Source organism: Pseudomonas sp. GW821-FHT02A11 (genome assembly GCF_059421985.1).
This window is the reverse complement of the sequence record NZ_JBWKWB010000013.1, coordinates 98,836-149,267: the sequence shown is the minus strand read 5'-3', so window position 1 is coordinate 149,267 and position 50,432 is coordinate 98,836. Positions and strand designations below refer to the sequence as shown.

General features: G+C 60.1%; 43 protein-coding genes, 4 tRNA genes, 1 pseudogene and 1 riboswitch (1 of these 49 running past the window's edge). Of the genes and pseudogenes, 32 read left to right on the top strand and 16 right to left on the bottom strand.

Annotation, left to right across the window (positions count from 1 at the left end):
• The 3 genes and pseudogenes from AC07V9_RS18940 to arfB all read left to right on the top strand — a co-directional run.
• Window positions 1-277 (top strand): annotated as a pseudogene (locus tag AC07V9_RS18940) (23S rRNA pseudouridine(2605) synthase RluB); the annotation flags it as partial.
• Between the two features lie 414 nt (window positions 278-691).
• A complete protein-coding gene (locus AC07V9_RS18935; protein ID WP_495017183.1) occupies window positions 692-2,116 on the top strand; it encodes an amino acid permease in 1,425 nt (474 codons plus the stop codon).
• Between the two features lie 140 nt (window positions 2,117-2,256).
• Window positions 2,257-2,670 carry an alternative ribosome rescue aminoacyl-tRNA hydrolase ArfB gene (gene arfB, locus AC07V9_RS18930; RefSeq protein ID WP_495017182.1) on the top strand — a complete coding sequence of 138 codons (414 nt, stop codon included), beginning with the start codon at window positions 2,257-2,259 and terminating at the stop codon, window positions 2,668-2,670.
• Between the two features lie 4 nt (window positions 2,671-2,674).
• Here the strand turns inward: arfB and AC07V9_RS18925 are convergent, their stop codons facing one another.
• From AC07V9_RS18925 to phhA, 5 genes are all read right to left on the bottom strand, one after another.
• On the bottom strand, window positions 2,675-3,895 hold the full coding sequence (locus AC07V9_RS18925; protein WP_495017181.1) for an MFS transporter: 1,221 nt from the start codon (window positions 3,893-3,895) through the stop codon (window positions 2,675-2,677).
• Window positions 3,896-4,059: 164 nt separating this feature from the next.
• On the bottom strand, window positions 4,060-4,239 hold the full coding sequence (locus AC07V9_RS18920; protein WP_495017180.1) for a hypothetical protein: 180 nt from the start codon (window positions 4,237-4,239) through the stop codon (window positions 4,060-4,062).
• 520 nt (window positions 4,240-4,759) lie between these two features.
• Window positions 4,760-5,956, bottom strand: coding sequence for an amino acid aminotransferase (locus AC07V9_RS18915; RefSeq protein ID WP_495017179.1), 1,197 nt, complete (start codon window positions 5,954-5,956; stop codon window positions 4,760-4,762).
• Entirely contained in the window at window positions 5,957-6,313 is a 357-nt protein-coding gene (locus tag AC07V9_RS18910; RefSeq protein WP_495017178.1) for a 4a-hydroxytetrahydrobiopterin dehydratase, read from the bottom strand. It abuts the gene before it with no gap.
• Between the two features lie 16 nt (window positions 6,314-6,329).
• Window positions 6,330-7,148 (bottom strand): phenylalanine 4-monooxygenase, encoded by an 819-nt coding sequence (gene phhA, locus AC07V9_RS18905; protein WP_495017177.1) that lies wholly within the window; start codon window positions 7,146-7,148, stop codon window positions 6,330-6,332.
• Window positions 7,149-7,431: 283 nt separating this feature from the next.
• On the opposite strand from phhA, the gene AC07V9_RS18900 reads away from it, so the two are divergent.
• Window positions 7,432-8,988 carry a sigma-54-dependent transcriptional regulator gene (locus tag AC07V9_RS18900; RefSeq protein ID WP_495017176.1) on the top strand — a complete coding sequence of 519 codons (1,557 nt, stop codon included), beginning with the start codon at window positions 7,432-7,434 and terminating at the stop codon, window positions 8,986-8,988.
• Window positions 8,989-9,036: 48 nt separating this feature from the next.
• Here AC07V9_RS18900 and AC07V9_RS18895 read toward each other — a convergent pair whose 3' ends face one another.
• Window positions 9,037-9,303, bottom strand: a complete 267-nt coding sequence (locus tag AC07V9_RS18895) for a DUF2790 domain-containing protein (protein ID WP_495017175.1) — start codon at window positions 9,301-9,303, stop codon at window positions 9,037-9,039.
• Window positions 9,304-9,753: 450 nt separating this feature from the next.
• Between AC07V9_RS18895 and acs the strand changes: the two genes are divergently transcribed.
• From acs to astE, 14 genes are all read left to right on the top strand, one after another.
• Entirely contained in the window at window positions 9,754-11,709 is a 1,956-nt protein-coding gene (acs, locus tag AC07V9_RS18890) for an acetate--CoA ligase (protein ID WP_495017174.1), read from the top strand.
• Window positions 11,710-12,368: 659 nt separating this feature from the next.
• The gene (locus AC07V9_RS18885; RefSeq protein ID WP_495017173.1) at window positions 12,369-13,145 is read left to right on the top strand and encodes an ABC transporter substrate-binding protein; all 777 of its coding nucleotides are present in this window, start codon (window positions 12,369-12,371) and stop codon (window positions 13,143-13,145) included.
• A 90-nt stretch (window positions 13,146-13,235) separates the two neighbouring features.
• Window positions 13,236-13,925: an ABC transporter permease gene (locus AC07V9_RS18880; RefSeq protein ID WP_495017172.1), complete on the top strand. Its 690-nt coding sequence runs from the start codon at window positions 13,236-13,238 to the stop codon at window positions 13,923-13,925.
• The gene (locus AC07V9_RS18875; RefSeq protein ID WP_495017171.1) at window positions 13,922-14,620 is read left to right on the top strand and encodes an ABC transporter permease; all 699 of its coding nucleotides are present in this window, start codon (window positions 13,922-13,924) and stop codon (window positions 14,618-14,620) included. Before AC07V9_RS18880 ends, AC07V9_RS18875 begins: the two co-directional genes overlap by 4 nt.
• 1 nt (window position 14,621) lies before the next feature.
• The gene (locus tag AC07V9_RS18870; protein ID WP_495017170.1) at window positions 14,622-15,734 is read left to right on the top strand and encodes a succinylglutamate desuccinylase/aspartoacylase family protein; all 1,113 of its coding nucleotides are present in this window, start codon (window positions 14,622-14,624) and stop codon (window positions 15,732-15,734) included.
• A 21-nt stretch (window positions 15,735-15,755) separates the two neighbouring features.
• Window positions 15,756-16,520 carry an ABC transporter ATP-binding protein gene (locus AC07V9_RS18865; RefSeq protein WP_495017169.1) on the top strand — a complete coding sequence of 255 codons (765 nt, stop codon included), beginning with the start codon at window positions 15,756-15,758 and terminating at the stop codon, window positions 16,518-16,520.
• 149 nt (window positions 16,521-16,669) lie between these two features.
• Window positions 16,670-17,653, top strand: coding sequence for a transcriptional regulator ArgR (gene argR / locus AC07V9_RS18860; protein WP_495017168.1), 984 nt, complete (start codon window positions 16,670-16,672; stop codon window positions 17,651-17,653).
• Window positions 17,654-18,048: 395 nt separating this feature from the next.
• Window positions 18,049-19,269 carry an aspartate aminotransferase family protein gene (locus tag AC07V9_RS18855; protein ID WP_495017167.1) on the top strand — a complete coding sequence of 407 codons (1,221 nt, stop codon included), beginning with the start codon at window positions 18,049-18,051 and terminating at the stop codon, window positions 19,267-19,269.
• A gap of 181 nt (window positions 19,270-19,450) precedes the next feature.
• Window positions 19,451-20,482 (top strand): arginine/ornithine succinyltransferase subunit alpha, encoded by a 1,032-nt coding sequence (aruF, locus tag AC07V9_RS18850; RefSeq protein ID WP_495017166.1) that lies wholly within the window; start codon window positions 19,451-19,453, stop codon window positions 20,480-20,482.
• 91 nt (window positions 20,483-20,573) lie between these two features.
• Window positions 20,574-21,599: an arginine N-succinyltransferase gene (gene astA, locus AC07V9_RS18845; protein ID WP_495017165.1), complete on the top strand. Its 1,026-nt coding sequence runs from the start codon at window positions 20,574-20,576 to the stop codon at window positions 21,597-21,599.
• A complete protein-coding gene (astD, locus tag AC07V9_RS18840) occupies window positions 21,599-23,065 on the top strand; it encodes a succinylglutamate-semialdehyde dehydrogenase (RefSeq protein WP_495017164.1) in 1,467 nt (488 codons plus the stop codon). The genes astA and astD overlap by 1 nt, the downstream gene beginning before the upstream one ends.
• Window positions 23,066-23,213: 148 nt before the next feature.
• The gene (astB, locus tag AC07V9_RS18835) at window positions 23,214-24,560 is read left to right on the top strand and encodes an N-succinylarginine dihydrolase (protein WP_495017163.1); all 1,347 of its coding nucleotides are present in this window, start codon (window positions 23,214-23,216) and stop codon (window positions 24,558-24,560) included.
• 74 nt (window positions 24,561-24,634) lie between these two features.
• Entirely contained in the window at window positions 24,635-24,925 is a 291-nt protein-coding gene (locus AC07V9_RS18830) for a topoisomerase II (protein ID WP_495017162.1), read from the top strand.
• 18 nt (window positions 24,926-24,943) lie between these two features.
• Complete coding sequence (astE, locus tag AC07V9_RS18825) at window positions 24,944-25,951, top strand: succinylglutamate desuccinylase (RefSeq protein ID WP_495017161.1); 1,008 nt, start codon at window positions 24,944-24,946, stop codon at window positions 25,949-25,951.
• A 169-nt stretch (window positions 25,952-26,120) separates the two neighbouring features.
• On the opposite strand, the gene AC07V9_RS18820 is transcribed toward astE, so the two are convergent.
• Window positions 26,121-26,615 carry a 6,7-dimethyl-8-ribityllumazine synthase gene (locus AC07V9_RS18820; RefSeq protein WP_495017160.1) on the bottom strand — a complete coding sequence of 165 codons (495 nt, stop codon included), beginning with the start codon at window positions 26,613-26,615 and terminating at the stop codon, window positions 26,121-26,123.
• Window positions 26,616-26,743: 128 nt separating this feature from the next.
• Window positions 26,744-26,889, bottom strand: a riboswitch (FMN riboswitch).
• Between the two features lie 184 nt (window positions 26,890-27,073).
• Between AC07V9_RS18820 and ltaE the strand changes: the two genes are divergently transcribed.
• The 7 genes from ltaE (at window position 27,074) to AC07V9_RS18785 (ending at window position 33,085) form a co-directional block, all read left to right on the top strand.
• Window positions 27,074-28,078, top strand: coding sequence for a low-specificity L-threonine aldolase (gene ltaE, locus AC07V9_RS18815; RefSeq protein ID WP_495017159.1), 1,005 nt, complete (start codon window positions 27,074-27,076; stop codon window positions 28,076-28,078).
• Between the two features lie 144 nt (window positions 28,079-28,222).
• The gene (gene alaS / locus AC07V9_RS18810) at window positions 28,223-30,841 is read left to right on the top strand and encodes an alanine--tRNA ligase (protein ID WP_495017158.1); all 2,619 of its coding nucleotides are present in this window, start codon (window positions 28,223-28,225) and stop codon (window positions 30,839-30,841) included.
• 92 nt (window positions 30,842-30,933) lie between these two features.
• A complete protein-coding gene (locus AC07V9_RS18805; protein ID WP_495017157.1) occupies window positions 30,934-32,166 on the top strand; it encodes an aspartate kinase in 1,233 nt (410 codons plus the stop codon).
• A gap of 181 nt (window positions 32,167-32,347) precedes the next feature.
• Window positions 32,348-32,536 carry a carbon storage regulator CsrA gene (gene csrA, locus AC07V9_RS18800; RefSeq protein WP_002554426.1) on the top strand — a complete coding sequence of 63 codons (189 nt, stop codon included), beginning with the start codon at window positions 32,348-32,350 and terminating at the stop codon, window positions 32,534-32,536.
• 62 nt (window positions 32,537-32,598) lie between these two features.
• Window positions 32,599-32,689: transfer RNA gene (locus AC07V9_RS18795), tRNA-Ser, on the top strand.
• A 107-nt stretch (window positions 32,690-32,796) separates the two neighbouring features.
• Window positions 32,797-32,873: transfer RNA gene (locus AC07V9_RS18790), tRNA-Arg, on the top strand.
• 135 nt (window positions 32,874-33,008) lie between these two features.
• Window positions 33,009-33,085, top strand: a tRNA-Arg gene (locus AC07V9_RS18785).
• Window positions 33,086-33,134: 49 nt separating this feature from the next.
• Here AC07V9_RS18785 and AC07V9_RS18780 read toward each other — a convergent pair.
• Entirely contained in the window at window positions 33,135-33,632 is a 498-nt protein-coding gene (locus AC07V9_RS18780) for a cell envelope protein SmpA (protein ID WP_495017156.1), read from the bottom strand.
• Between the two features lie 321 nt (window positions 33,633-33,953).
• On the opposite strand from AC07V9_RS18780, the gene mgtE reads away from it, so the two are divergent.
• Window positions 33,954-35,396, top strand: coding sequence for a magnesium transporter (gene mgtE, locus AC07V9_RS18775; protein WP_495017155.1), 1,443 nt, complete (start codon window positions 33,954-33,956; stop codon window positions 35,394-35,396).
• Window positions 35,397-35,520: 124 nt separating this feature from the next.
• On the opposite strand, the gene AC07V9_RS18770 is transcribed toward mgtE, so the two are convergent.
• From AC07V9_RS18770 to AC07V9_RS18760, 3 genes are all read right to left on the bottom strand, one after another.
• A complete protein-coding gene (locus AC07V9_RS18770; protein WP_495017154.1) occupies window positions 35,521-35,847 on the bottom strand; it encodes an Arc family DNA-binding protein in 327 nt (108 codons plus the stop codon).
• Between the two features lie 448 nt (window positions 35,848-36,295).
• On the bottom strand, window positions 36,296-36,493 hold the full coding sequence (locus AC07V9_RS18765) for a PA3371 family protein (protein WP_495017153.1): 198 nt from the start codon (window positions 36,491-36,493) through the stop codon (window positions 36,296-36,298).
• Window positions 36,494-36,540: 47 nt separating this feature from the next.
• Window positions 36,541-36,780, bottom strand: coding sequence for a hypothetical protein (locus AC07V9_RS18760; RefSeq protein WP_495017152.1), 240 nt, complete (start codon window positions 36,778-36,780; stop codon window positions 36,541-36,543).
• 328 nt (window positions 36,781-37,108) lie between these two features.
• On the opposite strand from AC07V9_RS18760, the gene AC07V9_RS18755 reads away from it, so the two are divergent.
• A tRNA-Arg gene (locus AC07V9_RS18755) sits at window positions 37,109-37,180 on the top strand.
• Window positions 37,181-37,202: 22 nt separating this feature from the next.
• Here AC07V9_RS18755 and AC07V9_RS18750 read toward each other — a convergent pair.
• From AC07V9_RS18750 to AC07V9_RS18740, 3 genes are all read right to left on the bottom strand, one after another.
• Complete coding sequence (locus AC07V9_RS18750; protein ID WP_495017151.1) at window positions 37,203-37,352, bottom strand: DUF2256 domain-containing protein; 150 nt, start codon at window positions 37,350-37,352, stop codon at window positions 37,203-37,205.
• A gap of 92 nt (window positions 37,353-37,444) precedes the next feature.
• Window positions 37,445-39,094 carry a malate dehydrogenase (quinone) gene (gene mqo / locus AC07V9_RS18745; protein WP_495017150.1) on the bottom strand — a complete coding sequence of 550 codons (1,650 nt, stop codon included), beginning with the start codon at window positions 39,092-39,094 and terminating at the stop codon, window positions 37,445-37,447.
• Window positions 39,095-39,614: 520 nt separating this feature from the next.
• Window positions 39,615-41,255 carry a methyl-accepting chemotaxis protein gene (locus AC07V9_RS18740; protein ID WP_495017149.1) on the bottom strand — a complete coding sequence of 547 codons (1,641 nt, stop codon included), beginning with the start codon at window positions 41,253-41,255 and terminating at the stop codon, window positions 39,615-39,617.
• 460 nt (window positions 41,256-41,715) lie between these two features.
• Here AC07V9_RS18740 and AC07V9_RS18735 point away from each other — a divergent pair, with 460 nt between their 5' ends.
• Window positions 41,716-43,320, top strand: coding sequence for a response regulator (locus AC07V9_RS18735; RefSeq protein WP_495017148.1), 1,605 nt, complete (start codon window positions 41,716-41,718; stop codon window positions 43,318-43,320).
• A complete protein-coding gene (locus AC07V9_RS18730) occupies window positions 43,317-44,009 on the top strand; it encodes a sensor histidine kinase (protein WP_495017147.1) in 693 nt (230 codons plus the stop codon). Before AC07V9_RS18735 ends, AC07V9_RS18730 begins: the two co-directional genes overlap by 4 nt.
• Window positions 44,010-44,221: 212 nt before the next feature.
• Here the strand turns inward: AC07V9_RS18730 and AC07V9_RS18725 are convergent, their stop codons facing one another.
• Together AC07V9_RS18725 and AC07V9_RS18720 are read right to left on the bottom strand one after the other, a co-directional pair.
• The gene (locus AC07V9_RS18725) at window positions 44,222-44,938 is read right to left on the bottom strand and encodes a FadR/GntR family transcriptional regulator (RefSeq protein WP_495017146.1); all 717 of its coding nucleotides are present in this window, start codon (window positions 44,936-44,938) and stop codon (window positions 44,222-44,224) included.
• Between the two features lie 253 nt (window positions 44,939-45,191).
• Window positions 45,192-46,946, bottom strand: a complete 1,755-nt coding sequence (locus AC07V9_RS18720; RefSeq protein ID WP_495017145.1) for an IlvD/Edd family dehydratase — start codon at window positions 46,944-46,946, stop codon at window positions 45,192-45,194.
• A 221-nt stretch (window positions 46,947-47,167) separates the two neighbouring features.
• Between AC07V9_RS18720 and AC07V9_RS18715 the strand changes: the two genes are divergently transcribed.
• The 3 genes from AC07V9_RS18715 to AC07V9_RS18705 all read left to right on the top strand — a co-directional run.
• Window positions 47,168-48,484, top strand: a complete 1,317-nt coding sequence (locus AC07V9_RS18715; RefSeq protein ID WP_495017144.1) for an MFS transporter — start codon at window positions 47,168-47,170, stop codon at window positions 48,482-48,484.
• Between the two features lie 138 nt (window positions 48,485-48,622).
• Window positions 48,623-49,615, top strand: coding sequence for an AraD1 family protein (gene araD1 / locus AC07V9_RS18710; protein ID WP_495017143.1), 993 nt, complete (start codon window positions 48,623-48,625; stop codon window positions 49,613-49,615).
• Window positions 49,616-49,881: 266 nt separating this feature from the next.
• Window positions 49,882-50,432: the start of an MFS transporter gene (locus tag AC07V9_RS18705; protein WP_495017142.1), read on the top strand. 775 nt of this gene lie beyond the right edge of the window; only the first 551 of its 1,326 coding nucleotides appear in the window; its start codon is at window positions 49,882-49,884; its stop codon lies beyond the right edge, outside the window.

Here is a 50,432-nt window from a genome sequence, read left to right as displayed (position 1 = left end):
GCGCATGGCTGACGGCGAGCGCCCGGCGCGCAAGCCGGCTGACGGTGCTCGTCCGGCCCGTACGCCGCGTCCGGCGGCCGGGGGGCGCAGCGACAACAGCCGTGGCACGCCCGTGGCTGAGCGTCCGAGCGAGATGAACAAGCGCCCGGCCAAGCCTAAGACCACCCGTCCTGGCATCAAGCTAGTGGACGACGACAAGACCCCGTCGGGCAAGCGTCGCGGCGCACCGGCCGGTGCAGGTCAGCGTCCGGGCTTCGGTCGCCGCAAGCCTGAGTGATCGAGGCTTGATGTGAAAAAACGCCAGTCCCTGTGACTGGCGTTTTTGTTTGCCGACTGTTGGCCGATTGCGTGTGCCTTTTTCCTGTGGGAGCGAATTCATTCGCGAGAGGCCGTTACATCCGACACATCTTTGTCGGTTGTATCGCCGTCTCGCGAATGAATTCGCTCACACAGGGCCTTCACCTGGCCGATAAATAACGGCGTAGCAAAACGCTCACTCTGATCACATGCACAGCTTTTTGACGGCCACCTGCGCAGTTGAGGGTGTACAATGCGCCGCGTTTTTTCTGTGAAGCATTGGCGTATGGACGCCACCCAACTCGGGGTTTATCCACCCCGTTTTCACTCCGCCGCGTCATGAGCGCGACGGGTTCGATTCCGTCACAGACAAGAACAACAAGGTGACTATGAAATGAGTGAACACATGTCCCATTCAGGTGACTTGAAGCGTGGTCTCAAAAACCGCCATATCCAGCTGATCGCCCTGGGGGGCGCCATCGGCACAGGCTTGTTCCTGGGGTCGGCGGGGGTTCTCAAATCGGCGGGTCCGTCGATGATTCTCGGCTACGCCCTGTGCGGCTTCATCGCCTTCATGATCATGCGCCAGTTGGGTGAAATGATCGTCGAAGAGCCGGTCGCCGGGTCCTTCAGCCATTTTGCACACAAATATTGGGGCGGTTTCGCCGGCTTTTTGTCTGGCTGGAACTGCTGGGTGCTGTACATCCTGGTGGGTATGTCGGAGCTGACCGCAGTCGGCAAATACGTGCAGTACTGGTGGCCGGAAGTCCCGTCCTGGGCGTCGGCAGCGGTGTTTTTCGTGATGATCAATGTCATCAACCTGGCCAACGTCAAAGTCTTCGGCGAGGCCGAATTCTGGTTCGCGATCATCAAGGTCGTGGCCATTCTGGGCATGATCGCCTTGGGCAGCTACCTGCTGGTCAGCGGCAGCGGCGGCCCTCAGGCGTCGGTGAGTAACCTGTGGGATCACGGCGGTTTCTTCCCCAACGGAGTGAGCGGGCTGGTGATGGCGCTGGCGTTCATCATGTTTTCCTTCGGCGGCCTGGAGATGCTGGGTTTCACCGCAGCCGAGGCCGATCAGCCGAAAACCATCATTCCCAAGGCCATCAATCAGGTGATCTATCGCATTCTGATTTTCTACATCGGCTCGCTGGTGGTCCTGCTGTCGCTGACCCCGTGGGACGCGCTGCTGGTTGACCTGAATGCCTCGGGCGATGCCTACAGCGGCAGCCCGTTCGTGCATGTGTTCTCAATGCTGGGCAGCAACACGGCGGCACACATTCTCAACTTCGTGGTGCTGACCGCCGCGCTGTCGGTGTACAACAGCGGCACGTATTGCAACGCGCGGATGCTGTTCGGCATGGCCGAGCAGGGCGATGCACCGCAGTCGCTGGCGCGGGTCGATGGCCGTGGCGTACCGGTGCGGGCGATTCTGGTGTCGGCGGCGGTGACGCTGATCGCCGTGCTGCTCAACTACCTGATCCCGCAAAACGCGCTGGAGCTGCTGATGTCACTGGTGGTCGCCACGCTGGTGATCAACTGGGCGATGATCAGCTATTCGCACCTCAAGTTCCGCCAGCACATGCAGCGCAAGGACCAGCAACCGCTGTTCAAGGCGTTGTGGTATCCCTACGGCAACTACCTGTGCCTGGCCTTCGTGGTGTTGATTCTAGGCATCATGCTGATGATTCCGGGGATCCGCGTTTCGGTCTACGCGATTCCGGTGTGGCTGGTGGCGATGTGGGTGTTCTACGTGATCAAGAACAAACGCCATGCCGACACAGGCTCCATGGCGCAGCGCTCCTCGATCGTTAAGTAAACTGGCTGCGGCGTGTCAGTCGCCACGACCGTTGTAGGAGTGAGCTTGCTCGCGATTGCGGTGTCTCAGGCAAATGTGTCCGTCGCAGTCATTACGCGATCGCGAGCAAGCTCACTCCTACAGGTTTTTAGGCAACCCCCATGCTCATCATCTCCAACAACGTTCATCTGCCCGACAGCGAAGTCGAACTGACCGCGATCCGTGCTCAGGGCGCTGGCGGGCAGAACGTCAACAAAGTGTCCAGCGCGGTGCATCTGCGTTTCGATATCAACGCCTCGTCGTTGCCGCCGTTCTACAAGGAGCGGTTGCTGGCGCTGCGTGACAGTCGGATTACCAGCGATGGCGTGATCATCATCAAGGCTCAGCAATACCGCACGCAGGAGCAGAACCGCGCCGATGCGCTGGAACGGCTGAGCGAGCTGATCGTCAGTGCGGCGAAGGTCGAGAAGAAGCGTCGGCCGACAAAGCCGACGCTGGGTTCCAAGACCCGCAGGCTGGAATCAAAGTCCAAGCGCGGGTCGATCAAGGCAGGGCGGGGGAAGGTCGATTTCTGATCGTTTACAGATCCGAAACCTTTTCTTTCTCCCGCATCACCTTCGCCTGCTTGTACAGGTAGACGCTCAACCCCAACCCGCCCAGCGATGCCAGTGCCGCGAACAGAAAGATCGACGAGAAGCCAAAGCCCGAGGCTACGGCCCCTGCTACCGGGCCGGTGATGCCCAGCGACAGGTCGATGAACAGCGAATAAGCCCCCACAGCCGCCCCTCGGCTGGACGCGGGTACCAGATTTACCGCCTCGACCCCCAGCGCCGGGAACACCAGCGAGAACCCGAAGCCCGTCAGCGCAGCACCGGCCAGTGCCAGGTTCGGGTTGGGTGCCAGCCACAGCAGCAGCAAGCCCAACGCCTCCACTGACAGGCAGGCAATCGCTACGCGAAACCCGCCGATGCGGTTGATCATGTTGCCGAACAGCAATCGCGCGCCGATAAAACAGGCCCCGAACAGGCTCAGACACAGCACCGCGTTGGGCCAGGTGTGGCTCGCGTAATACAAGGTGATGAATGTGGCGATGGTGCCGAAACCGATCGACCCGAGTGCCAGGCCCGTGCCGTGAGGCAACACGCGACCGAGCACGTGCAGGAATGGCATCCGCTCACCGTGCACGATAGGCGCCGGGGTTTTCTTCCAGGCCAGGGATATCCCCAATGCGGCCAGCAGAATGATGCTCACGCCCATCGACCACAGTCCCAGGGATTTCACCAGCAGCACGCCCACGGGTGCACCGATGGCCAGCGCGCCGTAGCTGGCGATGCCGTTCCAGGAAATCACTTTCGCGGTATTGGCCGCACCCACGCGACCGATGCCCCAGCCGATGGAGCCTGAGCCCACCAGGCTTTCCGCGCTGCCCAGCACCAGGCGACCCACGAACAGGCAGATCAGGCTGACCATCGGCCAGGCATCGAGCCATCCGGCCAATAGCATGAACACGCCGCTCAGGCCGCAGCCGAACAGGCCGATGATCACCGCTTTCTTGGAGCCTTTGTTGTCGATGATGCGCCCGGCTTGTGGACGGCTGAGCAGGGTTGCCAAGTATTGAACGCTGATCACCAGACCCGCCGTCACCGCGCCGAAGCCCAGGTCCGTGTGCACGTAGCCCGGCAAGACGGCCAGGGGAATCCCGATGTTCAGGTAGCCGATGAAGGTGAACAGGACAATCGATACGACCTGCAGGGTGACGGCGATGGGGCGTTGTGTTGCGGCGCTGGAAGCGTCTGGCATGGGCTCGATCCACGGTTACGACTGGAGAGGTGATGCGGGGGCACAAACTGAATGAAGCGTAGACGCTTGAACGTCAAGCGATGCCACATGATAGCGAGGCTTTTTCGCTTGGGGCAGTCGAAGGTTGAATCAGCGTAGAACCGGACCCGAATGGATTGTCGCGATTATTCGGTGGCGGGTGCCACGAGGTGTGTCGTGACGAGGGCGGCGAGGGCGTTTTCCTGGGTGCCGAAGCGGGCCAGCAACGCTTGTTGTTTTTCCGGGGTCAGGCGCGCCCAGATCTCGATCATTTTCTCGGCGGTACCGATGAGGGCCTGCGCCTGGGTTTCGGTAAATTCGGTCATGGGTTCTGGTCTCGAAGCATTCAGCCCTTATGGAAGTACGCCTGACAGACGCTCTTGCATAGGGGCTGAACATTCATCCCTCAGCGTTGGCCTTGGGCTTTCTTGCTATCACCATCTTTCGCACCGGCTTTCATCTCGATCGGCTGACCGAGTTCCTGTCGGGCTGCTGCGCTTTGCTGGGTTTGGCTTGGGAAGGGGAAGTTTGGGATTTCATGCATCGTCTGTCGCTCCTCACAAGTTGCTTCGTTCAGCCCGCAAGAGGCCTTGCGCTTATTTGCGGGCTTCCCTGAGCTGCCGATCAGGCAGCGCGTCCAAAAAACGCAAGGGGAGAATACAGCACAACAGATGACAGTCCGACTTTTAATGCTGGCCGTTGGTCATGTAGTGGGGAAGTTTCATGCATACAAAACCCTAACCCGTAGGCACGCATTTGCCCGCGATGGCAGTTCTTCAGCCAGCCGATGTGGCACAGAAAAATCCCAATTGCGGGCAAGCGCGTCCCTACAGAGAGTGGCAGGTCTCAGTCCTTGCACACCGCCGCGAACGCCGCCGCCAGCGCATCAAGCCGTGTAGCATCAATGCCTGCAACGTTAGCGCGCCCCGCCGCAACCATGTAAACACTGTGCTCCTTGCGCAGGCGGGCGACCTGGTCGTCGTTCATGCCGGTGTAGGAGAACATGCCCCGTTGCACGCCAATGTGAGCGAAGCGCTCGCCCAGGCCCAGCGGCGTCAATGCCTCGACCAGGCCCTGACGCAGTTGCGCGATGCGGCTGCGCATGTCTTCGACTTCATCGGCCCACAGGGCTTTGAGTTCCGGGTCACCGAGGATTTCGGCCACCACGGCGGCGCCGTGATCCGGTGGGTTGGACCACAGGTTGCGCGCGGTCGCCGACAACTGGCTGCGCACATCCGCCAGCTTCTCGCTGTTAACGGCACACACCAGCAAAGCGCCAGTGCGTTCACGGTACAGGCCGAAGTTCTTTGAGCAGGAGCTGGTGATCAGCAATTCCGGAAGCTCGGCGGCAAACAGGCGTACTGCCCAGGCGTCTTCTTCCAGGCCGTCGCCGAAGCCTTGGTAGGCGAAGTCGATCAGTGGCAGCAGGTTGCGGCGTTTGACGATATCGAGCACTTGATGCCAGTCATTGTGGCTCAGGTCAAAGCCGGTCGGGTTGTGGCAGCAGGCGTGCAGCAGCACGACATCGCCTTCCGGCACCGTGTTGAGGGTTTCCAGCATGGCCTGAACGTTGAGGATGTTGTCGCTGCCCACGTAGGGATAGTGACTGACCTTCAGGCCCGCGGCGGCATAGATGGTTTCGTGGATCGGCCAGGTCGGGTCGCTCAGCCAGATGCCCTTGCCCGGCAGGCAATTGGCGATGAAGTCGGCAGACAGACGCAGCGCGCCGGTGCCGCCCGGGGTCTGGGTGGCGCCGACACGGCTTTGCTGGATCAGCGGCGAGTTGGCGCCCATGACCAGTTCACAGATCAGCGTGCCGAAACGTGGCTCGCCATGGCCGCCGATGTAGGTCTTGGTCGGCTGCGAGTCCACCAGACGCTGTTCGGCCAGCTTGACCGCGCGGGGAATGGTGGTCAGGCCCTGCGCGTCTTTGTACACGCCCACACCCAGGTCGAACTTGTTCGGGTTCGGGTCTTTGGCATACGCCTGGATCAAGCCCAGGATCGGATCGTCCGGTACGCGCTGAATCTGTGAAAAATGCATTTACTTACGGCCCTCGGCGCCTTTGGCCACCTCGTCGGTGCGGGCGGCCATGATGAAGTCGTTGCGGTGCAGCCCTTTGATGGAATGGCTCCACCAGGTCACGGTCACTTTGCCCCATTCGGTCAGAAGACCGGGGTGATGACCTTCGGCCTCGGCAATTTCGCCGACCGCGTTGGTAAACGCCAGCGCAAATTTGAAATTCTTGAAGAGATAGACTTTTTCCAGCTGCATCACGCCATCACGGACTTCGATGTTCCAGTCCGGAATCTGGCGCAGCAGGTCCGGCAATTCGGCTTCGCTGACCTGCGGGGCGTCGGCGCGGCAGGCTTCGCAGTGGGCTTGGTTGAGGGCGGTCATATAAAGATGTCCTTTTTCAGGCGACTGATGTTTTTTGAGGCTGTGCTATTTGAGCTTGAGGCTTGGGCTCGAAGCGCGGCGCATGCAGGCCCAGCTGCGTCGCGCTCTGGACCATGCCCATGATGTCTTCGTGGGCGAGGTCGAATAGACGCTTGAGGTCCGGCAGCACGAAATACAGCGGTTGAAGAATGTCAATGCGATACGGCGTGCGCATGGCTTCGATCGGATCGAAGGCCTGATGCGCCGGCGTCGACGACAAGCTGTACACCGTTTCCTTGGGCGAGGACAGAATCCCGCCACCGTAAATTCTGCGCCCTTGTGCGGTGTCCACCAGCCCGAACTCGATGGTCATCCAATAGAGACGGGCAAGATACACCCGCTGCTCTTTGCTGGCTGCCAGACCGAGCTTGCCGTAGGTGTGGGTAAATTCTGCAAACCAAGGGTTGGTCAGGGGTGGGCAATGTCCGAAAACTTCGTGAAAGATGTCGGGCTCTTGCAGGTAGTCCAGTTCTTCACGGGTGCGAATGAAGGTGGCGACCGGGAATCGCTTGCTGGCCAGCAGCTCGAAAAAGGTCTGGAAGGGAATCAGCGCCGGCACCCGCGCGACTTGCCAGCCTGTGGTGGCGTCGAGCACTCGGTTGATCTCGCCCAATTGAGGAATGCGGTCATGGGGCAACTGCAGTTGCTCGATGCCATCGAGGTATTCCTGGCAGGCGCGACCTTCGATCACCTTCAACTGACGGGTGATCAGGGTATTCCAGACCTCGTGCTCGACGTCGGGGTAGTCGATGAAGCCGCTGGTGTCCGGTTCCCGGGCGACGTACTGCGTACCCATGCTGCTCTCCTGAATGGATTGTTCTTGTTTGGAGCGATGCGTGGCAGGTTGTTCCCCCGCTCAGGGCTATAGATAGCGGATTTGATAAGGGTTGCAGTGGCTTGGGCGTCGAATTTTGGGGCATTAAAACGACAAGTCTGTAAAGAAATCCTGACAGCTAAGTGCTGACAGCGCGAAATCTGCATCGTAAAGAGCCGTTTTGCTGCTGTGCTGTAACGTATTCTTGACGATAAACTTCGTCCTGCTCCAAAAAAGTCAGCCTGCTTGCAAGAGTCGACCCGCCATGCGTATCAAAGTGCACTGTCAGAACCGCGTCGGCATCCTGCGCGATATCCTCCAATTGCTGGTCGCCTACGGCGTCAACGTGTCCGGCGGGGAAGTGGGGGGCGAGCATGGCGATGCGATTTACCTGCGCTGCCCGAATCTGATCAATCTGCAGTTTCAGGCGCTGGTGCCGAAATTCGAGACCATCCCCGGCGTCTTCGGCGTCAGGCGTGTGGGGTTGATGCCCAGCGAGCGTAGGCACATGGAGTTGAATGCATTGCTGGGGGCGTTGGAGTTTCCTGTGTTGTCCATCGACATGGGCGGCTCGATCGTCGCGGCGAACCGCGCCGCTGCGCAGTTGCTGGGTGTGCGCGTCGATGAAGTGCCCGGCATCCCGCTGTCGCGCTACGCCGAGGATTTCGACTTGCCGCAACTGGTGCGCGCCAATCGTTCGCGCATCAACGGCCTGCGGGTGAAGGTCAAGGGCGACGTCTTTCTCGCCGACATCGCGCCGCTGCAATCCGAGCACGAAGACAGCGAAGCCATGGCCGGCGCGGTCTTGACCCTGCACCGAGCGGATCGGGTCGGCGAGCACATCTACCAGGTACGCAAGCAGGAGTTGCGCGGTTTCGACAGCATCTTCCAGAGCTCCAAAGTCATGGCCGCGGTGGTTCGCGAAGCCCGGCGCATGGCGCCACTGGATGCGCCTCTATTAATAGAAGGGGAAACCGGCACCGGCAAAGAGCTGTTGGCGCGGGCCTGTCATCTGGCGAGCCCGCGCGGGCAGTCGCCGATGATGGCGCTCAATTGCGCCGGGTTGTCCGAGTCCATGGCCGAAACCGAGCTGTTCGGCTATGGGCCGGGTGCGTTCGAAGGTGCGCGGGCCGAAGGCAAGCTGGGGCTACTGGAGCTCACGGCGGGCGGTACGTTGTTTCTCGACGGCGTGGCGGAAATGAGCGCGCGGCTTCAAGCGAAACTGCTGCGCTATCTGCAGGAAGGCTGCTTTCGTCGTGTCGGAAGTGATGAAGAGGTGTATCTGGATGTGCGGGTGATCTGCGCCACTCAGGTCGATCTGTCCGAGCTGTGCGCCCGGGGCGAGTTTCGCCAGGACCTCTATCACCGCCTCAACGTGCTGTCGCTGCACATCCCTCCACTGCGCGAATGCCTCGACGGTCTGGAGCCGCTGGTGCAGCATTTCCTTGATCAGGCCAGTCGGCAGATCGGTTGCCCGTTGCCACGCATTGCGCCTGCCGCCATGGAGCGCCTGGGTCACTATCACTGGCCGGGTAATGTCCGGCAGCTGGAAAATGTCTTGTTCCGAGCGGTTTCGTTGTGCGAAGGCGGTGTGGTCAAGGCTGAACATATTCGTCTGCCCGATTATGGCGTGCATCAGCCATTGGCGGATTTCTCATTGGAAGGTGCGTTGGAAGCGATTGTCGGGCGATTTGAAAAGGCAGTACTTGAACAACTTTATACGGCGCATCCCAGCAGTCGTTTATTGGGTAAACGCCTGGGTGTATCGCATACAACGATCGCCAATAAGTTGAAGCACTATGGAATTGGGCAAGTTCAATAAGCGTGACGCCCCGTACAATCAATTGTCGGGGCGTTCATCATCTAACGATCAGCCGTTACTGCAACCGTTGCCCATGACCATGTATTCCATGACATGGCGCTGGCCTTGCGAGTCTTCGTAGGTCATGTGCTGGGGCACTACGCTGCACACGTCAGGCACTTCGTCCACGGAGATGACCTTGGCGATGTCCAGTTTGGTCGAGTAAGTGTAGTGCTCGATACGTTGTTGCTGGCTGGCGACTTTGGCGCCTGATTCTTCTGCCATTGCCATGGCGCTGAAACCACAAAGAGCCATTACAACCACTGCAGCTTTCATTACGTGTTTCCTCTAAGTTGCTTCATCAATAGTGTCGAACGGGTATTGCGCTCGACAGGGTGCACACAACCTTTGTGGGGCTCTGTGTGAAGCCAGTTGATAAGTGTCAAAGTTGCGGGATCGACAAGCCAGTGTGGGGGGCTGTGAGTTGTCAATCGTTTGCCGTGTTGGCAGAACGAATTCTAGGCCGCTGCCTGAAAGTTATATAGAAACCATTTTGATAAAGACTGTTGAGCATTCCGGTAATAATCGCCAACACGGGCGATTGCGGCCTGCGCGGTCTAGTTCTTTGGTCGTAGTTAGAACATGAATATTTGCCACGCACGGGGCACTTGAGGGCTTTTCGGCGTTATGCTGAAGGCCGGTAAGACCATCGTCGAATGGCTTTCTGAGCCATCGGCGGATACAAAAGGTCCATACAAAAACAACATTTCCACCGAGGTAAGAAAGATGAGTGCGGCTTCCCTGTACCCCGTCCGCCCTGAAGTGGCAGCAAACACGCTCACTGACGAGGCGACCTACAAGGCCATGTACCAGCAGTCGGTGGTCAACCCCGATGGCTTCTGGCGCGAGCAGGCTCAGCGCCTGGACTGGATCAAGCCTTTTACCACCGTCAAACAGACCTCCTTCGACGACCACCGCGTCGACATCAAGTGGTTCGCCGATGGCACCCTGAACGTTTCTTACAACTGCCTGGACCGTCATCTGGCCGAGCGTGGCGATCAGGTCGCAATCATCTGGGAAGGCGACGATCCTTCCGAAAGCCGCAACATCACCTACCGCGAACTGCACGAAGAAGTCTGCAAGTTCGCCAACGCCCTGCGTGGTCAGGACGTACACCGCGGTGACGTGGTCACCATTTACATGCCGATGATCCCTGAAGCCGTGGTCGCCATGCTGGCGTGCGCGCGCATCGGTGCGATTCATTCGGTGGTGTTCGGCGGCTTCTCGCCGGAAGCCCTGGCGGGCCGCATCATCGACTGTAAATCGAAAGTCGTGATCACCGCCGACGAAGGCCTGCGTGGCGGCAAGCGCACAGCGCTCAAAGCTAACGTCGACCGCGCCCTGACCAACCCTGAAACCAGCAGCGTACAGAAAGTCATCGTGTGCAAGCGCACCGGTGGCGACATCGAGTGGAACCGCCATCGTGACATCTGGTATCACTCGCTGCTGGAAGTGGCATCGTCCACCTGCGCGCCGAAAGAAATGGGCGCCGAAGAGTCGCTGTTCATCCTCTACACCTCCGGTTCTACCGGTAAGCCCAAGGGCGTGCTGCACACCACGGCCGGTTATCTGCTGTACGCCGCGCTGACCCACGAGCGTGTGTTCGACTACAAGCCGGGCGAAATCTATTGGTGCACTGCCGACGTCGGCTGGGTCACCGGCCATAGCTATATCGTCTACGGCCCGCTGGCCAATGGCGCGACCACGCTGTTGTTCGAAGGCATTCCGAACTACCCGGACATCACCCGCATGTCGAAGATTATCGACAAGCACAAGGTCAACATTCTCTACACCGCGCCGACCGCGATCCGCGCGATGATGGCTGAAGGCACCAAGGCCGTTGAAGGCGCTGACGGTTCGAGCCTGCGCCTGCTGGGCTCGGTGGGCGAGCCAATCAACCCGGAAGCCTGGAACTGGTACTACAACACCGTCGGCAAACAGAACTGTCCGATCGTCGACACCTGGTGGCAGACCGAAACCGGCGGCGTGCTGATCAGCCCGCTGCCGGGCGCCACTGCGCTCAAGCCGGGCTCTGCGACCAAGCCGTTCTTCGGTGTGATTCCGGCCCTTGTGGATAACCTCGGCAACCTGATCGAAGGCGCCGCCGAAGGTAATCTGGTGATCCTCGATTCATGGCCGGGCCAGTCCCGCAGCCTGTACGGCGATCACGACCGTTTCGTCGACACCTACTTCAAGACCTTCCGTGGCATGTACTTCACCGGCGACGGCGCCCGTCGCGACGAAGACGGCTATTACTGGATCACCGGTCGCGTCGACGACGTGCTCAACGTCTCCGGCCACCGCATGGGCACCGCGGAAATCGAGAGCGCGATGGTTGCGCACCCGAAAGTCGCCGAAGCCGCAGTGGTGGGCGTGCCGCACGACCTGAAAGGGCAGGGCATCTACGTCTACGTCACCCTCAACGGCGGCGAAGTGCCGGACGAAGCGCTGCGTGTCGAGCTGCGCAACTGGGTGCGTAAAGAAATCGGCCCGATTGCCTCGCCGGACGTCATTCAGTGGGCCCCGGGCCTGCCGAAGACCCGCTCGGGCAAGATCATGCGCCGCATCCTGCGCAAGATCGCCACCGGCGAGTACGATGCGTTGGGTGATATCTCGACGCTGGCCGATCCGGGTGTGGTGTCGCACCTGGTCGAGACGCACAAGACCATGAACGTCGCCTGAGGCATGCAGGGGTGAAACGCCCCGTTCGGTGAAAGCCGGGCGGGGCTTTTTTGCGCTGCATTTCCGCCGTGTACGGAGCTAGCGGGCGAGGAGGAGGATCTGTGGGAGCGAATTCATTCGCGAGACGTCCGTACATCCGGCACATCCCTATCGCTCAGACGATTTTTTCGCGAATGAACTCGCTCCCACAGTGAGTCCGTGCACATTGGATCACTGTGATGACTGAGATATATATCGATTTGTTACCGCCTCATCCGCGCGTGTAACCTCGCGCCCCGAAATGAGGCATATCCCCCCGAAATCGGTGCAGCTCATCGCCGCGCAATCACCGTTCGCCACGCCAGACTTGCCGGATTAGAAGGCTTTGCCAATAATGGGCGCGTTATTTGCTTAGTTGATAGGTTTGCCGCTCAAGGCTCAGGCATGAAATTTCTGGGCTGTCAATCAGGCTGATCGGGTTTCTCGGTGCTTCTGTAACTAGTTGTCGCATTGAAGAAATATCGACTTACAGCCTGCCGCTAAAATGCCGATCACTCGCCGAAGGCCTGTCGAGCCCTGAGACTCGACGGCACCTCGCGTCGCAATTTCAGATATTCCTTCTGCACATTGAGCGTTTCGCTCACTGCCATTTGTCGCGTTATACCGATGGAGTTCCAAGAATGAAAAAGCTCATGCTGCTGGGTGCGCTGGCGCTGTCCGTATTGGCACAGCCTGTGTTCGCCGATGAAAAGCCCCTGAAGATCGGCATCGAAGCGGCGTACCCCCCATTCGCCTCCAAGGCGCCGGATGGCAGCATCGTGGGTTTTGACTACGACATCGGCAACGCCCTGTGCGAAGAGATGAAGGTCAAGTGCGTGTGGGTCGAGCAGGAATTCGACGGCCTGATCCCGGCGCTGAAAGTACGCAAGATCGACGCCATCCTGTCCTCGATGTCCATCACCGAAGACCGCAAGAAGTCTGTCGACTTCACCAATAAGTACTACAACACTCCGGCCCGTCTGGTCATGAAGCAGGGCACCGTCGTCAGCGACAGCCTGACCGAGCTCAAGGGCAAGAACATCGGCGTGCAACGTGGTTCGATCCACGAGCGTTTCGCCAAGGAAGTCCTGGCTCCGCTGGGCGCCGAAATCAAGCCATACAGCTCGCAGAACGAGATCTACCTGGACATCGGCGCCGGTCGTCTGGACGGCACCGTGGCTGACGCGACCCTGCTGCAAGATGGCTTCCTGAACACTGATTCGGGCAAGGGCTACGCTTTCGTGGGCCCGGCCTTCACCGACGTCAACTACTTCGGCGACGGCGTAGGCATCGCGGTGCGCAAGGGCGACAAGGCCGATCTGGACAAGATCAACGCCGCCATCGCCGCCATCCGTGCCAACGGCAAATACAAGGCGATCCAGGACAAGTACTTCGACTTCGATATCTACGGCAAGTAAGTCGACGTCTGTCCGTAATGGCGCAATCGGCAGGGTCTTCATCCTTCTGATCGCGCCATTTTTCTATCCCGCGCTCGAGGGCCACACTACATGTTGAAAGGCTACGGAGCCGTCATCCTCGACGGTGCATGGCTGACCCTGCAGCTCGCCCTGTGCTCCATGGCACTGGCCATCGTGCTCGGTCTGATCGGGGTGTCGCTGCGCCTGTCGCCGGTGCGCTGGCTGGCCTGGCTGGGCGACCTGTACTCCACCGTCATTCGTGGCATCCCGGATCTGGTGCTGATCCTGCTGATCTTCTACGGCGGCCAGGACCTGCTCAACCGCGTCGCGCCGTTGCTTGGTCACGACGACTACATCGACCTGAACCCGCTGATGGCCGGTATCGGCACGCTGGGTTTCATTTTCGGTGCGTACCTTTCTGAAACCTTCCGTGGCGCGTTCATGGCCATTCCCAAGGGGCAGTCCGAAGCCGGCATGGCCTATGGCATGAGCAGTTCTCGCGTGTTTTTTCGCATCCTGGTGCCGCAGATGATTCGTCTGGCGATTCCAGGCTTCACCAACAACTGGTTGGTGCTGACCAAGGCCACCGCCCTGATCTCTGTGGTCGGCCTGCAGGACATGATGTTCAAGGCCAAGCAGGCGGCCGACGCCACCCGCGAACCCTTCACTTTCTTCCTCGCAGTCGCGGCCATGTACCTGGTGATCACCAGCGTCTCGCTGCTGGTATTGCGTCACATCGAGAAACGCTACTCGGCCGGCGTAAGGGTGGCAGACCTATGATCTTCGATTACAACGTCGTCTGGGAAAACCTGCCGCTGTACTTCGGCGGCCTGCTGATCACCCTCAAGCTGCTGGCGCTGTCGCTTTTTTTCGGTCTGCTGGCAGCTTTGCCGCTGGGCCTGATGCGCGTCTCCAAAGTCGCCTGGGTCAACCTGCTGGCCTGGGGCTACACCTACGTGATTCGCGGCACGCCGATGCTGGTGCAGCTGTTCCTGATCTACTACGGTCTGGCGCAGTTCGAAGCGGTTCGCGAGAGCTTCCTCTGGCCCTGGCTGTCCAGCGCGACCTTCTGTGCTTGCCTGGCGTTTGCCATCAATACCAGTGCCTACACCGCTGAAATCATCGCTGGCAGCCTGAAATCCACGCCGCCCGGCGAGATCGAAGCGGCGCGGGCGATGGGCATGTCCAAGTCCAAGATGTACCGCCGCATCCTGCTGCCCTCCGCCCTGCGCCGGGCGCTGCCACAGTACAGCAACGAAGTGATCATGATGCTGCAGACCACGAGTCTGGCGTCCATCGTCACCCTGATCGACATCACCGGCGCGGCGCGTACGGTCAACGCGCAGTTCTATCTGCCGTTCGAGGCGTACATCACGGCGGGCGTGTTCTACCTGTGCCTGACCTTCATTCTGGTGAAACTGTTCAAGCTGGCCGAGCGCCGCTGGCTCAGTTACCTCGCACCGAGGAAGCACTGATATGCAACGCATCGATCACGATCTGCCCTGGGGCAACCTGGGCACGCAGCGCACTTTGAGCGTGTTCCGTTTCGGTCAGGGCGAGCGCAAGGCCTACATCCAGGCCAGCCTCCACGCCGATGAGCTGCCGGGCATGCGCACTGCGTGGGAACTGAAAAAGCGTCTGACAGAGCTCGAAGACCAAGGCCTGCTCAACGGCGTCATCGAACTGGTGCCTGTGGCCAATCCAATCGGGCTGGGGCAGTTGCTGCAGGGCAACCACCAGGGCCGTTTCGAATACGGCAGCGGCAAGAACTTCAACCGCGATTTCACCGAGCTGAGCGCGCCGGTGGCCGAGCTGCTGGCCGGCAAGCTGGGCGATGACCCTCACGCTAACGTGCGGCTGATTCGTCAGGCCATGGCCGATGTGCTCGATCAGTTGCCGCCTGCGGGCAGCGAACTGGCGGGCATGCAGCGCTTGCTGCTGAGCCACGCCTGCAACGCCGACATCGTCCTCGATCTGCACTGCGACACCGATGCCGCGCTGCACATGTACGCCTTGCCCCAGCACTGGCCGCAATGGCGTTCATTGTCGGCGCACCTGGGTGTCAGCGTTGGTCTGTTGGCCGAAGATTCGGGCGGCAGCTCGTTCGACGAAGCCTGCTCGCTGCCGTGGCTGCGACTGGCCAAGCAATTTCCCGACGCGCAGATTCCGTTCGCTTGCATGTCGACCACGCTGGAGCTGGGCGGCCAGTCCAACACTGGCAAGACCGAGGCCTGCGCCTACGCCGAGGGCATTCTGGCGTTCCTCGCCGAGCAGGGCCTGATCAGTGGCGACTGGCCGCAGCCAAGCCATGAGGCCTGCGAAGGCATGCCTTTCGAAGGCACCGAAATGATCTACGCGCCGCACCCGGGTGTCCTGACTTTCCTGCGCCCGGCGGGTGCCTGGGTCGAGCCGGGCGAGCCGCTGTTCGAGGTGGTCGATCCATTGACCGATCGCGCGACCACGATGTACGCCGGCACCGCCGGTGTGCTGTTCGCCATCGAAAAACTGCGTTACGCCCAGCCGGGTTTCTGGATGGCCAAGGTGGCGGGCCGCACCCCGTTGCGCACAGGCCGCCTGCTCAGTGACTGATTACGTGTGAGAACCGACAACATGAACAAACTGGAAGTCCAGGACCTGCACAAATGCTACGGCACTCACGAGGTGCTCAAAGGCGTTTCGCTGACCGCCAAGGCGGGCGATGTGATCAGCATCATCGGCTCCAGCGGCTCGGGCAAGAGCACCTTCCTGCGCTGCATCAACCTGCTGGAGCAGCCGAAATCCGGTCGCATCCTGCTCAACAACGAAGAGCTGAAGCTGGTGGCCAACAAGGACGGCGGCCTGAAGGCTGCCGACCCGAAACAGCTGCAGCGCATGCGTTCGCGGCTGTCGATGGTGTTCCAGCATTTCAACCTGTGGTCGCACATGACCGCGCTGGAAAACATTATCGAAGCGCCGATTCACGTGCTCGGCGTGCCCAGGAAAGAAGCGCTGGAAAAGGCCGAGCACTACCTGAACAAGGTCGGTGTCGCCCATCGCAAAGACGCTTTCCCCGGGCACATGTCCGGTGGTGAGCAGCAGCGCGTGGCGATTGCCCGTGCGCTGGCGATGGAACCTGAGGTCATGCTGTTCGACGAACCGACCTCGGCGCTGGACCCGGAGCTGGTGGGCGATGTGCTGAAAGTCATGCAGGCGCTGGCCCAGGAAGGCCGCACCATGGTGGTGGTGACCCACGAAATGGGCTTTGCTCGTGAAGTCTCCAACCAGTTGATTTTTCTGCATAAAGGGCTCGTCGAAGAAAGCGGCGACCCCCGTGAAGTGCTGGTCAACCCGAAATCGGAACGTCTGCAGCAATTCCTTTCCGGCAGTTTGAAGTAACGATTGGCGCCGCCGCCAACGGTGCGTTTTGTGTCAGAACAGTTCATGCTGCGCGTCACTTTGACCGCTGCCATGAACTGAAAAAAGCAGATTTATTTCGCACGCTTGTCGTGTGACCCACCACAGCGACTCGTTTCGGATTGCACGCCATGACTGCCCATCGAATAGGATTTCTCATCTGGCCCGGCACCAAAGCCTTGACCTTGGCGCTGGCGGAAGAAGCCCTGCGTGTCGCTCAGCGCGTGCACCCCGAAGTGACGTACGAGTTGTCGTTCATGCATGCCGAACCTGCCACCGAAGGCGCTGGTTGGCAGTTGCCGGGCGAGCCTTGGGCAGGACGTCTGGAAGGGTGTCAGAAGCTGTTTCTGCTGGCCGACGAACCTCCCGCGCCGATGGCGTCTGCGCTGGCGGGCGCGCTCAAGCAGCTGGTGCGTGCCGGTTGTGTGATCGGCGGGCTGTCGGCAGGCGTGTATCCGCTGGCACAGCTGGGGCTGCTCGATGGCTATCGCGCGGCGGTGCACTGGCGCTGGCAGGATGATTTCGCCGAGCGCTTCCCTAAAGTGATCGCAACCAGCCATCTGTTCGACTGGGATCGTGATCGCCTGACCGCGTGTGGCGGCATGTCGGTGCTCGATCTGCTGCTGGCGGTGCTGGCCCGTGATCATGGCGCCGAGCTTGCCGGTGCGGTGTCGGAAGAACTGGTGGTCGAGCGCATTCGTGAGGGTGGCGAGCGTCAGCGCATTCCGCTGCAGAATCGCCTGGGTTCCAGCCATCCGAAGCTGACCCAGGCCGTGCTGTTGATGGAAGCCAACATCGAAGAGCCGCTGACCACCGACGAAATTGCCCAACATGTGTGCGTGTCCCGACGTCAGCTGGAGCGTATCTTCAAGCAATACCTCAACCGCGTGCCAAGCCAGTATTACCTGGAATTGCGCCTGAACAAGGCCCGGCAGATGCTGATGCAGACCAGCAAGTCGATCATCCAGATCGGCCTCTCCTGCGGCTTCTCCTCCGGCCCGCACTTCTCCAGCGCCTATCGCAACTTCTTCGGCGCCACCCCTCGCGAAGACCGCAACCAGCGGCGCAGCAGCAGTCCGTTTGAACTGTCGTCGGTGCCTGCTGAGCGCGGATAAGCAAGGCTCTAAGCGGATTCAAATCCCGGTGGGAGCGAATTTATTCGCGAAAAATGTTTCAGGCGACAGAGATCGGCTGCACGTCAGGCCGTCTCGCGAGTGAATTCCCCCACAGGAGTATTCAACGCGTCCGGAATCCGGACCCGGACAACCCCCCTGTTCAATCCGTGGTCGGCAATACGAATTCAAATCCTCACGACGCTGCTACAACCGCTCGCCAACGTTTAAACTGCGCCTTTCCGACGCTATTTGTCGCATTGCCGAAAGCCTCGGAAAAACCCGGTTTTGCGCTATAAGAAGTTGTCGCTTGGCGGCAAGGCCGGACTGAAATCAGTCCTTACAATCCTTCCATCGCTTGCCAGTCCCAGGCAGGCGTTCCTCTTCAGGAGACTCCGATGTCCGTTGAGCAAGTACCGGTGCAACGTGCCGATTTCGACCAGGTGATGGTCCCCAACTACGCCCCTGCGGCGTTCATTCCGGTGCGCGGTCAGGGTTCCCGCGTGTGGGATCAGGCGGGGCGCGAGCTGATCGATTTCTCTGGCGGCATCGCAGTCAACGTGCTCGGCCACGCCCACCCGGCACTGGTCGGCGCACTGACCGAACAGGCCAACAAGCTGTGGCATGTCTCCAACGTGTTCACCAACGAGCCGGCGCTGCGTCTGGCCAAAAAGCTGGTGGACGCCACCTTCGCCGACCGCGTGTTCTTCTGTAACTCCGGCGCTGAAGCCAACGAAGCCGCCTTCAAGCTGGCCCGCCGCGTGGCCCATGACCTGTACGGCACCGAGAAGTACGAAATCATCGCCGCACTGAACAGCTTCCACGGCCGCACCCTGTTCACCGTGAGCGTGGGCGGTCAGCCGAAATACTCCGACGGTTTCGGCCCGAAAATCACCGGTATTACCCACGTCCCCTTCAACGACCTCGACGCCTTGAAAGCTGCGATCAGTGACAAGACCTGCGCTGTGGTGCTGGAGCCGATTCAGGGCGAAGGCGGCGTGTTGCCTGCCGAGCTTGCCTACCTGCAGGGCGCGCGCAAACTGTGCGACGAGCACAACGCGCTGCTGATCTTCGACGAAGTGCAGAGCGGCATGGGCCGTAGCGGCCACCTGTTCGCCTACCAGCATTACGGCGTGACCCCGGACATCCTTTCCAGCGCCAAGAGCATCGGCGGTGGTTTCCCCATGGCGGCCATGCTGACCACCGAAAAACTGGCCAAGCACCTGGCGGTCGGCGTTCACGGCACCACGTACGGCGGTAACCCGCTGGCGTGCGCGGTGGGCGAGGCGGTGATCGACGTGGTCAACACCCCTGAAGTCCTCGCTGGCGTCACGGCCAAGCACCAACTGTTTAAGGCCCGCCTTGAGAAGATCGGCCAGCAATACGGCGTATTCAGCGAAGTGCGCGGCATGGGCCTGCTGATCGGTTGCGTACTGACCGACGCCTGGAAGGGCAAGGCCAAGGATTTCTTCAACGCCGCCGAGCATGAAGGCGTGATGATCCTGCAAGCCGGCCCGGATGTGGTGCGTTTTGCACCAAGCCTGGTGATCGAGGAGGTCGATATCAACGAAGGCCTGGATCGTTTCGAGCGCGCGGTGGCCAAGCTGACAGCGGCTTAACCAACGCGACACATCTCCTGTAGGCGTGAGCTTGCTCGCGATAGCGGTTTGTCAGATACATCCACGTTGTCTGATACATAGCCATCGCGGGCAAGCGCGCTCCTACACGGGATCGCGGTCATGACTGATCTTTTTTTCTTTTGCCGGACAACCGGCCCGTTTTTTCTCAAGGAGTGACACCATGCTGGTGATGCGCCCCGCGCAAATGGCTGATCTGAGCGAGGTTCAACGACTCGCTGCGGACAGCCCGATTGGTGTCACGTCCCTGCCGGATGACGCTGGCCGTCTGGGTGACAAGATCGCCGCTTCCGAAGCGTCGTTCGCCGCCGAGGTCAGTTTCAATGGCGAGGAAACCTATTTCTTTGTGCTGGAAGACACCGAATCCGGGCGTCTGGTGGGCTGTTCCGGGATCGTCGCGTCTGCCGGCTATTCCGAACCGTTCTACAGCTTTCGTAACGAAACCTTCGTTCATGCCTCGCGCGAACTGAAGATCCACAACAAGATTCACGTGCTTTCCCAGTGCCACGACCTGACCGGCAATAGCCTGTTGACCAGCTTCTATGTGCTGCCGGAACTGGTCGGCACGCTGTGGTCGGAGCTCAACTCCCGCGCCCGTTTGCTGTTCATGGCAGCGCACCCTGAGCGCTTCGCCGATTCGATCGTCACCGAGATCGTCGGCTACAGCGACGAAAACGGCGATTCGCCCTTCTGGGACGCCATCGGTCGCAATTTCTTCGACCTCAACTACGCCGAGGCCGAGCGCATCTGTGGCTTGAAGAGCCGTACGTTTCTCGCCGAACTGATGCCCCACTACCCGATCTACGTGCCGCTGTTGCCCGACGAGGCGCAGGAGGCCATGGGTCAGGTGCATCCGCGGGCGCAGATCACCTTCGACATCCTGATGCGCGAAGGCTTCGAGACCGACCATTACATCGACATCTTCGACGGCGGTCCGACCCTGCATGCGCGCACCTCGGGCATTCGCTCGATCGCCCAGAGCCGCGTAGTGCCGGTGAAGATCGACCCGGTCGCCAGCGGCGATGCCGTTAAGGGCGGGCGTCCTTATCTGGTCGCCAACAGCCAGCTGCAGGATTACCGCGCGGTGATGCTGGAGCTGGACTGGGTGCCTGGCAAGCCGGTGACTCTGAGCGTCGCAGCGGCAGAGGCCTTGGGTGTGGGCGAAGGCGCCAGCGTGCGCATCGTTGCGGTTTGACAGTTGAGTCATCGGTGACCGCTGTCGGTCGCCGTGTCGCGGGTTTGAGTTGGCTGGTGTCTCAAAACAGAGACCGGCATGAGGAGAAAGCATGATCGTTCGTCCCGTACGCAGCAGTGACCTACCGGCGCTGATCGAATTGGCACGTAGCACGGGCGCAGGCCTGACCACGCTGCCGGCCAACGAAGAGCGTCTGGCGCACCGGGTCGGTTGGGCGGAAAAAACCTTCCGTGGCGAGGCCGAGCGGGGCGACACCGATTACCTGTTCGTCCTCGAAGACGATGACGGTCGCGTGGTCGGCATCTCCGCCATCGCCGGTGCGGTTGGTCTGCGCGAGCCTTGGTACAACTACCGGGTGGGCCTGACGGTCAGCGCGTCTCAAGAGCTGAATATCTACCGCGAGATTCCGACGCTGTTTCTGGCCAACGATCTGACCGGCAACTCCGAGCTGTGCTCGCTGTTCCTGCATGCCGACGCCCGCAATGGCCTCAATGGCCGCCTGCTGTCCAAGGCGCGGATGTTGTTCATTGCCGAATTCCCTGAGTTGTTCGGCGCCAAGATCATCGCTGAAATGCGCGGCATGTCGGACGAACAGGGCCACTCGCCATTCTGGGAAAGCCTGGGCCGGCATTTCTTCAAGATGGAATTCAGTCAGGCCGATTACCTGACTGGCGTTGGCAACCGCGCGTTCATCGCCGAGCTGATGCCGAAATTCCCGCTGTACAGCTGCTTCCTCTCGGAGGCCGCGCGCAACGTCATCGGTCGCGTGCACACCAGCACCGAACCTGCGCTGACCATGCTCAAGGCCGAAGGCTTCAGCTATCAGGGCTACGTCGACATCTTCGATGCGGGCCCTGCAATTGAATGCGAAACCACCAAGATCCGCGCCGTGCGCGAGAGTCAGGCGCTGGTGCTGGCGGTCGGCACGCCAGGCGATGACGCCACGCCGTTCCTTATCCACAACCGTAAACGCGAAGACTGCCGCATCACCGCTGCACCTGCGCGATTTGCAGCCGGGACGCTGGTGGTCGACCCGATGACCGCCCGGCGCCTGCGCCTCACCGCAGGCGATCAGGTGCGCGCGGTGCCTCTGTCACCGGCTCGGGAGGGTGTGTAATGAGCACGCTGTATATCGCAGGCGCCTGGCAGGACGGGCAGGGCGAGGCATTTGAGTCGCTAAACCCGGTCTCGCAACAAGTGATCTGGAAAGGTCAGGGCGCCAGTGCCGAACAGGTCGACGCAGCCGTAAACGCCGCTCGTCAGGCCTTCCCGGCCTGGGCGATGCGCACGCTGGAAGAGCGCATCGTTGTGCTGGAAGCCTTCGCCGCCACCCTGAAAAGCCGAGCCGACGACATCGCCCGCTGCATCGGTGAGGAAACCGGCAAGCCGCTGTGGGAATCGGCGACAGAGGTGACCAGCATGGTCAACAAGGTCGCGATTTCGATCCAGAGCTATCGCGAGCGCACCGGCGAGAAGAGCGGCCCATTGGGCGACGCCACCGCCGTGTTGCGTCACAAGCCCCATGGCGTGGTCGCGGTGTTCGGGCCTTACAACTTCCCGGGGCATCTGCCGAACGGGCATATCGTTCCGGCGTTGCTGGCGGGCAACGCGGTGGTGTTCAAACCCAGCGAGCTGACCCCGAAAGTTGCCGAGCTGACCGTGCAATGCTGGATCGACGCCGGTCTGCCGGCTGGCGTGTTGAATCTCGTGCAAGGCGCGCGTGACACTGGCATCGCCCTGGCGGCCAATGCTGGCATCGATGGGTTGTTCTTCACCGGTTCCAGCCGCACGGGCAATTCGCTGCATCAGCAGTTCGCCGGTCGTCCGGACAAGATCCTCGCCCTGGAAATGGGCGGCAACAACCCGCTGGTGGTGGATCAGGTCGCCGACGTCGATGCCGCGGTCTACACCGTCATTCAGTCCGCATTCATTTCTGCAGGCCAGCGCTGCACCTGTGCTCGTCGTCTGTTGGTGCCGCAAGGCCCGTGGGGCGATGCCTTCCTGACGCGTCTGGTCGAGGTGAGCAAGACCATTGAAGTGGGCGCGTTCGATCAGCAGCCCGCGCCGTTCATGGGCTCGGTGATTTCCCTGCGAGCGGCGCAGGCGCTGGTCGATGCACAGGAACACCTGCTGGCCAACGGCGCGTTGGCGTTGCTGGAAATGACCCAGCCTGATACGAACTCGGCACTGCTGACCCCAGGCATTCTCGACGTTAGCGACGTGAACGATTGCCCCGACGAAGAACTGTTCGGGCCCTTGCTGCAGGTGATTCGCTACGTGGATTTCGACGGGGCCATCGCTGAGGCCAACGCCACCCAATACGGCCTGGCGGCGGGGTTGCTGTCGGATTCGCAGGAGCGTTATCAGCAGTTCTGGCTGCAAAGCCGGGCGGGCATCGTCAACTGGAACAAGCAACTGACGGGGGCAGCGAGCACCGCGCCGTTCGGTGGGGTGGGGGCTTCGGGCAACCATCGCGCCAGCGCCTACTACGCAGCGGATTACTGTGCGTATCCGGTCGCGTCGCTGGAAACCGGCACCCTCGCATTGCCGACGAGCCTGACGCCTGGCATCAGTTTGAATTGAACGTGTAGGAGCGCGCTTGCCCGCGAAAGGTGGGTCTGCGCCAGATTCGTCGGATGACCCGACGTAATCGCGGGCAAGCGCGCTCCTACACGTTGTGTGTTGCGCACCAAGAGTGTGCCTATAAAAACAGATCCACGGAGCCTCACCGATGAAATCCTGTGAAGTCAACTTTGACGGTCTAGTGGGGCCGACCCATAACTACGGCGGGCTGTCCTACGGCAACGTCGCGTCCCAGAGCAATTGCCAGCAGTCGTCCAACCCGCGCGAGGCGGCGTTGCAGGGCCTGGCGAAAATGAAAGCGCTGATGGACATGGGTTTCACCCAGGGCGTGCTGGCGCCGCAGGAGCGTCCGGACATCGCCGGGCTGCGTAAACTGGGCTTCAGCGGCACCGATGCGCAGGTCGTCGAGCGTGCAGCCAAAGAATCCATGCCGCTGCTGGTGGCCAGTTGCTCGGCATCAAGCATGTGGGTGGCCAACGCCGCGACGGTCAGCCCTAGCGCCGACACCGCCGACGGCCGCGTGCATTTCACCGCCGCCAACCTCAACTGCAAATACCACCGCAGCATCGAGCATCCGACCACCAGCCGCGTGCTCGGGGCGATGTTTGCCGATCAGCAGCACTTCGCTCATCACGCGGCCCTGCCTGCCGTCGCCCAGTTCGGCGATGAGGGCGCGGCCAACCACACGCGTTTCTGCCGCAGCTACGGTGAGGCGGGCGTGGAATTTTTCGTGTTCGGTCGTGCGGCTTTCGACACCCGTTTCCCGGCGCCGCAGAAGTACCCGGCGCGCCAGACTCTCGAAGCCTCGCAGGCCGTCGCACGCCTGCATGGGCTGAGCGATGAAGGCGTGGTCTACGCCCAGCAGAACCCGGCGGTGATCGATCAGGGCGTGTTTCACAACGACGTGATCGCGGTCGGCAACGGCGAGGTGCTGTTCTACCACGAGGACGCCTTTCTCAATACCGAGCACATGCTCAGCGAGCTGCACGACAAGCTCAATCGTCGTGGCGGCCGCTTCCAGGCCATCTGTGTGCCGCGCACCGAGGTGGGTGTGGAAGACGCTGTCCGCTCCTACCTGTTCAACAGCCAGCTGCTGTCGCGCCCGGATGGCTCGATGCTGCTGATCGTGCCGGAAGAGTGCCGCAGCAACGAGCGTGTGTGGCATTACCTGCAACGCCTGATCGCCGATGACAGCCCGATTCGCGAGGTCAAGGTCTTCGACCTCAAGCAGAGCATGCAGAATGGAGGAGGCCCAGCCTGCCTGCGCCTGCGCGTGGCGCTGAATGAAACGGAACTGGCGGCGATCAACCCAGGGGTTATCATGACCGCGCCGTTGTACGACACGCTGACCCAGTGGGTGGACAAGCATTACCGCGATCGCCTGAGCGAAAGCGACCTGGCCGATCCGCAACTGCTCACCGAATGCCGCACGGCACTGGATGAACTGACGCAGCACCTGAAGCTGGGCGCGGTCTATCCTTTCCAAATCAATTGATCCACCGGTGACATCACGCCTGAGCCCAATCGGCGTCAGGCCGTGATGTCGTTGCGTTTACAGAGAGAATGTTTATGACCGACGCCCTGCGTTTGATCCTTGAAGACACCGACGGCACCCAGCTGGAAACCTCCTGCACGCGTTTTGCCGTGATCTGGCAGGGCAAAGAAGTCTGGATTCAGCAGGACGGCCGTGGCCAGCTGCTGATCGGTGTGGACGTCGAAGAAGGCGACAGCGAATACGCCAACCTGCTGCTGCGCCCGATGGCCACCAACCTAGTGAGCCTGCAGCTGGAAATGGAAGCGGCCGACGTCGATGACGAAGATGACGGTCACGTGCACGGCCCAGATTGTAATCACGACTAAGCCCCCAGGAATTGCGCCATGCTCGCCCTCGGCAAACTGCTTGAACTGACCCTGGCGGGTCGTGAACCCGCAGAAAAGACTCAACTGACCGTCGAGGGCGTGCGCATGCGCTGGCTGGCCGAGGGGGCGCTGGAAGTTCGGCCTCCCGAAGCGAAGGACAATGGCACCGACCTGCTGCTGTCCGCAGGTATCCATGGCAACGAAACCGCGCCTATCGAGCTGCTCGACGCGCTGATTCATGCCATCGCCCGAGGCGAGCTCAAGCCTCGGGCGCGCATTCTGTTCCTGTTCGGCAACCCCGAAGCGATGCGTCGCGGCGAGCGTTACATCGAGCAGGACATCAATCGGCTGTTCAACGGCCGTCACGAGCAAACCGAAGGCAATGAGGCGCTACGTGCCTGTGAGCTCGAACGTCTGGCCGCGAGCTTTTTCAGCCTGCCTGACCGCTATCGCCTGCATTACGACCTGCATACCGCGATACGTGGCTCCAGAATCGAGCAGTTTGCGCTCTACCCCTGGAAAGAGGGGCGCGCACATTCCCGTCGCGAGCTGGTGCGCCTGCACAAGGCTGGGATGGAAGCGGTGCTGCTGCAGAACAAGCCTTCCATCGTGTTCAGCGCCTACACCTACGACAAGCTGGGCGCCGAGGCTTTCACACTGGAACTGGGCAAGGCACGACCGTTCGGGCAGAACCAGCAGGTCAATCTCGCACCGCTGAAGGCCACACTGGAGTATTTGATCCGGGGTAACGAGCCGCTGGTCGGCGATCAGATCGACGGCCTGAAGCTGTTTAGCGTCGCGCGGGAAATCATCAAGCACAGCGATGCCTTCCGCCTGCATCTGCCTGAGGACGTCGAGAATTTCACCAAGCTGGACAAAGGGTTCGTGCTGGCCGAAGACCTGGCCGATTCACGCTGGGTGGTGGAGGAGGAGGGCGCTCGCATCATCTTCCCGAACCCCAAGGTCAAGAACGGGTTGCGTGCAGGGATTCTGATCGTGCCGACGACCGATGAGCACTTGGGGTGAAGCGTTTTTGAATCAGCAACACATTGCCGACTGATTGCAAAACCTGTGGGAGCGAATTCATTCGCGATGCGATGGTACAGGTGATAGAAACGTGTCGGATGCACGGATCCATCGCGAATTAATTCGCCCCTACAGTGGTTTTGCGTTCCGCCATGGGAGCGGTGTCAGATCACCCCGCCGCTTTCTGCGACTCACCCAGACGACGCACCGCACGCAGCTTGCTCAACGTATCGGCGCAGGTCTTGGCCGCTTCCTGACCTTTGTGCACGAAGTGGTTGAAGAAATAGTTGTGGTGCTCTTCACCGGCATGGAAGTGGTGAGGGGTCAGGACCACCGAGAACACCGGCACTTCGGTTTCCAGCTGGACCTGCATCAGCGCGCTGATCACCGACTGTGCGACGAATTCGTGACGATAGATCCCGCCATCGACCACCAGGCCCGCCGCCACGACGCCGCCGTAGCGACCGCTTTTGGCCAGCAGTTTGGCGTGCAGGGGGATTTCAAAGGCGCCGCCGACTTCGAAGAAATCGATATCGCTCTCGGCATAGCCATGGTTAGCCATTTCGGCGACAAAGCCTTTGCGCGCCTGGTCGACGATATCTTTATGCCAGCAGGCTTGAATGAACGCGATGCGCTCGTGAGCGTGGATAGCGGTGGGTTGCATGTGTTCTGACTCCTGTTTAATTAAAAAACAGGGCGTTTTGGATCGAAGGGGATGCCAAGGTACGGGTCGTCAGCGGTCCGGGCAAAATGCTCACGTGACCAGTCTGCGAGACGATCCTGTGGTGCCAATCCCGTTCTCTCTTCATCCGGACTATGACCGTCGGCTCTGGGATCACACCAGATCTGCTGACCTCGCCTTCGCGAGCGCTCGCGGGCTAGACGCATTGCGCGTCATTACCGCCGGTGGGGAATCGCACCCCGCCCTGAGAACGTTGCCGACGGCATATGTCGTCGGCGTGCAGTTTGTAACACAGATTTTCAGAATGTGCATGGAGCCTTTTTGATGGTTTTCATCAGCTTTTCTTATAAGCCCATCTTGGCATTGCGACGCCCAGCCTTGATTATCGATGGTTCTGGCCTCAAGACTGAGGTCTGAACCACTTTTCAGGGAGTTTCATCGTGACGGTTATCGATCTGCGCAGTGACACAGTGACTCAACCCACCGCCGGCATGCGCGACGCCATGGCCCGCGCGCCACTGGGCGACGACGTGTATGGCGAGGACCCGACGGTCAATAAACTGGAGTCGTGGCTGGCGCAGCGTCTGGGTTTCGCGGCAGCGCTGTTCGTTCCCACCGGCACCATGAGCAACCTGCTGGGTCTGATGGCGCACTGCGAGCGCGGCGATGAATACATCGTTGGTCAGCAGGCGCACACCTACAAATACGAAGGCGGCGGCGCAGCGGTGCTGGGTTCGATCCAGCCGCAGCCACTAGAGAATCAGGCCGACGGCTCGCTGGACCTGAATCAGGTCGCTGGCGCGATCAAGGCCGACGACTTCCACTTTGCCCGCACCCGTATCCTGGCGCTGGAAAACACCATGCAGGGCAAGGTGCTGTCCCTGGATTATCTGGCAGCCGCCCGCAAGCTGACCCGCGAGAAGGGCCTTGGTCTGCATCTGGACGGGGCGCGGCTGTACAACGCTGCGGTCAAGCTGGGCGTCGATGCCCGGGAGATTACCCACCATTTCGATTCAGTGTCGGTCTGTCTGTCCAAGGGGCTGGGCGCGCCAGTGGGTTCGGTGTTGTGCGGATCGAGCGAGTTCATCGCCAAGGCCCGCCGGCTGCGCAAGATGGTCGGTGGCGGCATGCGTCAGGCCGGGTTGCTGGCGGCAGCCGGGCTGTACGCGCTGGAGCATCAGGTGGAGCGTCTGGCCGACGACCACGCCAATGCTGCGTTTCTGGGCAAGGCGCTGGGCGAACTGGGATTTGACGTCGAGCCGGTGCAGACCAATATGGTTTACGTTCAGATCGGTGAGCGAGCCGAAAAACTCAAGGCATTCTGCGCCGAGCGAGGGATCGTCCTCAGCGCATCGTCGCGTCTGCGCATGGTCACGCACCTGGATGTGTCGTCCGCGCAGATGGAACAGGTGGTCGGCGCATTTGCCGAATTTGGCAGCCGATAGTCGACCAATAATCCAATTGGCTGCTTCTATCGTACAAAGTGACTGTACCGTGGCAGCAACGCCTATATAATGCGGCCCTTTGCCGTCGTTTCGTCGAATGACGTTATGCAGTTGGCTCCGGCCGCAGTTCCCGTGGAAGAACCTATGAAAAGCGCAGAAATCCGTGAAGCCTTCCTTCGCTTCTTCGAAGAGCAAGGCCACACCCGTGTAGCCTCCAGCTCCTTGATTCCGGGCAATGACCCAACCCTGCTGTTCACCAACGCAGGCATGAACCAGTTCAAGGACTGCTTCCTGGGCCAGGAAAAACGGGCTTATACCCGTGCCGTGAGCAGCCAGAAATGCGTGCGCGCCGGTGGCAAGCACAACGACCTGGAAAACGTCGGCTACACCGCCCGTCACCACACCTTCTTCGAAATGCTGGGTAACTTCAGCTTCGGCGATTACTTCAAGCGCGATGCGATCACCTTCGCCTGGACCTTCCTGACCGGCGTCCTGAAGCTGCCAAAGGACAAACTGTGGGTGACCGTTTACGCCACCGACGATGAAGCCTATGACATCTGGACCAAGGACGTCGGCGTGCCGGCCGAGCGCATGGTCCGCATCGGCGACAACAAGGGCGCGCCTTACGCCTCCGACAACTTCTGGACCATGGGCGACACCGGCCCGTGCGGTCCTTGCACCGAGATCTTCTACGACCACGGCGCCGACATCTGGGGTGGCCCACCGGGCTCGCCGGAAGAAGACGGCGACCGTTACATCGAGATCTGGAACAACGTCTTCATGCAGTTCAACCGCACCGCCGACGGTGTGCTGCACCCGCTCCCCGCGCCGTCGGTCGACACCGGCATGGGTCTGGAGCGGATCAGCGCCGTGCTGCAGCACGTGCACTCGAACTACGAGATCGACCTGTTCCAGAGCCTGCTGGCAGCGGCCGCACACGCTATCGGTTGCAGCAACGACGCCCAGCCTTCGCTGAAAGTCGTGGCCGACCACATCCGTTCCTGCGGCTTCCTGATCGCCGACGGCGTGCTGCCGTCCAACGAAGGCCGTGGCTATGTGCTGCGCCGCATCATTCGTCGCGCCTGCCGTCACGGCAACAAACTGGGCGCCAAGGGCAGCTTCTTCTACCAGATTGTTGCAGCCCTCGTGGCCGAAATGGGCCAAGCCTTCCCTGAGTTGAAATCCCAGCAGGCGCACATCGAGCGCGTGCTCAAGGCCGAGGAAGAGCAGTTCGCCAAGACCCTGGAGCAGGGCCTGAAGATCCTCGAGCAGGACCTGGCCGAGCTCAAAGGCACCGTGGTGCCGGGCGATGTGGTGTTCAAGCTGTACGACACCTACGGTTTCCCGATGGACCTGACCGGCGATATCGCGCGCGAGCGCAACCTGACGCTCGACGAAGAAGGTTTCGAGCGTGAAATGGACGCCCAGCGCGAGCGTGCCCGTTCGGCCAGCTCCTTCGGCATGGACTACAACAGCCTGGTCAAGGTTGATGTGGCCACCGAATTCACCGGCTATAGCGCCACTGCTGGCGACGCGAAAGTCGTTGCGCTCTATAAAGAGGGCATGGCGGTCGAGCAACTGAGCGAAGGCGAAGACGGCGTGGTCATTCTTGACCGCACGCCTTTCTACGCAGAGTCCGGTGGCCAGATTGGCGACAGCGGTTACCTCACCGCGGGCGATGTGCGCTTTGACGTGAGTGACACCACCAAGACCGGCGGTGCGTTCCTGCACCACGGCATCCAGGTGTCGGGCAACCTGAAAGTCGGCGCGACAGTCAGCACCCAGGTTGCCGCCGAAGTGCGTCAGGCCACCTCGCTGAACCACTCGGCCACTCACTTGCTGCACGCGGCACTGCGTCAGGTGCTGGGCGATCACGTTCAGCAGAAAGGCTCGTTGGTCGACAGTCAGCGCCTGCGTTTTGACTTCAGCCATTTCGAAGCCATCAAGCCTGAGCAGATCAAGGCGCTGGAAGACATCGTCAACGCCGAAGTGCGCAAGAACACCCCCGTCAAAACCGAAGAAACCGACATCGAGACCGCGAAACGCAAGGGCGCCATGGCGCTGTTCGGCGAGAAGTACGGCGACACCGTTCGCGTGCTGAGCATGGGCGGTGATTTCTCGGTCGAGCTGTGCGGCGGCATCCACGCCAATCGCACCGGCGACATCGCGCTGTTCAAGATCATCAGCGAAGGCGGCGTGGCTGCCGGCGTGCGTCGTATCGAGGCAGTGACTGGCGCCGTGGCGCTGGCCTACCTGAACACGGCCGAAGAACAACTGAAGGAAGCCGCGGGCCTGGTCAAGGGCAATCGCGACAACCTGCTGGACAAGCTGACGGCTGTCCTGGAACGCAATCGCCTGTTGGAAAAACAGCTGGAACAACTGCAGGCCAAGGCGGCCAGCGCTGCGGGCGACGATCTGTCGGCCGCTGCGGTGGACGTCAAGGGCGCCAAGGTCCTCGCTGCCCGTCTCGACGGTCAGGATGGCAAGGCGCTGCTGGCACTGGTGGATCAGCTGAAGAACAAGCTCGGCCGCGCAGTGATCCTGCTCGGCGGTGTGCACGAAGACAAGGTCGTACTGGTGGCAGGCGTCACCAAGGACCTGACTGGCCAACTCAAAGCCGGTGATTTGATGAAACAAGCGGCAGCCGCCGTTGGCGGTAAAGGCGGCGGTCGTCCTGACATGGCGCAGGGCGGCGGCGTTGATGCCGCTGGCCTGGACGCAGCGCTCGCGCTGGCGGTTCCGTTCGCCGAACAGGGAATTTAAGTCGACCCACCGCTCCTTCTTCATAAGAAGGGGCGGCGCTACGCGGTTTGAATGTTTAACGGGCGCCCTTCACGGGCTGAGGCGGCTTTGAGATGGCTTTAATCGTACAAAAATTTGGCGGCACCTCCGTGGGCTCGATTGAGCGCATCGAGCAGGTGGCCGACAAAGTCAAAAAATTCCGCGAGGCGGGCGATGATCTGGTGGTGGTTCTGTCCGCCATGAGCGGCGAAACCAACCGCCTGATCGACCTGGCCAAGCAGATCAACGCCCATCCGGATCCGCGTGAGCTGGATGTGATCGTGTCCACCGGCGAGCAGGTCACCATTGCCCTGCTGGCCATGGCCCTGATCAAGCGGGGCGTGCCAGCGGTGTCCTACACCGGCAATCAGGTGCGTATCCTGACTGACAACGCGCACAACAAGGCGCGAATCCTGCAGATCGACGATCAGAAGATCCGCTCCGACCTCAAGGCAGGTCGTGTGGTGGTGGTCGCCGGCTTCCAGGGTGTCGACGAAAACGGCAACATCACGACCCTGGGTCGTGGCGGTTCCGACACCACAGGCGTGGCCTTGGCCGCAGCCTTGAAGGCTGACGAATGCCAGATCTACACCGACGTCGATGGCGTTTACACCACTGACCCGCGCGTTGTGCCCCAGGCCCGTCGTCTGGAGAAGATCACCTTCGAAGAGATGCTGGAAATGGCCAGCCTCGGTTCCAAGGTGCTGCAGATCCGCTCGGTGGAGTTCGCCGGCAAGTACAACGTCCCGCTGCGCGTGCTGCACAGCTTCAAGGAGGGTCCGGGTACCCTCATTACCATTGATGAAGAGGAATCCATGGAACAGCCGATCATTTCGGGCATCGCCTTCAACCGTGACGAGGCCAAGCTGACCATTCGTGGCGTCCCTGATACCCCGGGCGTTGCCTTCAAGATCCTCGGCCCGATCAGCGCGGCGAACATCGAAGTGGACATGATCGTGCAAAATGTTGCGCACGATAACACCACCGATTTCACCTTCACCGTGCACCGCAACGAGTACGATCAGGCGCTGACTGTCCTGCAGAATACCGCCCGGGAGATCGGTGCCCGCGAAGTGATCGGCGACACCAAGATCGCCAAGGTCTCCATCGTCGGTGTCGGCATGCGCTCCCACGCAGGTGTGGCCAGCCGCATGTTCGAAGCCCTGGCCAAGGAAACCATCAACATCCAGATGATCTCCACCTCCGAAATCAAGGTTTCGGTCGTGATCGAAGAGAAGTACCTGGAGCTGGCCGTGCGTGCCCTGCACACGGCATTCGAACTCGACGCTCCCCGCCAGGGCGAGTAAGGGTTTTGCCAAAGGGCGCGGTCTTGACCGCGCCTTTTGTGTTTCTGACGTGCACGAGAAACCTGCTTTTTTTTCGTTGCTAGTCAATACTGAGGGTGCTGGCCTGTTGCCGCTTGTGGTGGGGGTCATACCTTATGGTTGTGCAGACTGTTGTCCCTGAATTGAGGTTGAGGAGATAGGTATGCTGATTTTGACCCGTCGTTGCGCGGAGAGCCTGATTATCGGTGATGGTGAAATCACCGTGACCGTGCTCGGCGTAAAAGGTAATCAGGTACGAATTGGGGTCAACGCGCCCAAGGAAGTGGCTGTTCACCGTGAAGAGATTTACCTGCGCATCAAGAAAGAGAAGGACGAGGAACCAAGCCATTAATTTTATTTGAATTTTTGGTTTGCAAACGGGGAAAAGGGTGGTTATTATACGCCCCGTGTTGCGGAGAGCTGGCCGAGTGGCCGAAGGCGCTCCCCTGCTAAGGGAGTACACCTCAAAAGGGTGTCGGGGGTTCGAATCCCCCGTTCTCCGCCATTATTTGCGTAGTACGTTGCAATCTGGCTTCTTCTGTAAGTTGTTGAAATTACTAGAAAAAGTGCTTTACAAAGAGATTCAACGGCCTATAATGCGCGGCAACAAATGCACTCGTAGCTCAGCTGGATAGAGTACTCGGCTACGAACCGAGCGGTCACAGGTTCGAATCCTGTCGAGTGCACCATTTAAGCGTTGTTTGTAGTGATACAAATAACTGCTTTAAGAAAGAGCCTGGCTTCAACAGGTCTTCGGAAGCACCACTCACTTCCAGAAGTAAAATGCAATGACCAGAGGTGATCTGGTTTATCAAGCGCCACCTGCACTCGTAGCTCAGCTGGATAGAGTACTCGGCTACGAACCGAGCGGTCACAGGTTCGAATCCTGTCGAGTGCACCATAAAACGAAAAGCCCGCATGCAAATGCGGGCTTTTTGCTTTTCCGGGATTCATTTTCCAGCCTTGCCTTTTTTGCCCGTGGGTTTCACGCAGCCTTGGGCATCGAACGTCACTTGCCGACTCCGGCCATTCTTTTCCTTGTACACATAACGCAGCTCTGCGTTGCGGCCGACGATTTTGTCCGGCCTGCCCAGCAAGCTCTCGACATCCCTTTTGGTCATACCCGCAGGCGTCTGCTGATTGATGATTGCCTTGCGCCGCTGCTCGGCACTCAACACGTTGCCGCAACCATCGTCGCGCTGACCGACCACCACCAGTTCGCTATGGGTTCGTTTCGACGTTTCGCGCCTTGAAGGTGAAGTGACTACGCTGCCCGGCAGAGGGTTGTGCGCGTCCTGCTGCGTCAAGCTGTGCCCCACCGGGCAGCCGAGTGTGGTGAACATGATGTTACCGCTCGCGTCTTCACAGCGATGCACGGTGGATGCTCCCGCAGAAAAAGGCAGGCAGAGCAGGGCAGTCAGAACGGTTTTGCGGATGTCCAACGGCATGGTGATGTCCTCCTTGACGGGTGTCAGGGGAGACTAGCCACATGAAAATGCTCCGGCGAGCGTGTTTTCTTCTCGGAATGTGACGTCGTAGCAATAGCGACTCGGACAATGCTTAACATTGTGTTGCAAGCGATTGTTCCGCGTTGAATTTTTATCATGCAGCCCAGGCAAGCGGTGTATCATTGCGCCCGTCAGCCCCGCCGGGGCTTGTGGAATACCTCCATGGACTTACCCAGTAGCAACCCGTATTCAAGCTGTTCCAATCAAGAATCGACTGATTGATCTTCCGGCGTGGTCCACTGCTGGGAGTGGAGTTCGCCTATGACCGAAGTAGAAGTAAAAAAAACGCAGGAAAGCCTTCAGGATCGCCTCGCGCAAGTCGTTGATCTGCTGCAGCGCCAGCGCATCGTCGAAGACCTGACTCACCGCCAGGAAGGCCAGCATCAGGATCGGGTTGAAAACCTGGTTCACCGGCAGAACCTGGTCGAGCTGCAACGCAAGCTCGATGACCTGCACTCTGCCGACGTCGCCTACATTCTCGAAGCATTGCCTGTTGAGGACCGCCTGACGGTCTGGCAACTGGTCAAGGCCGAGCGTGACGGCGATATCCTCCTCGAAGTATCCGATTCCGTTCGTGAAACCCTGATTGCCGACATGGACGATCACGAGCTGCTGGCCGCTGCCAAGGAAATGGACGCGGACGAGCTCGCTGACCTCGCGCCGGAACTGCCGCGCGATGTCGTGCATGAGCTCATGGAAGCGCTGGACAGCCAGCAGCGCGAACGCGTGCGCTCGGCCCTCTCGTACGACGAGGATCAGGTCGGCGCGCTGATGGACTTCGAGATGGTCACCATCCGCGAAGACGTCAGCCTCGAAGTGGTTCTGCGTTACCTGCGTCGCCTCAAGGAGCTGCCGGGCCACACCGACAAGCTGTTCGTGGTCGACTATGACGGCGTGCTCAAGGGCGTGCTGCCGATCAAGCGTCTGTTAGTTAACGACCCTGAAAAGCAGGTGTCGGAAGTCATGGCCAGCGACCCTGTGAGTTTTCATCCGGACGGCGACGCCTATGAAGCCGCCCAGGCTTTCGAGCGTTACGACCTCATTTCCTCGCCAGTGGTGGACAAGAACGGCAAGCTGATCGGCCGCCTGACCATCGACGAAATGGTCGACCTGATTCGCGAGGAAAGCGAGACCGAAGTCCTCAACATGGCCGGTCTGCGTGAAGAAGAAGACATTTTCGCCTCCGTATGGCGTTCCCTGCGCAACCGCTGGTCATGGCTGGCGGTCAACCTGATTACGGCCTTTCTCGCATCGCGGGTGATCGGCCTGTTCGAAGGCTCCATCGAAAAGCTGGTGGCGCTGGCGGCATTGATGCCGATCGTCGCCGGGATCGGTGGCAACTCGGGTAACCAGACCATCACCATGATCGTTCGCGCCATGGCGCTGGACCAGGTCAGCACCGGCAACACCTCGCGTCTCATGCGTAAAGAGCTGGGCGTGGCGCTGATCAACGGCTTGGTGTGGGGCGGGGTGATCGGCATCGTGGCCTACTTGCTCTATCACAGCTGGTCGTTGGGGGTCGTAATGACCGCGGCGATGACCTTGAACCTGCTGCTGGCGGCTTTCATGGGGGTCGCCATTCCCATGACGCTGGCGCGCTTCGGGCGCGATCCGGCGATGGGGGCCAGTGTGATGATCACCGCCATGACCGACAGCGGTGGCTTCTTCATCTTCCTGGGGTTGGCCACGCTGTTCCTGCTCTAACGAAATGCTGTAAACAAACAACCGCCTCCAAGGCGGTTGTTTGTTATTGGCGGTTGGCTAACTTAAATAGCGCCCACAAAAAAGCCAGCTTAACGCTGGCTTTTCAGTCTCTGGCGGGCGGGACTTATTCGTCGTCGCTGGTCAGGCTGGTGTCGTGTGCGATCAGCGACACGAGGGCGTTTTGTTGGCGATGAGCGAGCTGGCGGAAGCGCTGCAGCAGTTCGCGCTCATGCAGTGACAGCTCTGGGCTGTCGAGGCGCAGCTTCGGCTCGTCACCCAGTGCGCCTTCCTGAATCAGGCTTTGTTCAAGACGCGCAATGATTTCAGAGTTCATGCTGCGATGGTTGTCCTTGGAGACTTCCGCAATGCGCTCGCGCATGCCTTCCGGAAGACGGACAACGAACTTGTCAGCTGTGCGACTGGAATAATTGGCCTGTTTCATAGGGCTCATATATTTAACCGATTTAGTTCAAAGGGGAGGCGGTTCATGCATTTGGCCGCGAGATGTCATCGTCTGACTGTCATTTGGGCGAAATGTTCAACCTGCCAAACATAAAGGTCCGTCATCATGCATCAATCCGTCGGAACCTTGGCGTCAAATCTGTGACAAATATTGAACTAGATAAAGGCGTTTAGCCAGCACCAATTATCCGAAATGCGTTCTGGTTAGCAAAGTTCCGGGATATCGCTCATCCCAGCGACAGCCATAGACTACGCGGGTTTGCGCCGTAGTGGCTATCTGTCTTCAGCGTAGGGCCTTCCACGAAAATATTCGAGAAAGCATTCAAGAAAAGAGACGAAGGGTCTGTCAGGCGAGGCGCTGGAAAGGGGCTACCAAGCGCGGAAGGGCTTCAGGCGAGGTCGGTAAGGCCGAATCTAGAGATGAACTTGGTCCGGGGTCAGGGCTTTGCCTGGCGCAGTACGGGATCGAATTTGATCTTGCGTCCCACAATCAATGCCATCACAAAGAAGCTGGCGAAGATGCCGGCGCAGGTTTTGGCGACCATGCTGAGGGTGTCCATCGAATGGGGAAGCAGCTGATCCGCAGCCAGGGCCATCAGGGTCAGGATCAGAAAGGACAATGCTGCTTTGGACATGGCGGTTCTCGGTTAGAACAAGAGGGCTATTACAGTAGGTAACAGGATCAGAAGACCCAGCGCTCAGCGCGATCAACTGGAATCGCTTCATCAGTGTCGTTAGCCAGCAGGGCGTCAGAACGCGTGGCTGGCATCGCAGCGTAGCGCGGAGCCTGTTTCACCAAGTAATGCGGCTGGACCTGAACGGCGACGCTCTCGGTTTTGCTGCCATCGTCGTGAATGTGGAAGGCCACCAGTGCAACGAGGGCTGCTGCATTCAACAGGGAGAGGGAGAGAGTCACGTTCATCTCGGTTACCTTCGCTTAGTATTGATCTATGAAGGGGATTGCATGAGAAGAGGTAATGCACCCCGCATGCCAAACGAATTTGATAAAAAATAACAATAAAATCAATAGGTTATATAATCTTCCGGGACGTTTGAGATTGCAGTTTGCAATGATGTCATTTTGCGGTATTGCAATTTGCATGATGCGTTGCAAAAAATTGCCAGAACTCCGGCGGACTACAGCCTAAAAAGACAATGACGACATGACAAAACAATGGCTTGCCGTTAACATGCACGCCGTCTCGCTCATGCCACCCAGAGCGCTGACCTTCATAGGCTACGGCTGTTGAGTCCTCTTAGTTCAACGGATAGAACGAGCCCCTCCTAAGGGCTAGATGCAGGTTCGATTCCTGCAGGGGACACATCCTTTCCGTATCGCCGCGCTCATTGCCCTGCACGTCCGGTTTGGCGGTGGCGACGACAGCGTTCCGAGCAGTATTTCACGTCCTCCCAGCAGCGCTCCCACTTCTTGCGCCATGAAAATGGCAGACCGCAGACCGCGCAGCTTTTCACGGGCAGTTCATTCTTCTTCATCGTCGCTCTCCCTGTATTCCGTAATCCTAAACGCAAAAGCCACGGGATTTGCGCCCCGTGGCTTTTCTTTACCGCGTCAACGAGAGGGCGTGTTACAGCGCCATGTCGTTGGCAGGCTTGCTTTCAGCCGGCTTGCTCGGTGCAGCCGCCGGAGCGGTGCCGGTGCCGACCGACAGGTCCAGTACCGGCGGCTTGTCCAGTTGCAGGACTTCAGCGGTGTAGTTCCACTCCTGCTGTACCGCGGCAGGCGAGTCGTTCAGCTTGGTGCCGTAGCTTGGGACGATCTGACGGATCTTGGCTTGCCACTCAGGCGTCGCGACCTTGTCCTTGAAGACCTTCTCCAGCACGTTCAGCATGATCGGTGCAGCAGTCGAGGCGCCTGGCGATGCACCCAGCAGAGCGGCGATGCTGCCGTCCTGGGAGGACACCACTTCAGTACCCAGCTTCAGCACCCCACCTTTATCCGCGTCGCGCTTGATGATCTGCACGCGCTGACCGGCCTGCCACAGACGCCAGTCTTCTTTCTTGGCGTGCGGGAAGTATTCCTGCAGGGCCTTGAAGCGGTCGTCGTCGGACAGCATCAATTGACCGGCGAGGTACTCGACCAGCGGGTACTGCTCGATGCCCACTTTGGTCATCGGCCAGAAGTTGTGGGTGGTCATGCTGCTGAACAGGTCCAGGTAGGAACCTTCTTTCAGGAACTTGGTGGAGAAGGTCGCGAACGGGCCAAACAGGATCACGCGCTTGCCGTCGAGCACGCGGGTGTCCAGGTGCGGAACGGACATGGGTGGCGCGCCGGTGGAGGCAATGCCGTAGGCCTTGGCCATGTGCTGCAGGGCGATGTCTTGGTTGTCGGTGACCAGGAACGAGCCGCCCACCGGGAAGCCTGCGTAGTCGCGGCCTTCCGGAATGCCGGATTTCTGCAGCAGCTTCAGTGCGCCGCCGCCAGCGCCGATGAACAGGAACTTGGCGTCGGTTGCGCTGCTGGTGCCGTCCTTGAGGTTCTTGTACTCGACGTGCCAGCTGCCATCGGCATTGCGGGTGATGTCGTTGACTTCGCTGGACAGCCTCAGGTTGAAGTTCGGGCGAGTCTGCAGGGAAGACACGTACTGGCGGGTGACTTCACCCCAGTTGACGTCGGTGCCGATGGGCGTCCAGGTGGTCGCCAGCTTCTGGTTAGGGTCACGCCCTTCCATCATCAGCGGAACCCACTTGGCGATCTGCGCGTGGTCTTCGGAGAACTGCATCGGGCGGAACAGTGGGCTCGCCTGCAGGGCTTCGTAGCGCTTTTTCAGGAACTTGATGTTGTCATCGCCCCACACGAAGCTCATGTGCGGTGTGGAGTTGATGAACGAATGCGGGTTTTTCAAAACGCTCTGGCGGACTTGCCAGGCGAGGAACTGACGGGTCACCTGGAAGGCTTCGTTGATCTCGATGGCCTTGGAGATATTGACCTTGCCGTCTTTGTCTTCAGGGGTGTAGTTCAGCTCGGCGAGGCCCGAGTGACCGGTACCGGCGTTGTTCCAGCCGTTGGAGCTTTCTTCGGCGACCTTGTCCAGACGCTCGACCATTTCCATGGTCCAGCTCGGCTCCAGCTCGTTGAGCCAGACACCCAGGGTCGAACTCATGATGCCGCCGCCGATCAGCAGCACGTCCACTTTCTTGCTTTCAGCGGCGTGAGCCTGAAGCATACCCATCGAAATCGCCAGGCCCAGCAGCGCCTTGCTTGTCGTCTTGATCATTGCACGCAATCCAATTGATAGAACGTTATCCGCCTGCCGCATGGATGGAGGCGACACCGGTCTTGCTCACATCAGGCTTGAGTGAACGGTAGTCCGATTTCGCGCCCGGCGGGCGAGGGGTAAGGGTTCAAGGTCGAAGAAACGGACCTCGAGTTCTGTGTCCCTCCGCGCTGGCTTCTTGTTAGATCATTGGATGCAGCAGCTTGAGTAAACAACAAACACCGCGCAGGACTCGGTCATCAGGTCCGAGTGTTCTGCGAGGGGCGGCGATTGTACCTGAAATGTGATTTGCGACAAAACATGTGACGGTTTAGTCAATACGCCAATGTGTCACAGGTGGCGAAGGGATAGCTTGCAGCGCGTGGGGGCTATGAACTTTCGCCGCTACCGCTGGCTGAACACGGTGAAATCTGTGGGAGCGAATTCATTCGCGAGAGGCCTGTACATTCGATAAGTCTTCATCGGATGTACGGTCGCTCGGCGAATGCATTCGCTCCCTCAAGGGATCATCGCTGACCCGTCAAAGCGTGAACTTACCTACCATTGCATTGAAAGACACCGCCAGGCGGGACAGCTCCTGACTCGACGCGCTGGTCTGATTCGCACCGGCTGCAGTCTGCGCCGACAGGTCCTGGATGTTCACCAGATTGCGGTCCACCTCACGGGCTACTTGAGCCTGTTCTTCGGCGGCGCTGGCGATGACCAAGTTGCGTTCGTTGATCTGGCTGACGCCTTCGCTGATGCGCTCCAGTGCCAGGCCTGCATCGGTGGCCAGCGTCTGGGTGTTGACTGCGATCGCCTGGCTCTTGCCCATCGCCTTGACGGCTTCATCGGCGCCGTTGCGCACCAGGGTGATCATCGACTCGATCTCGCCGGTGGACGCCTGAGTACGAGCGGCCAGCGCACGCACCTCGTCGGCCACCACGGCAAAGCCACGGCCTTGTTCACCGGCGCGCGCGGCTTCGATAGCAGCGTTGAGGGCCAAGAGGTTGGTCTGTTCAGCGATCCCGCGAATCACGTCCAGCACCTTGGTGATATCGCGAATCTGGCCGGCCAAGGCTTCGACGCGTTGGGTCGAATCATTGATCTCCACGGTCATGGTGTTCATCGCCGCGACGGCCTGCTGAACCTGGCGCTGACCCTTGAGGGCGTCATCGGCGGTCTGGGTCGACACCTGCGAGGCACTGGCGGCGTTGCGCGCGACTTCCTCGACGGCTGCGGTCATTTCGTTCACGGCGGTGGCTGCCTGCTGGATTTCGTCGTTCTGACGCTGCAGGCCACGGCTGCTGTCGTCAGTCACGGCGGTCAGCTCTTCCGCCGCCGAGGCCAGTTGATCCGAGGCGTTGGCGATCTGCTGCACGGTGTTCTTCAGGTTGCCCTGCATATTGGACAGGGCTTTGAGCAACTGCCCGGTTTCGTCCTCGCTGCCCACGGCAACCGCCTGGGTCAGGTCACCATTGGCGACCCGCGCTGCGCTGTCGACCGATTGGTAAATCGGGCGGGTGATCATGCGCGTGACCAGCAGGCCCAGCACAATGGCGCAAATCACCGCAACCAATGAGCCGATGATCAGTATCCAGGTCACCTGTTTGTTGGTGTCGACGCCCGCTTGCGCCGCCTCATCGGCCTGACGGGCGTTGGATTCGATGATGATTTTCAGCTCGCCCATGGTCTTGCGGTAGCTGGGCGTGACGCTGCTGGCGGCCAGTTTGCTGGCTTGCGGGATATCGCCACCTTGAATGACGGAAAGGGTGTTCTGCGCCGCAGCAATATAAGCCAGCCAGTCGCGTTCGAAGTCGTCGCCCGCGGCCTTTTCGTCGGCTTGCAGCGGTGTGGCACGGTAGATCTTGAAGTCGCTTTCGGCCTGGGCCTGATTTTCCTTGAACGACTGCATCGCTGCGTTGATCTCGTCCGGACTGGCTTTGATCGCACTCAAACCCAGGACCTTGAAAAAGTCACGGTTGGTGGCGATGACGTTGGCCTTGACCGAATCGACTTTCGTGATCGACACCAGATTGTTGGTAACCGTGCTTTGAAACAGGTCGTACAGACGTGAAATACCGGCTTGTCCCAGCACGCCGACCGCAACCGTGATCAGCGCGCACAGACAAAAGGCAGACAGCAGTTTGGACTTGAGTTTGAGGTTGGTCAGCCAGGCCATGGGGAGTACTCGGGCAGAGGGGGAGTGCGCGGCAGGAGTGGCCGCTTTCCCTGCATATCGGCGCGAGCTAGCAGGACTTTACACGTTTGGTTACATCCACGATGAACATCATCATTTAATTTGCTTTTGGCAGATTTTGGATCCGTGATCGGGGTGCTACACGGTGCCCATAGCACGTGCTTTCAGCTCGGCGACGGGCGTCACAGCGTGCGCTAGAGGAGGAGAAATCCTGTGTATGACGGTCGCTTTTTCCCGCTGGCATCACCTAAGCTTTACCCCGGCCCCGCCGATAACTCGAACAAGCGGCGTCTCGTCGCAGCGTAAGTGGCCAGGGCTGGTATGAAATAGCTTGATGGCAAATTGACGTTAGCTATCATCTGCCCCTTTTAACGGGGCGGTGAAGTTGACCCGTTGTGTAATTGCCCTTGGGCGGATTTTTTCTCCTGTGACAGGAATCTCGATGCTGGCGTGGAACCAAAAAACCTTTCTGATCGTCGATGATTTCTCTGATTTCCGCAGCTCGGTCCGGTCGATGCTTCGCGAATTGGGCGTCAAGGAAGTAGACACTGCAGACAACGGCGAACAGGCGATCAAGGCCTGTTCGCAGAAGCGTTACGACTTCATTCTTCACGACTTCAACCTGGGTGATGGCAAGAAGAACGGCCAGCAGGTCCTTGAAGACCTGATGACCGATCGCCTTATCAGCCACGAAAGCGTGTTCGTCATGGTCACCGCCGAGAACAGCCAGGCGATGGTGATGAGTGCGCTGGAGTGGGAGCCCGACGCTTACCTGACCAAGCCGTTCAACCGCGCAAGCCTGGCCCAGCGCCTGGAGAAGATCGTTCAGCGCAAGAACCTGCTCAAACCGATTCTTCAGGCGCTGGATCGCGGCAAGCCGGCCGAAGTGCTGGCGGCGTGTGTGAATCTGACCAAGCAGGACCCGCGTTTCGCGCCGCTGTGCCTGCGCTACAAGGCCGACGCGTTGCGCGACCTCAATCAGCACGAGCCGCTGGAAGCCTTTCTCAAATCGATTCTGGCCGATCGCCCGCAGCCTTGGGCGTATGCGGCGCTGGGCAAGCTGTTGCACAAGCGCGGTCGCAACGGCGAGGCGCAAACCGTCTATGAAGAAGCGATCCGTGCCTTCAATTCAATGCCGGTGCTGTTCGACGGTCTGGCCGATGTTCTGATTGCCAGCGGCGACAACCGCCGCGCGCAGAAAATGCTCGAAGAGGCCGTGCGCCTGTCGCCCTACGCCGTGCGTCGTCAGCGCTTGCTGGGCAAGCTGGCGCTGGAAAACCAAGACTTCGACGGGGCCTCCAAGGCCTATCGCCAGGCGGTATCGCAGGGGCAGTTCTCGCGCTTCAAGGACCCGGAGACCAACCTGGGCCTGGCTCAGGCACTGATCAGCAAAGGCGGTGATCGTGGCCTGGATGCGCGCACCCGCGTGGAGATCAACCAGACCTTGGGCGAAGTGGCCAAGGAACACACCAACGACGCCGGCCTGCAAGTGCGGGCGCGTTTGATGAAGGCCACCAGCGTCGCCACGTCCGACCCGGAAATGGCCGCCAAGCTGACCGCCCAGGCGATGGAGCGGCTCGACGGCATGGAGCAGTTTCTCAGTGCCGATGCCGCGCTGGCGGTGGCCGCGCAGCTCAAGCAACTGGGGCAGGAAGCCGCGGGCGCAGGCATTCTGAAAAGCTGTGCGGAGATCTACGGCGACGATGCGGCTGTCATGCAGAACATCGCCAAGCAGACCGACGACCCGGAAATCCTCAGCGCCGGCAAAGCGGCCATCGACCTGAACCTGCAAGGCATTCGCAGCTATCGCGCCGGCAAGCTGGGCGAAGCGCAGGACCTGTTCCGCCAAGGCCTTGCACTGCAACCCAAAAACATCAGTATTGCCCTGAACATGGCCCAGTCGCTGCTGCACATGGGCGTGCAGAACCTCGACGCGGCCAGCCTGCAGGAATGCCGCAACAGCCTAACGATGGTCGGCAAGATGCCCGAGACCGACCCCCGGTACGAGCGTTACCAGAAATTGCGGCTCAAGGCGTTCGGCCAATGACCGATCAGGAGCAGGGGCTGGACTTCTCCATGGTGATTGCCTCCACCGTGCACGACATGAAGAACTCCCTGGCGCTGCTGATTCAGGCCCATGGCCAATGGGTCAGCCAGTTGCCTGAGGCGCAACGAGGCAACGCCGAACAGGGTGTGATCGATTACGAATTCGCCCACCTCAACAGCATGCTGGTGCAGTTGCTGGGGCTGTACAAGCTGGGCGTGAACCAGCTGCCTCTGCGCCCGGACTATCACGAGCTGGACGACTTCATCGAAGCGCAGCTGGCGTTTCACGAGGAAGTGCTGGTCAGTCGTGGCATTGCCGCGCGCTATGAGGTCGATGATTTCGGTCTGCCAGGATTCTTCGACCGTGAGTTGATTGGCTCAGTGGTGTCCAACGTGGTCATCAACGCCATTCGCTACGCCCGCAAGCACGTGCTGATCAGCGCGGGGCAGGTGGGTGAGCAGTTGGTGATCAGCATCAACGATGACGGGCCGGGCTTCCCGCAGCACATGATCGAGCGCCAGACCGACTACGTGCTGGGCATCAATCAAAGCAGTGGCAGCACTGGGCTGGGACTTTATTTCGCCGCTAACATCGCCCGCCAGCATCAGCGCAAGGGTGTGCACGGGCATATCGAAATTGGCAATGGTGGTGAGCTGGGAGGCGGGTTGTTCAGGATTTTCCTGCCCTGAACCAAGCGTCGTTTAACGTGTTGCGGATGGGGTGCAAAGCCCTATTGGGAGCGAATTCATTCGCGATGCGTGATGTTTGCGCAACTGATGCACCGGCCAATCGCGAATGAATATGCTGCCACAGGTTTTGACCGCCGCTTGGCACGCGAAATGGGGTCGATCAGCCTGTCTGCATGAACAACGCGGCCAACCCCCAAAAGCACGCCGGGCTGCTACAAGCCTTTGCCCAGCACCACATTCAGCGCGTTACGCGCATCGTCCAGTTGCACCAGCGTGGCGTGGTGGGCGCCCAAGGCGTCGCGGTTTTCGATGGCCGTGAGAATGGCCTTGTGTCGGGGCAGGGCCAGTTCGTGCAGGTTGGGGCGCTGGTTGGAATGCTTCAACGCCTCGCGCAGGGCCAGTGACAGCATGTTGCACAAGTGAGCGAGCAGATCGTTGTGGGTGGCGTCGGCAATGCGGCTGTGGAAGTCGAGGTCGGGTTGTAGCACGTCTTCGACGGTGGGCGCGGCAGCCATGCGCTCGTAGGCTTCGCTGATACCGGCGACTTCATCGGCGGTTGCGTGTTGCGCGGCCAGGGCTGCGGCAGCCGGTTCGATGATGCTGCGCACGCTGGTGAGCAGGGCGAAAAATTCGTTTTGCGGCGAGCTTTGCATCAACCAGTGCAGCACGTCAGGGTCCAGGATGTGCCATTCGCGACGGGGTTTGACCACCGTACCGACCCGCGGCCGCGAATACACCAGCCCCTTGGCCACCAACACCCGCGTGGCTTCGCGCAGCACCGGACGGCTCACGGCATATTCTTCACAGAGCAGGGCTTCGGCGGGGAGCTTGTCGTCTGGCATGAAACGGCCGGAAACGATCTGCATGCCGATGTCCTGGACGATGCGTGAGTGCATGCTTTTGCGGTCGGAGGGCTTACGATAATCCATGGGGCGCGAGGCAATCCTGAGCGATGAAGGCGGCGCATCATAGCATTGGCGGGGAGGCAAGGGCGCGGGTGCAGATGTCGGGAGGTTGCAGGCACCAGAGAAAGCATTGGCATGCGCAACCTGTGGGAGCGAATTCATTCGCGAGGCGTGAGTACATTCAATAAATCTCTGTAGTCAGTACCGACGTCTCGCGAATGAATTCGCTCCTACAGGTTAGAGTCACCGGTAGCCGTTACCGGAGACCGTCAGCCGATCAGTGCGAGTGTCGCGGTACTTCCGAGCCGCGCATCCCCACCAGAAAATCAAAGTCGCAACCCTGATCCGCCTGCATTACGTGGTCGATGTACAACTGGCGATAGCCACCGATCAGCTTGTTTTGCGGGGCTTGCCAGTCAGCCAGACGCGCATCGAGCTCCTGTTGTGGGATGTCCAGGTGCAAACGCCCGGTCGCGCAGTCCAGCTCGATGTAATCGCCTTCCTGCACCACCGCCAGCGGCCCGCCCGCCGCCGCTTCCGGCGCCACGTGCAAGACCACCGTGCCATACGCCGTGCCGCTCATGCGCGCATCGGAAATACGCACCATGTCGGTCACGCCCTGGGCCAGCAGTTTGGCTGGCAGGCCCATGTTGCCGACTTCGGCCATGCCCGGATAACCCTTTGGCCCGCAGTTTTTCATCACCAGAATGCTGTTGGCGTCCACGTCCAGATCCGGGTCGTTGATCCGCGCTTTGTACACGTCGAAGTTCTCGAACACCACTGCGCGACCGCGATGCTTCATCAGTGCAGGCGTCGCGGCGGAAGGCTTGAGCACCGCGCCAAGGGGGGCGAGGTTGCCGCGCAGCACGCAGATACCGCCGTCAGCCACCAGCGGATTGTCGATGGCACGGATGACTTCATCGTCCCCGTAGATCGGCGAGTTCTTCACGTTTTCCCAGAGCGATTTGCCGTTAACGGTCAGGGCCTCGGGGTTGGGGATCAGGTTGTTCTCGCCCAGACGGCGCAGCACGGCAGGCAGGCCGCCGGCATAGTAAAACTCTTCCATCAGAAAGCGCCCGGAAGGCTGCAGGTCCACCAGGGTCGGGGTGCCGCGACCGATACGGGTCCAGTCGTCCAGCTCCAGATCGACGCCGATACGCCCGGCGATGGCCTTGAGGTGAATCACTGCGTTGGTCGAACCGCCGATGGCCGCGTTGACGCGAATGGCGTTTTCGAAGGCTTCACGGGTGAGAATCTTCGACAGGCGCAGGTCTTCGTTGACCATCTGCACCGCGCGCATGCCGGACATGTGCGCCAACACATAACGACGAGAATCCACTGCGGGAATGGCCGCATTGTGCGGCAGCGAAGTGCCCAGCGCTTCCGCCATGCAGGCCATGGTCGACGCCGTGCCCATGGTGTTGCAGGTGCCCGCCGAGCGTGACATGCCGGCTTCGGCGGAGAGGAATTCGTCCAGGCTGATCAGGCCTGCCTTATAGGACTCATGCATTTGCCAGACGATGGTACCGGCGCCGATGTCCTTGCCTTTGTGTTTGCCGTTGAGCATCGGGCCGCCGGTGACGACGATCGCCGGCACGTCGCAGCTGGCCGCGCCCATCAGCAGGGCGGGGGTGGTCTTGTCGCAGCCGGTCAGCAGCACCACGCCGTCGATAGGGTTGCCGCGAATCGCCTCTTCCACGTCCATGCTCGCCAGATTGCGCGTGAGCATTGCCGTCGGACGCAGGTTCGATTCGCCGTTGGAGAACACAGGGAATTCCACCGGGAATCCACCGGCCTCGATCACGCCACGTTTGACGTGCTCGGCGATGGTGCGGAAGTGGGCGTTGCAGGGGGTCAGTTCTGACCAGGTGTTGCAGATGCCGATGATAGGCTTGCCCTGGAACTGGTGGTCGGCGATGCCCTGGTTCTTCATCCAGCTGCGGTACATGAAGCCGTTCTTGTCGGCAGTACCGAACCACTGGGCTGAACGCAGGGTGGGTTTCTTGTGGGTATCGGATGGGGAATCAGACATAAATCAGCACTCTTATTGTAAGACTATAAAGCTGGGTGTGCTGCTTAAAATAGGCCGAAAATGCGCTGAGAGGAAGTGTTGTCACGTTAAATAGTATTACTATATAGTCGGTTTTTATCGAGGGACGACCCTGTCTGCCGCGTCTGATTCTTCCGGCACACACGAAGGCAGAGGCGATCCCCATGCGCTTGCATAACAAAAACAACGTGGAGACCGCATACATGAGCCAGGAACTCAGGCTTATTCGTCGTATCACCTTGAAACTCATTCCCTTTCTTATCCTGTTGTACCTGATCGCGTATGTGGACCGTTCCGCCGTGGGCTTCGCCAAGCTGCGCATGGGCGCGGATGTCGGCATTGGCGATGCCGCCTATGGCCTGGGCGCGGGTCTGTTCTTCATTGGTTACTTCTTGCTGGAAATTCCCAGCAACCTGATGCTCGAACGCTTCGGCGCGCGGCGCTGGTTCGCGCGGATCATGATCACCTGGGGTGCGATCACCATGGGCATGGCCTTCATTCAAGGGCCGACCAGTTTCTATGTGATGCGCTTTCTGCTCGGTGCGGCTGAAGCGGGCTTCTTCCCGGGCGTGCTGTACTACATCACCCAATGGTTCCCGGTGCGCCATCGCGGCAAGATTCTGGGGCTGTTCATCCTTTCCCAACCCATCGCCATGATGATCACCGGCCCCATTTCCGGTGGCCTTTTGGGCTTGGAGGGCATCGGCGGCCTGCACGGCTGGCAGTGGCTGTTCCTGTGCATCGGCGCGCCAGCGATTCTGCTGACTTGGCCGGTGCTGCGCTGGCTGCCGGATGGCCCGAAAGACGTGAAATGGATGGATTCAGTCGAGAAAGACTGGCTGGCCGGTGAGCTCAAGCGCGACCTGGAAGCCTACGGCCAGACCCGTCATGGCAATCCGCTGCACGCCCTCAAGGACAAACGCGTCCTGCTGCTCGCGCTGTTCTACCTGCCGGTCACCCTGAGCATCTACGGCCTGGGGCTGTGGTTGCCGACCCTGATCAAGCAGTTCGGTGGCAGCGATCTGGTCACTGGTTTCGTCTCGGCGGTGCCCTACATCTTCGGCATCATCGGCCTGCTGATCGTGCCGCGCAGCTCGGACCGACTGAACGACCGCTATGGCCACCTGGCCGTCCTTTATGTGATCGGGGCGATCGGCCTGTTCTTCAGCGCCTTCCTCGGCACGCCGGTGCTGCAACTGGCAGCTTTGTGCCTGGTGGCATTCTCATTGTTTTCCTGCACGGCCATTTTCTGGACCTTGCCGGGCCGTTTCTTCGCCGGTGCCAGCGCCGCGGCCGGTATCGCCCTGATCAACTCGGTGGGCAACCTGGGTGGCTATATCGGGCCATTCGTCATCGGTTGGCTGAAAGAAATCACCGGCAATCTGGCTACGGGTCTGTACTTCCTCTCGGGCGTGATGGTCTTTGGTTTGATTCTGACCGGCATCGTGTACCGCGTACTGGAGCGCAAGCACGTGTTGCCGGAATCCGAATTCGCGGCCAGCGCCCGCGGTTCTCGTTAATGACACGTCCATTGTAGGAGCGCGCTTGCCCGCGACAGGGCTGTGTCAGAAGACACCTTATCCGTCTCAGACACATTGCCTTCGCGGGCAAGCGCGCTCCTGCAGGGATCGTACACATCATCTGGAAAGGAGCATTCCATGCATTTGGTTCAATTCGAATTGGGTAACGGCCAGCGTCGTGTCGGCCTGGTGGATGGCGCGCTGGTGCGCGAAGTGCAGAGCGCGACCAGTACCCGTGAGCTGGCGCTGGCGGCCATCGATAAAAAGATTTCCCTGGCAGAGCAGGTCGACAGTCATGGCCTGGGCGACAGCCACGATTACTCGCAAGTGCGCGCTGACTTACGCATCCTGCCGCCGCTGGACCATCCGGACCCCGCCCACCTGCTGGTCAGCGGAACCGGCCTTACGCACCTTGGCAGCGCCTCGGCTCGAGACAAAATGCACCAGCATGGCAATGACGAATCGGCCATGACCGACACCATGCGCATCTTCAAATGGGGCATCGAAGGCGGCAAACCCGCAGCCGGTCAGGCAGGTGTGCAACCGGAGTGGTTCTACAAGGGCGACGGCAGCATCGTCATTCGTCCGGGCGAAGCCTTTCCGCAGCCGCCGTTTTCCGAAGACGCGGGCGAAGAGCCTGAGCTGAGCGGCCTGTACGTCATCGGCAACGACGGCAAGCCGTACCGATTGGGGTTCGCCATCGGCAACGAGTTCTCCGACCACGTCATGGAGCGCAAGAATTACCTGTACCTGGCCCACTCAAAACTGCGTGCCTGCTCCTTCGGCCCGGAGCTGCGCGTCGGCGACCTGCCACAGAACCTGGCGGGCACCAGCCGTATCCTGCGCGACGGCAAAGTGCTGTGGGAGAAGGAGTTCCTCAGTGGCGAGGCCAACATGTGCCACAGCCTGGAAAATCTCGAATACCACCACTTCAAGTACAGCCAGTTTCTGCGTCCGGGCGACGTGCACGTGCACTTCTTCGGCACTGCGACCCTGTCGTTTGCCGACGGCATCAAGACCCGGCCGGGCGACCATTTTGAAATCAGCCAGCGCGAATTCGGCGCGCCTCTGGTCAACGGCATCGCCACGACCGAGGCAGTGTTCCAGCCGGGTGGCATCAAGCAGCTCTGATAAGGAAACCGCTCATGACCCAGATCACTGGCAGCGCGTCGGGCACCATCATCGTGTTGGTGGATGGGATGAATAGCACTGCCGCCATTTAGCGTGGCTTAGACCTGTGGGCGCGAATTCATTCGCGAAAGCTGGTTCTGACGATGGATCTTCATCGGATGGACTGGCCTCTCGCGAATGAATTCGCTCACAGGATCGTACCCACCCCGAAATCTGTTTGGCTCAACGACCCCGACACCCACATAAAAACAAACGGGGTGCGCCCCATGACCGCCAACGCCATCCTGCTGGAACAGCTCGACACCGACGCGCTGGAAGACAGCATCTACCGCAAGGTCAGCTGGCGCATCGTGCCGCTGTTCATCTGCTGCTTCCTGTTCGCCTACCTGGACCGGGTCAACATCAGCTTCGCCAAACTGCAGATGGCCAGCGATCTGGGTTTCAGCGAGACCATCTACGGCCTGGGCGCGAGCCTGTTTTTCGTCGGCTACTTTCTGTTCGAAGTCCCCAGCAACGTGTTGCTGCACCGCATCGGCGCGCGCATCTGGATCGCGCGGATCATGGTGTCCTGGGGGATTGCCTCGGCTTGCATGATGTTCGTGCAGACCGAATTCTGGTTCTACACCCTGCGTTTTCTGATTGGTGTGATGGAAGCCGGCTTCGTCCCCGGCGTGCTGTATTTCTTCACCCAGTGGTACCCCGGCACACGACGTGCACGGGTCAATTCCTACTTCAAGAGCTCCATTTGCCTGTGCGGCATTGTCGGCGGTCCGATCGCTGGATTGATCCTCGGCCATTTCGACGGCGTCATGGGCCT

Bases quoted from the DNA above. Each gene is read 5' to 3' on its own strand.
- AC07V9_RS18935 (WP_495017183.1), top strand. From the start codon at position 692: ATGAGTGAACACATGTCCCATTCAGGTGACTTGAAGCGTGGTCTCAAA.
- arfB (WP_495017182.1), top strand. From the start codon at position 2,257: ATGCTCATCATCTCCAACAACGTTCATCTGCCCGACAGCGAAGTCGAA.
- AC07V9_RS18925 (WP_495017181.1), bottom strand. From the start codon at position 3,895: ATGCCAGACGCTTCCAGCGCCGCAACACAACGCCCCATCGCCGTCACC.
- AC07V9_RS18920 (WP_495017180.1), bottom strand. From the start codon at position 4,239: ATGACCGAATTTACCGAAACCCAGGCGCAGGCCCTCATCGGTACCGCC.
- AC07V9_RS18915 (WP_495017179.1), bottom strand. From the start codon at position 5,956: ATGCATTTTTCACAGATTCAGCGCGTACCGGACGATCCGATCCTGGGC.
- AC07V9_RS18910 (WP_495017178.1), bottom strand. From the start codon at position 6,313: ATGACCGCCCTCAACCAAGCCCACTGCGAAGCCTGCCGCGCCGACGCC.
- phhA (WP_495017177.1), bottom strand. From the start codon at position 7,148: ATGGGTACGCAGTACGTCGCCCGGGAACCGGACACCAGCGGCTTCATC.
- AC07V9_RS18900 (WP_495017176.1), top strand. From the start codon at position 7,432: ATGCGTATCAAAGTGCACTGTCAGAACCGCGTCGGCATCCTGCGCGAT.
- AC07V9_RS18895 (WP_495017175.1), bottom strand. From the start codon at position 9,303: ATGAAAGCTGCAGTGGTTGTAATGGCTCTTTGTGGTTTCAGCGCCATG.
- acs (WP_495017174.1), top strand. From the start codon at position 9,754: ATGAGTGCGGCTTCCCTGTACCCCGTCCGCCCTGAAGTGGCAGCAAAC.
- AC07V9_RS18885 (WP_495017173.1), top strand. From the start codon at position 12,369: ATGAAAAAGCTCATGCTGCTGGGTGCGCTGGCGCTGTCCGTATTGGCA.
- AC07V9_RS18880 (WP_495017172.1), top strand. From the start codon at position 13,236: ATGTTGAAAGGCTACGGAGCCGTCATCCTCGACGGTGCATGGCTGACC.
- AC07V9_RS18875 (WP_495017171.1), top strand. From the start codon at position 13,922: ATGATCTTCGATTACAACGTCGTCTGGGAAAACCTGCCGCTGTACTTC.
- AC07V9_RS18870 (WP_495017170.1), top strand. From the start codon at position 14,622: ATGCAACGCATCGATCACGATCTGCCCTGGGGCAACCTGGGCACGCAG.
- AC07V9_RS18865 (WP_495017169.1), top strand. From the start codon at position 15,756: ATGAACAAACTGGAAGTCCAGGACCTGCACAAATGCTACGGCACTCAC.
- argR (WP_495017168.1), top strand. From the start codon at position 16,670: ATGACTGCCCATCGAATAGGATTTCTCATCTGGCCCGGCACCAAAGCC.
- AC07V9_RS18855 (WP_495017167.1), top strand. From the start codon at position 18,049: ATGTCCGTTGAGCAAGTACCGGTGCAACGTGCCGATTTCGACCAGGTG.
- aruF (WP_495017166.1), top strand. From the start codon at position 19,451: ATGCTGGTGATGCGCCCCGCGCAAATGGCTGATCTGAGCGAGGTTCAA.
- astA (WP_495017165.1), top strand. From the start codon at position 20,574: ATGATCGTTCGTCCCGTACGCAGCAGTGACCTACCGGCGCTGATCGAA.
- astD (WP_495017164.1), top strand. From the start codon at position 21,599: ATGAGCACGCTGTATATCGCAGGCGCCTGGCAGGACGGGCAGGGCGAG.
- astB (WP_495017163.1), top strand. From the start codon at position 23,214: ATGAAATCCTGTGAAGTCAACTTTGACGGTCTAGTGGGGCCGACCCAT.
- AC07V9_RS18830 (WP_495017162.1), top strand. From the start codon at position 24,635: ATGACCGACGCCCTGCGTTTGATCCTTGAAGACACCGACGGCACCCAG.
- astE (WP_495017161.1), top strand. From the start codon at position 24,944: ATGCTCGCCCTCGGCAAACTGCTTGAACTGACCCTGGCGGGTCGTGAA.
- AC07V9_RS18820 (WP_495017160.1), bottom strand. From the start codon at position 26,615: ATGCAACCCACCGCTATCCACGCTCACGAGCGCATCGCGTTCATTCAA.
- alaS (WP_495017158.1), top strand. From the start codon at position 28,223: ATGAAAAGCGCAGAAATCCGTGAAGCCTTCCTTCGCTTCTTCGAAGAG.
- AC07V9_RS18805 (WP_495017157.1), top strand. From the start codon at position 30,934: ATGGCTTTAATCGTACAAAAATTTGGCGGCACCTCCGTGGGCTCGATT.
- csrA (WP_002554426.1), top strand. From the start codon at position 32,348: ATGCTGATTTTGACCCGTCGTTGCGCGGAGAGCCTGATTATCGGTGAT.
- AC07V9_RS18780 (WP_495017156.1), bottom strand. From the start codon at position 33,632: ATGCCGTTGGACATCCGCAAAACCGTTCTGACTGCCCTGCTCTGCCTG.
- mgtE (WP_495017155.1), top strand. From the start codon at position 33,954: ATGACCGAAGTAGAAGTAAAAAAAACGCAGGAAAGCCTTCAGGATCGC.
- AC07V9_RS18770 (WP_495017154.1), bottom strand. From the start codon at position 35,847: ATGAGCCCTATGAAACAGGCCAATTATTCCAGTCGCACAGCTGACAAG.
- AC07V9_RS18765 (WP_495017153.1), bottom strand. From the start codon at position 36,493: ATGTCCAAAGCAGCATTGTCCTTTCTGATCCTGACCCTGATGGCCCTG.
- AC07V9_RS18760 (WP_495017152.1), bottom strand. From the start codon at position 36,780: ATGAACGTGACTCTCTCCCTCTCCCTGTTGAATGCAGCAGCCCTCGTT.
- AC07V9_RS18750 (WP_495017151.1), bottom strand. From the start codon at position 37,352: ATGAAGAAGAATGAACTGCCCGTGAAAAGCTGCGCGGTCTGCGGTCTG.
- mqo (WP_495017150.1), bottom strand. From the start codon at position 39,094: ATGATCAAGACGACAAGCAAGGCGCTGCTGGGCCTGGCGATTTCGATG.
- AC07V9_RS18740 (WP_495017149.1), bottom strand. From the start codon at position 41,255: ATGGCCTGGCTGACCAACCTCAAACTCAAGTCCAAACTGCTGTCTGCC.
- AC07V9_RS18735 (WP_495017148.1), top strand. From the start codon at position 41,716: ATGCTGGCGTGGAACCAAAAAACCTTTCTGATCGTCGATGATTTCTCT.
- AC07V9_RS18730 (WP_495017147.1), top strand. From the start codon at position 43,317: ATGACCGATCAGGAGCAGGGGCTGGACTTCTCCATGGTGATTGCCTCC.
- AC07V9_RS18725 (WP_495017146.1), bottom strand. From the start codon at position 44,938: ATGGATTATCGTAAGCCCTCCGACCGCAAAAGCATGCACTCACGCATC.
- AC07V9_RS18720 (WP_495017145.1), bottom strand. From the start codon at position 46,946: ATGTCTGATTCCCCATCCGATACCCACAAGAAACCCACCCTGCGTTCA.
- AC07V9_RS18715 (WP_495017144.1), top strand. From the start codon at position 47,168: ATGAGCCAGGAACTCAGGCTTATTCGTCGTATCACCTTGAAACTCATT.
- araD1 (WP_495017143.1), top strand. From the start codon at position 48,623: ATGCATTTGGTTCAATTCGAATTGGGTAACGGCCAGCGTCGTGTCGGC.